The sequence below is a fragment of the Lysinibacillus sp. NPDC097214 genome (assembly GCF_050277945.1).
Lineage (GTDB): Bacteria > Bacillota > Bacilli > Bacillales_A > Planococcaceae > Lysinibacillus > Lysinibacillus xylanilyticus_B.
Genome location: NZ_JBNNSS010000006.1, coordinates 173,015 through 230,685, shown reverse-complemented (window position 1 = coordinate 230,685; position 57,671 = coordinate 173,015). Strand labels below are relative to the sequence as shown.

At 37.2% G+C, this 57,671-nt stretch carries 35 protein-coding genes and 1 pseudogene (1 of these 36 cut by a window edge); 16 read left to right on the top strand and 20 right to left on the bottom strand.

Annotated elements, in window-relative coordinates; genetic code table 11:
- The 3 genes from fabZ to ACQKMI_RS15680 form a co-directional block, all read left to right on the top strand.
- Positions 1-290: the 3' portion of a 3-hydroxyacyl-ACP dehydratase FabZ gene (fabZ, locus tag ACQKMI_RS15690; RefSeq protein ID WP_323648661.1), read on the top strand. Its footprint begins 154 nt before the window's first position; the window shows 290 of its 444 coding nt (coding positions 155-444); the start codon falls outside the window, past its left edge; it ends in the stop codon at positions 288-290.
- A gap of 188 nt (positions 291-478) precedes the next feature.
- The gene (locus tag ACQKMI_RS15685) at positions 479-862 is read left to right on the top strand and encodes a hypothetical protein (RefSeq protein WP_323648660.1); all 384 of its coding nucleotides are present in this window, start codon (positions 479-481) and stop codon (positions 860-862) included.
- Between the two features lie 109 nt (positions 863-971).
- A complete protein-coding gene (locus tag ACQKMI_RS15680) occupies positions 972-1,328 on the top strand; it encodes a hypothetical protein (protein ID WP_427490417.1) in 357 nt (118 codons plus the stop codon).
- Between the two features lie 357 nt (positions 1,329-1,685).
- Here ACQKMI_RS15680 and ACQKMI_RS15675 read toward each other — a convergent pair whose 3' ends face one another.
- Both ACQKMI_RS15675 and ACQKMI_RS15670 read right to left on the bottom strand, forming a co-directional pair.
- Positions 1,686-2,630: a nuclease-related domain-containing protein gene (locus ACQKMI_RS15675; RefSeq protein WP_427490415.1), complete on the bottom strand. Its 945-nt coding sequence runs from the start codon at positions 2,628-2,630 to the stop codon at positions 1,686-1,688.
- Between the two features lie 101 nt (positions 2,631-2,731).
- Positions 2,732-3,157, bottom strand: a complete 426-nt coding sequence (locus ACQKMI_RS15670; protein WP_323648647.1) for a YwpF family protein — start codon at positions 3,155-3,157, stop codon at positions 2,732-2,734.
- Positions 3,158-3,466: 309 nt separating this feature from the next.
- Between ACQKMI_RS15670 and ACQKMI_RS15665 the strand changes: the two genes are divergently transcribed.
- Positions 3,467-3,898, top strand: a complete 432-nt coding sequence (locus tag ACQKMI_RS15665) for a single-stranded DNA-binding protein (protein WP_427490413.1) — start codon at positions 3,467-3,469, stop codon at positions 3,896-3,898.
- Between the two features lie 246 nt (positions 3,899-4,144).
- Here ACQKMI_RS15665 and ACQKMI_RS15660 read toward each other — a convergent pair whose 3' ends face one another.
- Together ACQKMI_RS15660 and ACQKMI_RS15655 are read right to left on the bottom strand one after the other, a co-directional pair.
- Entirely contained in the window at positions 4,145-6,907 is a 2,763-nt protein-coding gene (locus ACQKMI_RS15660) for a DEAD/DEAH box helicase (RefSeq protein ID WP_427490411.1), read from the bottom strand.
- Positions 6,904-8,478 carry a hypothetical protein gene (locus ACQKMI_RS15655; protein WP_427490409.1) on the bottom strand — a complete coding sequence of 525 codons (1,575 nt, stop codon included), beginning with the start codon at positions 8,476-8,478 and terminating at the stop codon, positions 6,904-6,906. Before ACQKMI_RS15655 ends, ACQKMI_RS15660 begins: the two co-directional genes overlap by 4 nt.
- 198 nt (positions 8,479-8,676) lie before the next feature.
- Between ACQKMI_RS15655 and ACQKMI_RS15650 the strand changes: the two genes are divergently transcribed.
- Together ACQKMI_RS15650 and ACQKMI_RS15645 are read left to right on the top strand one after the other, a co-directional pair.
- Positions 8,677-9,150, top strand: a complete 474-nt coding sequence (locus ACQKMI_RS15650) for a transcriptional regulator (protein WP_268636099.1) — start codon at positions 8,677-8,679, stop codon at positions 9,148-9,150.
- A 364-nt stretch (positions 9,151-9,514) separates the two neighbouring features.
- Positions 9,515-10,348, top strand: a complete 834-nt coding sequence (locus tag ACQKMI_RS15645; protein ID WP_427490616.1) for a flagellin — start codon at positions 9,515-9,517, stop codon at positions 10,346-10,348.
- Between the two features lie 43 nt (positions 10,349-10,391).
- On the opposite strand, the gene csaB is transcribed toward ACQKMI_RS15645, so the two are convergent.
- The 5 genes from csaB to ACQKMI_RS15620 form a co-directional block, all read right to left on the bottom strand.
- Positions 10,392-11,471 (bottom strand): polysaccharide pyruvyl transferase CsaB, encoded by a 1,080-nt coding sequence (gene csaB / locus ACQKMI_RS15640; protein ID WP_427490407.1) that lies wholly within the window; start codon positions 11,469-11,471, stop codon positions 10,392-10,394.
- On the bottom strand, positions 11,471-13,396 hold the full coding sequence (locus ACQKMI_RS15635) for a DUF5693 family protein (protein ID WP_427490405.1): 1,926 nt from the start codon (positions 13,394-13,396) through the stop codon (positions 11,471-11,473). Before ACQKMI_RS15635 ends, csaB begins: the two co-directional genes overlap by 1 nt.
- Before the next feature lie 20 nt (positions 13,397-13,416).
- On the bottom strand, positions 13,417-14,973 hold the full coding sequence (locus ACQKMI_RS15630; RefSeq protein WP_427490403.1) for a putative polysaccharide biosynthesis protein: 1,557 nt from the start codon (positions 14,971-14,973) through the stop codon (positions 13,417-13,419).
- On the bottom strand, positions 14,970-15,692 hold the full coding sequence (locus ACQKMI_RS15625; RefSeq protein WP_427490614.1) for a WecB/TagA/CpsF family glycosyltransferase: 723 nt from the start codon (positions 15,690-15,692) through the stop codon (positions 14,970-14,972). Before ACQKMI_RS15625 ends, ACQKMI_RS15630 begins: the two co-directional genes overlap by 4 nt.
- A 571-nt stretch (positions 15,693-16,263) precedes the next feature.
- Positions 16,264-18,135, bottom strand: a complete 1,872-nt coding sequence (locus tag ACQKMI_RS15620) for an S-layer homology domain-containing protein (RefSeq protein WP_427490401.1) — start codon at positions 18,133-18,135, stop codon at positions 16,264-16,266.
- Positions 18,136-18,737: 602 nt separating this feature from the next.
- Between ACQKMI_RS15620 and ACQKMI_RS15615 the strand changes: the two genes are divergently transcribed.
- Entirely contained in the window at positions 18,738-22,235 is a 3,498-nt protein-coding gene (locus ACQKMI_RS15615; protein ID WP_427490399.1) for an S-layer homology domain-containing protein, read from the top strand.
- Positions 22,236-23,314: 1,079 nt separating this feature from the next.
- On the opposite strand, the gene ACQKMI_RS15610 is transcribed toward ACQKMI_RS15615, so the two are convergent.
- Complete coding sequence (locus ACQKMI_RS15610; RefSeq protein WP_427490397.1) at positions 23,315-24,151, bottom strand: copper amine oxidase N-terminal domain-containing protein; 837 nt, start codon at positions 24,149-24,151, stop codon at positions 23,315-23,317.
- 914 nt (positions 24,152-25,065) lie between these two features.
- Here ACQKMI_RS15610 and ACQKMI_RS15605 point away from each other — a divergent pair.
- Positions 25,066-26,955 carry a stalk domain-containing protein gene (locus tag ACQKMI_RS15605; RefSeq protein WP_427490395.1) on the top strand — a complete coding sequence of 630 codons (1,890 nt, stop codon included), beginning with the start codon at positions 25,066-25,068 and terminating at the stop codon, positions 26,953-26,955.
- Between the two features lie 100 nt (positions 26,956-27,055).
- On the opposite strand, the pseudogene ACQKMI_RS15600 reads toward ACQKMI_RS15605, so the two are convergent.
- A pseudogene (locus ACQKMI_RS15600) lies at positions 27,056-27,248 on the bottom strand (IS3 family transposase); the annotation flags it as partial.
- A gap of 187 nt (positions 27,249-27,435) precedes the next feature.
- Between ACQKMI_RS15600 and ACQKMI_RS15595 the strand changes: the two are divergent.
- Positions 27,436-29,322: a copper amine oxidase N-terminal domain-containing protein gene (locus tag ACQKMI_RS15595; RefSeq protein ID WP_427490393.1), complete on the top strand. Its 1,887-nt coding sequence runs from the start codon at positions 27,436-27,438 to the stop codon at positions 29,320-29,322.
- A 71-nt stretch (positions 29,323-29,393) separates the two neighbouring features.
- The gene (locus tag ACQKMI_RS15590) at positions 29,394-31,889 is read left to right on the top strand and encodes an S-layer homology domain-containing protein (RefSeq protein WP_427490391.1); all 2,496 of its coding nucleotides are present in this window, start codon (positions 29,394-29,396) and stop codon (positions 31,887-31,889) included.
- Positions 31,890-32,457: 568 nt separating this feature from the next.
- Here the strand turns inward: ACQKMI_RS15590 and ACQKMI_RS15585 are convergent.
- Both ACQKMI_RS15585 and ACQKMI_RS15580 read right to left on the bottom strand, forming a co-directional pair.
- Positions 32,458-33,711: an HlyD family secretion protein gene (locus ACQKMI_RS15585; protein ID WP_427490389.1), complete on the bottom strand. Its 1,254-nt coding sequence runs from the start codon at positions 33,709-33,711 to the stop codon at positions 32,458-32,460.
- Positions 33,711-34,388, bottom strand: a complete 678-nt coding sequence (locus ACQKMI_RS15580) for a hypothetical protein (RefSeq protein ID WP_427490387.1) — start codon at positions 34,386-34,388, stop codon at positions 33,711-33,713. The genes ACQKMI_RS15585 and ACQKMI_RS15580 overlap by 1 nt, the downstream gene beginning before the upstream one ends.
- Before the next feature lie 349 nt (positions 34,389-34,737).
- Between ACQKMI_RS15580 and ACQKMI_RS15575 the strand changes: the two genes are divergently transcribed.
- The 4 genes from ACQKMI_RS15575 (at position 34,738) to ACQKMI_RS15560 (ending at position 42,770) form a co-directional block, all read left to right on the top strand.
- Positions 34,738-38,211, top strand: a complete 3,474-nt coding sequence (locus tag ACQKMI_RS15575; protein ID WP_427490385.1) for a hypothetical protein — start codon at positions 34,738-34,740, stop codon at positions 38,209-38,211.
- 206 nt (positions 38,212-38,417) lie between these two features.
- Complete coding sequence (locus ACQKMI_RS15570; RefSeq protein ID WP_427490383.1) at positions 38,418-39,497, top strand: S-layer homology domain-containing protein; 1,080 nt, start codon at positions 38,418-38,420, stop codon at positions 39,495-39,497.
- Between the two features lie 222 nt (positions 39,498-39,719).
- Positions 39,720-40,634, top strand: coding sequence for an NlpC/P60 family protein (locus ACQKMI_RS15565; RefSeq protein WP_427490381.1), 915 nt, complete (start codon positions 39,720-39,722; stop codon positions 40,632-40,634).
- A gap of 222 nt (positions 40,635-40,856) precedes the next feature.
- Positions 40,857-42,770 (top strand): N-acetylmuramoyl-L-alanine amidase, encoded by a 1,914-nt coding sequence (locus ACQKMI_RS15560; protein ID WP_427490379.1) that lies wholly within the window; start codon positions 40,857-40,859, stop codon positions 42,768-42,770.
- An 875-nt stretch (positions 42,771-43,645) separates the two neighbouring features.
- On the opposite strand, the gene ACQKMI_RS15555 is transcribed toward ACQKMI_RS15560, so the two are convergent.
- The 3 genes from ACQKMI_RS15555 to brnQ form a co-directional block, all read right to left on the bottom strand.
- Entirely contained in the window at positions 43,646-45,664 is a 2,019-nt protein-coding gene (locus ACQKMI_RS15555) for an S-layer homology domain-containing protein (protein WP_427490378.1), read from the bottom strand.
- Between the two features lie 464 nt (positions 45,665-46,128).
- Positions 46,129-47,508, bottom strand: coding sequence for a S41 family peptidase (locus ACQKMI_RS15550; RefSeq protein ID WP_427490376.1), 1,380 nt, complete (start codon positions 47,506-47,508; stop codon positions 46,129-46,131).
- A gap of 344 nt (positions 47,509-47,852) precedes the next feature.
- A complete protein-coding gene (gene brnQ, locus ACQKMI_RS15545; protein WP_427490375.1) occupies positions 47,853-49,178 on the bottom strand; it encodes a branched-chain amino acid transport system II carrier protein in 1,326 nt (441 codons plus the stop codon).
- Positions 49,179-49,428: 250 nt separating this feature from the next.
- On the opposite strand from brnQ, the gene ACQKMI_RS15540 reads away from it, so the two are divergent.
- Positions 49,429-50,319 (top strand): LysM peptidoglycan-binding domain-containing protein, encoded by an 891-nt coding sequence (locus tag ACQKMI_RS15540; protein WP_427490374.1) that lies wholly within the window; start codon positions 49,429-49,431, stop codon positions 50,317-50,319.
- 271 nt (positions 50,320-50,590) lie between these two features.
- On the opposite strand, the gene ACQKMI_RS15535 is transcribed toward ACQKMI_RS15540, so the two are convergent.
- Positions 50,591-51,487, bottom strand: coding sequence for an accessory Sec system S-layer assembly protein (locus ACQKMI_RS15535; protein ID WP_427490372.1), 897 nt, complete (start codon positions 51,485-51,487; stop codon positions 50,591-50,593).
- Positions 51,487-53,850: an accessory Sec system translocase SecA2 gene (gene secA2, locus ACQKMI_RS15530; protein WP_427490370.1), complete on the bottom strand. Its 2,364-nt coding sequence runs from the start codon at positions 53,848-53,850 to the stop codon at positions 51,487-51,489. Before secA2 ends, ACQKMI_RS15535 begins: the two co-directional genes overlap by 1 nt.
- Positions 53,851-54,074: 224 nt before the next feature.
- On the opposite strand from secA2, the gene ACQKMI_RS15525 reads away from it, so the two are divergent.
- Positions 54,075-55,139, top strand: a complete 1,065-nt coding sequence (locus ACQKMI_RS15525) for an MraY family glycosyltransferase (RefSeq protein WP_323645571.1) — start codon at positions 54,075-54,077, stop codon at positions 55,137-55,139.
- A 593-nt stretch (positions 55,140-55,732) separates the two neighbouring features.
- Here the strand turns inward: ACQKMI_RS15525 and ACQKMI_RS15520 are convergent.
- Both ACQKMI_RS15520 and ACQKMI_RS15515 read right to left on the bottom strand, forming a co-directional pair.
- Positions 55,733-56,767, bottom strand: a complete 1,035-nt coding sequence (locus ACQKMI_RS15520; RefSeq protein WP_427490368.1) for an LCP family protein — start codon at positions 56,765-56,767, stop codon at positions 55,733-55,735.
- Positions 56,768-56,905: 138 nt separating this feature from the next.
- The gene (locus ACQKMI_RS15515) at positions 56,906-57,544 is read right to left on the bottom strand and encodes a YigZ family protein (RefSeq protein WP_427490366.1); all 639 of its coding nucleotides are present in this window, start codon (positions 57,542-57,544) and stop codon (positions 56,906-56,908) included.
- Positions 57,545-57,671: the final 127 nt, after the last annotated feature.

The following is a 57,671-nucleotide window of genomic DNA, read 5'->3' as shown; positions in this document are numbered from 1 at the left end:
ATCCAGTAATGCCTGGGGTTTTAATTGTAGAGGCGCTAGCACAAGTGGGTGGCGTAGCATTATTAAACGCAGATGAATTCAAAGGTCGTCTAGCTTTTTTGACGGGTATTGATAATTGCCGTTTCAAGCGCCAAGTAGTACCGGGAGATCAACTTCGATTAGAAGTAGAGTTCGTGAAGCTACGTGGAGTAATGGGCAAAGGTCACGGTGTGGCGACAGTCGATGGGGAACTAGTATGTGAAGCGGATATTCTATTCGCTATTGGACCTGCACAACCAAAACAGGTGTAATTTGCAATTATAGGCTAAAAGATTTAAAATAATTATATCGAAAATTGTCTTTACTGTTAATCTTTTAATAGTTCTATAGGGAGTGCAGATAAAGAAATCACGGTATTTTATAAAAATGTAATGGCGCTATATGTGATTGTGAATGAATACATGTAGTTTTGTTTTTAAAACGTAGGAGGATTATATAGATGTATAAGGAATTGTCTTCAGGTGTTAAAATTAGCATTACGCGTTCGATTTCAACATCTTTTGAATCATACTTAGCAAGTATTGATTGGAAAGAGGAGCGTTTTTCTATGGAAGACTTCATGACTAGCTGGCAAGCTTATTTTCAAGAAAATGCCGCATGGATCGAAAAAATCCCAGCAGATGTTTTGATGAGTACTGAATTCCATGAAGAGATGGCGCAAAAAATCGACGATGTAATTGCAAAAATTTTAAATGAAGAACCAACAGATAAGCAAATTGAAGCAATCGAGGCCTTACAAAAAGAGCTAGGTACAAATTATAGCTACAACTGTAAAGCAGAAGCAGCATACATTGAACAATTGTTAAAAGAAAAACAAAAATAGTTTGTAAAAAAATCGGATAGTTCCCTCCTTTCCCGGGCAATCTATGTAGGATCACAAATGCAGACATTGTATTTGATGACATAGCACCGAGGGAAGGAGGTTTTTTCATATGTGGAGAATGTCATTTTTGGCAATTATTCTTGCTGCTTTATTCCTTGGAGGTTGTAACTGGGGAAACAGAGCGGTTGAAACAAGACCAGCGGAGAACGTTAAACACGACGTTCGCCGAGGTGTTGAAAAAGTGGAAGAAAGAAATGACGTTTACAATCGTGACGTTAATGGTGTTAACCGTAACACTATGCTTCCAGAAGCTACAACACCAGGTACTACTACAGTACCAGGAACTACAACAACACCAGGAACTGTAACACCAGGAACTGTAACACCAGGAACAACAACGACACCAGGAACACATACTACTGGTGAAGTTAAAGAAAAGATCGTCGAAGAGAAAGTTACGCGATAATTTGAAAAAGAGTGTTTCCAATCAATGGAACACTCTTTTTTTATATTTCAAATTCGCTGTGAGGGAGTAAATATTCGGGAAGAGGAGAGAATACCCGCGGAAGAGGAAAATACCCACGGAAGGAGAAAGAATACCCGCGGAAGGTGAAATACCCGCGGAAGGAGAGCAAATACCCGCGGAAGGAGAGCAAATACCCGAGGAAGGGAAGCAAATACCCGAGGAAGAGAAGCGAATACCCGCGGAAGGTAAGCAAATCCCACAAAGCGGAGGAGAAGTAAACCCTCGCGCACAAATTAGATAAATCTCCCGCGCACAAGCACCCTTAAGAAGAACAGAAAAATGGCTTCATATACTCCACTAAATCTTCAGGTAATTGGTAAACGCGATTTTTATAAGAACCTGTATAAGGAAATTGAAATTTTCTAAGTAAACGATTGGCAGCATCACTGGAATGGATATCGAAAAATTCACGTAACTGCTATTGGTAATGGTTGGTCTAACTAAGTATCGATAATCTTGTAAGGCTTCAGCAAAAATTTCCTCGCTCACATAGTGACAGTATGAACATTTCCATATCCCCCGAGCATAATGCATTTGGGATTTGTATTGGCATTTCGGGCAAAGTACGCCTTTGCGAAATCTTGAGGAATCAAGAGAAGCTGGAATTTTCGATGGCTGATGGCGACTAAGAAGTTGTTGAGCAATTTGAGTTAGCTGTTCATCGCTTAAAATAGTTTGTGTATATTTTTGAAAAAGGGAATAAAGATGTTTTTGAAGTCCTGAAACATGGAAAATCGGAATTGAGTTTGGATGACTTGCAATGATAGCGGAGGGGTTAGAAATAACAACTGCGCCCTCTATGGGGAGAGAATAGTTTTGGCAAATAACTTTAAGAAATTGCATATGTCGTTGGGTCTGAGTAATGGCATTCGGAAATCCTTCAACAGTTCCATCTGGTTTCGTTCGAATACACTGATGAGTAATTTCGTCAAAATCAAGACGTCCGTTAATATTTTTAATTTCAACTACTAACATAAAATGACGGCACATGAAGAGAGTATCGAGTTGATGTGAATGCTGTGCCGAATTCATCAGAATTAAATTATGTAATACTAAAAAAGTATAGGGACATATTAATTCAAGCCATTCACGGTCAACTCTCTTTTCACCAGCAAAGCCGGCATCAAATCGTCGAAATTGCTCATGATAATAGCTAAAATCTGGGTCCTCATCGAATAATCGCCTCTTTAAAGCCTCAAGCCACAGTAATTTTACAGGCTTTTTCCTAATAGCAATAGTCAAGTATAGTTACCTCCTATAATTTTTACATCGTATTGTACCTTAAAATCTATACCTGTCCAATAAAAAATAACGATGCAGATATTTGCATCGTTAAATCTAGTTCAATCATTTTTTAGTTTTGGTCGTTCTTTCATATCGTGTGAGAAGCGGTCCAATAACTTATCTAAAGTAACACCCTCAGCTAGCAACTCGGCAAGCAATTGTTCGGCATATTTCGAGCGTTTTATCTTGAGCTTTCCTTTTAACAGGACAGAGACGTGCTCGCCAATTTCTTGAACTGTATGTACGGCAACCTGGAAAGGAGCAGGCTCATTATCTGGAAATGAAATAACTGCACGTACATTAAAGACAGTAGCATTCGCTAGAAGTTCATCAAAAGTTGAACGATATTGTCGGTCCATAAACAGTTCAAGAATCCAAGATTGATGGCTATTTTCCTGGTTAATAATAATACCATCGACTAAAGGGAAAGGTTGCATGCCGTCTTTTGTAACAAGGTCAAAGGAAAGCATCTTAAATGTTTTCAATATGTAATATCCTCCTAAGTCGGTCATCCTTTTTAGTATAACATATTCAATTAGCCCTGTTTATGGAAGGGGCCGTGCTGTTGTTTGCACAATCAATAAAAACAGCGAAATTGCATATTTCAACAATTAGCATTTGCTACTACAGTGAAAAGCATTCAGCCCGAAAAAACATTCAATAATTGAAAAGTAAAAGTCTCAATATACCCAATTTATGATTAAAAACTGAAGGAAATGATAAAAATCGACTTTTGCCAATGGTGAATTAATTTTTGTATGATGAGAGCAATCAAAAGCAAAGGAGGTGAATCAATGAACCAAGTCGGACTGGTCGGAAGGTTAACAAAGGATCCAGTGTTACGACACTTATCTGAAAATCGCGTGCAAACACATTTTTCTCTAGCCATTAATCGCAATTACAAAAACAGTCGTGGGGAAGTGGATGCTGACTTTATTCTTTGTTCAGTTTGGGGAAGGCTTGCAGAGCATATCGTCAAATATTGCGGAAAAGGCTCATTAATTGGGGCAAATGGTCGTATTCAATCAAGATCATTTTTAAATGAAAACAGCACAAAGGTTTTTATAACAGAAGTAGTCGTAGAAGATGTCCGATTTTATCAGCTAAAGCCAAGGGATCGTGATGGGGCTATTGTGTTACCAAAGCCACCTGATGAGCAGGACGGCTTAACGGATTTTGTACTACCTGAGATAGAAGTACAATTACCAGTAGTATCGCAGTCCTAAATGGTACATACGGGGCAAGTGCAAGTTGTCTGATCCGCCATTTTCCTTCTATACTTGCACCGTAATCAATTTAGAGAGGAATGATGTATACCTTCCATAACGTAGTTCATTGCTGAAGACCGCACAGCAGTGAACCTTTTAAACACAACTAAATATGAATATGAAGTAAGTAGGGAAGAAGTAACAGGCAATATCCGCTGAAAAAAAGAGCGCCAAGAACGTTTTGCTCTTGGCGCATATATATCTTTAAAAATCGAGCTTCATTAAATCACGAAGTTCATCATCTTCTAACTCAGTTAACCACTTGCTTGATTGAATTAGTTCTTCTGATAATGCGGATTTCTGAGCTAGCATTTTATCGATTTTCTCTTCGATGGTACCAATAGTAACAAACTTATGCACTTGCACAAATTGTGTTTGACCAATTCGATATGCACGGTCTGTCGCTTGATTTTCAACGGCTGGATTCCACCAGCGATCTGCGTGTAATACATGATTTGCAGCTGTTAAATTTAGCCCTGTTCCACCTGCTTTTAAGGAAAGGATAAATATTGGGAAATCTCCTGCCTGAAAAGCCTCTACTAAGCGGTCACGCTGCTGCTTAGGCATTGCACCTGTTAAGAACGGTGCATCAATATTATATAGTTCACTAAAACAATGCTGTAGTAATTGCCCCATTCCGATATATTGTGTGAAAATGAGGCATTGCTCGCCGTTGTCCACAATTTCTGTAGCCATTTGCACGATACGTTCTAATTTCGTAGAACGAGTCAGCATTGATTCTGCATCCTCGAAAGGTTCTTTTAAATACAAGGCAGGATGATTACATAATTGCTTTAACTTACTGAGCATTTTTAAGACGCGTCCCTTTTTTTGAAAGCCTGTTAATTGCTCTAGCTGATCGAGTGTCTCTAATATATATCCTTCATATAGAGAGGCTTGCTCAGTTGTTAATGGGCAATAATCATGAGACTCTTGCTTATCTGGTAAGTTAAGTTGTAAGTGTGGGTCTCGTTTTGTACGACGAAGTAAAAACGGTTGAATTTTTGTACGTAGCTTCTGTTTATGTGACTCAGACTCATCTCGTTCTACCGGTAAAATAAATTCTTCGTTAAAGCGACCGAAGCTACCTAAATAGCCTTTATGGATAAAGTCAAAAATTGCCCAAAGCTCCGATAAACGGTTTTCCACCGGTGTACCTGTTAAAGCAATATGATGCGTACCATTTAGTTTACGAATAGCTCTTGATTGGAGCGTTTGCATATTTTTAATATTTTGAGCTTCATCAAGTACAACAGTTGCCCATTCTACTTCCTGTAAAAACTCAGCATCTTGAGATACGGTGCCGTAGGTAGATAAAATCACATGTGGTTTTTCTCTTTCTACTAGCTGTTTAAAAGCATCCTCCTTTGCTCGATTCGCCTGATAATGCGTATGCACAATCAAGGAAGGAGCAAAACGCGCAAGTTCCTTTTGCCAGTTGCCTAACACTGAAGTAGGACAAATAATGATGGCTGGCTTTGTGTCCTCAATTGTTTCATAAAGATAAAGCAAATATGAAATAAGCTGAACCGTTTTACCAAGACCCATATCATCCGCTAGACACGCACCAAAGCCTTGTTCGCGCATGAAGACAAGCCATTCGAAGCCCTCATGCTGATAAGGTCGTAATTCAGCCTGCAAAGATGTAGAAACTGATACTGTCGGAAGTCCTTTTTTCTCTTGAAGCTGTTCCATATAGGATTTAAGCGATTGTTGCAATTCAAATGCAAAAATAGGGTCATCTCGCATTTCATCATCGGCATCCTCTTCTTCAAGAGGTAAGGATAAATCCTCTGGTAGCTCACGAAATAGCAATTCACGAACAGTCCAGCTTTCATCTTCTGCTTGCTGCATCAATGTACGCATTTCTTGCATCCAGTTTGCATCGACTCGAAACCATTCAGTACCTATACGAATGAATTCGCGTTTCTCCTCCACAAGCTTTTTAAATTGCTCAGGTGAAATGGACTGTCCATTCATAGAAAATTGCCATTTGAACGTTAAAATATCATCTAGTCCAGCAACCTTCTTCGTCGATACATTGCCAGTACTGACACGGACACGCATTTTTGACTGTTTTAAATCCTTAAGCCAAGCCGGTAATACAACGTCAAAGCCAAGTGCCTGTAATCTTGCTAAATCTTCACGTAAAAATGTTCGAACTTGTAAATCCTCAAGCATAATACGGATGAAAATATCGTTACTTACATCTTCATTAGAAAGAAGATCTACAATTTGTCCTTGTTGTTGTTCAATAGCTTCAGCATACATTTGCCATTTTGCTGGTAGAGCGTCAGCGATTGGTAGTGACTGCTTTCGCATAGCAGGCGTCCAGTAGTTCTTGGCTGTAGCCGTGCTAAGTACTGTTTCTAAAAGCCAAACATCTGAATCTTCCTCAGGTTCACTTAAGCGTAGGGAGACAGTAACTGCACCTGCTTGTCGTTCCTGCTCTAATGGCCAGCCACCACGCAAGAAAAATGGCACTAGCTTTGGTAAATCAGACAGTATAAGACCTGCTTGTGTCAGTTTTTGCTGCACGGCCGTTTCTAATAAAGCTGTTTCTACACCGTCTAGAGGGAATGTTAGCGAGGAAAAATCATCTGCAATAACTGCGTGTGACCAGAGCGATGGCTCCTGCCAATACGTTTGTAAAGCCGACGCTTTTTCTAGTAACACCTGACTTTCTGCGTTTACACCTTGCCATTCAATAAAAGGATGTAGATAACGCTGTGAAAAAATATCAAGGAGCTCAGAGGTTGAAACCTCAATCGTAAGCTCTGAGCGATTGGTTAATATACCATAGACATTCGCTTCATAGTTGAAAAATAATGAAGAAATGAGTGAGTCTGCGTCCATTGCTGCACCGTCAGCAGTAAATCCCTGTAACGTAAAATATCCTTCCTGTGCTGCATGAATACGAAGCTGTAGTTTTTTTGAAAACGGGGAAGGAGCATTTATAGTCATCATACTAAGTTTCCTTTCTCAATTTCTTCCTGTAATGCACGGAGTCGTTTATACTCTGCACGAATGGTTTGCATATATGTTTCGAAATAAGCCGTTTTACCAGCACGCTTTGCTGCACTGCGCATACTTTTCCAAATTCGTACAGCCTGCTTATAGTTCATACGTGATTTTTGTGTAATTTCAGCCATGGCATATAGATGATATAAGGGCAATACTGTTGCAGGAGCAACCTGAAGCACATCCTTTAGTCCACACATTTCTAAATAGGAAAGGGAAGAGAGGTTTAGCTGATGAAGGGCTGCCCAATCACGATAACGTTCTTTTTTAATAAGAAAGAACGAAAACGGTTGAAGCCCGTAAACACCAAATGCACTATATAATGTAGCTTCCTCTTCCTCTGTAAGCTGTATGTCTTCGTATAAAAGCTGGAATTGCCGTACGTATTGAGCTCGCTTTACAACTGGCACAGTTTGCTGTAAAAAGACTTCGGTAAATGGTAGCATCGCACGTAAAATAATGGTCTGTGCAAGTGATTCGCCAGCACGTTTTGCAAAGGTAGCCAGCTCAAAAAGGTCCTGCATATGTTGTACATCAATATGGGCAATTCTTTCTTGTAATAAACTTTCTTTTTGTAGCAGTACATAAAATAGCAGTTGTAATGACTGCAAGGAAATCTCAGATGAAGGATTCTCAAGGTTATTTATAAGTGCTAATTCCTGTTCGCGTCGCGGCTTTTCATAAAAAAGCACTGCCCAAAGTAGCATATAAATTTGTAGTCGATCCGCAAACAATCCTTGTCGTTCCAATAAAAACTCCCTAACTAATTCCTGAATTGCATCATAGAATGGGTCAGTGGCAAAAAGTCGTGATCGACCCGTTAGCTCTGTCAAAATACTTTCGAATGATTGGACGCTTTGATCAATAAAATATTTCATATAAGGAGAATCCAACGAATGTCCTTTTGTCTCATTTAAATGACGCCATATTGTATTAAAGATCGATAGCTCCATAAAAAGCTTATACAATGGCTGCCACTCACGCTCGAAGGGCATATGCCGTTGAAGTCGCTCCATTGCATCTGTCCGTATAGCAGAAAGGCCATACCCTTCTAAAATACGCCCAGGTGGTAATAAACGTTTCATAACTTCGTTGACCATCAATTGCCAGCTTTCTGGACTGCGTTCATCTGCTAATGATTTTAATTGCACTGATTTTTGCGCACGCCAAGCGCTTGACCAATTTTGCACAGAATCAAAATACTGATAGAGGGCAAGCAATGCGCCAACTTGATGTCTACACCATTTTAGCTGAGGACAGTTACAGCTCATCTCCTCTTTGGCAAAATCAATTTCTACAGAAGCAGGTCTGACATCCTGTACGCTTGCATATAATATAGAACTTGCTCCATTAAAACGTTCAAAGACAACTGATTTGTTCCGCACTGAAAAAACAGCACGACGCACTAGCTCTTCGTCTTCAGTAGAGGAAGGATGTAACGCCTGTTCAGCTTCCTGTAATCTGGCAAGGATAAATTCTTGGTGTTCCTTAGCTAATTGGGCAATAGACAATGCCATAACCTCACTCCTTTCAAAATGTATAGCTAGTGAGCATGTAAGAATAAAGAAAAAAAGACTGTCCTTCCATTATACGATTAAAATGCGTCCATGATAAGCCGAATGATTTGAAAGAAAAAAATCAAGGAGAAGATAGTTAACAAGATAATTTATTTGTGTTAAAATCTGAATAATCAGATATATAGGGAGGGATGAAGGATGATGCAAGTTCAATATATGAAGCCTTTTTACACGAAAATTACTGGAGACAAACTACGTCTCGTGTTTGCTTATCAATATTTCTCTATATTAAAAGAAAATGAGATTTTCCATTTCATTCCCATTGAAGGTAAAGAGATGATTATCAATTTGAATACACAGCAAATTGAAAATATATCTGAGGTATTTGTTTTCCAGAAAGGGAATCGTTTTATCCGACTGCCATTATATCAATTATTATTAATTACAAATGTTCATGAGCATTTAGCACCGATTCTTGAAAGCGCTACTCCAAAGCCTCAGTTACCACTTGTATCTTCAGTGACTGTTGGGGAAGTAGATCAGCTCATTACAGAATTGGAGCAGAAAAACATTGATTATTTAATCGACCAGGCATTACTAGATCATAATAAAGATCTCTTTTTTGAACTACTACAACAAAAGAACCATCAACTCGGAGGTTTCGAAAATTGAATACACGGTATTTTATTTAAGCACCCTTTCCATATATGAGAAATGGGTGTTTTTATCTTCATTCAGCAAATGTTTTGTAGTGAAAGTGAAACGACAGTTATAGAAGACTGCCACCTCTGATGGAGATGAGATGAATGAGAATGTGGTTCCTAAACCTCTGACGGATGTCACGGCTGTTGAATGGAATGAATAGTGCGGCACAATTTTGCCAAGGTGAAATGGATATGGGTCTAAAGTTGAAATTATGAAAATGGATTAGAAACCATTACTCTATAGGGCTTACTAAATTAGAAACCATTACCAAATTGGATTTAAAAAAATGTAAAATAGACCGATATACATAACAATAGGGGGTGGTGAAATGATGCTTGGAAAGTGGTCAGCGACGGGGATGTCAATTTTAAATAATATGAATAGACATTACGGGGCAATGAGTAAGGCAATGCTTCGAATTTCTTCTGGCTACCGCATTAATAGTGCTGCTGATGATCCAGCGGGACTTGCGATTTCTGAAAAAATGCGTGCGCAAATTCGCGGTTTGAACATGGCCGCAAAGAATATCCAGGATGGTGTTTCACTTGTTCAAACAGCTGAGGGAGCATTGAATGAAACACATGCTATGATTCAGCGCATGCGCGAGCTCGCAGTCGAGGCAGCCAACGATACATTAACGGATAGTGATCGAGAGAAACTCGATTTGGAATTTCAGGAATTAAAAAAAGAAATTCAGCGCATCTCGAAGGACACGGAGTTTAATAGTAAGACATTGCTAAATGGGGATTATGATACGAACGGTATTAAAATTCAGGCAGGGGCCAACGCGGGTCAAAGCATCGAGCTGTTTATGAACAATATGGGTGCTGAAGCACTTGGCTTGGACGATACGACATCTATTGCAACTCGTGAGGATGCCGATAAAGCCATCTCCACAATGGACGAGGCTTTAAAGCGTGTATCAAGCGAGCGCTCAAGACTAGGTGCCTACCAAAATCGTCTAGAGCACGCATATAACGCGACCGTAAACACGGCAGAAAACTTACAAGATGCTGAGTCTCGTATTCGTGATGCAGATATCGCCAAAGAAATGATGACTATGGTGAAGGCCCAAATTCTAATGCAGGCAAGTCAATATGTATTAGCGATGCATATGCAGCAGGCTCAATCCATTTTAAAATTGTTAGAGTTCCAAAAAAAATGATGAATTTCAATTTTTATTGAAATTCATCATTTTTTCGTAACTTCTATGCTTTTGTGAAAGCCTCTAATGCTAATTTTGCTGTCGTCTCTGCGGCAGCTTGGAACGCTTGGACTTTTTGACGCATGTTTTCTTGGATGGTTGGTAATTGTTCAATTACTTTTACAGTTTGTTCGAACAATAATGTCCCATCCCAATTATCTACTTCAACATGTCCAATAATGGGTTGATCCATGATGTCAGCAAATGCATCGATTTTCGGATCGTAAGAAATCGCAATAAATGGGGTAGAGTAGATGGCTGAGAAAATTAGTGAGTGCAATCTCATACCAATCAGCAATTTAGATTGACCAATTACTGCAATTTTTTCTTCGATCGATAAATCAGCAGGGGCAATGATACTCTTTTCTTGCATAAGTGCTGCTACTTCTTGTGAAGACTTTGCATCGTGCTCACCGTGCATTGGCAAGAAGACAATTTGTTCTCCATGACGTACTAATTGATCGAGGCTGTTCGCTATTTTTTGCTTGTAATCTACTGTTGATGGCCAGTCACGAACACTTATAGCAATATAAGTGTTCGCTGATAAGGACGCATCTGCTAACCATTCAGTATGGAAGGTGCTGCCGTTAAGTCCAATCACCGGATCGGGCACCACTAAAGCCTCGTTTTTGACACCAATCTCTGTTAAAAGAGATTGTGAGGCTTTATCTCGCACTGTTATTTCTACCTTATTAAAGGCTTTGCGAACAATAAATTTACTTACAGGATGATTGATTGGACCCATACCTTGAGCGTAAACAAACACAGGTTTTTTTAACCATTTTGCCATTTGAATAATGCCCGCATAGTAAGGAATCGTCTTCATTCCTGTTTGGTCTTGCATGAGGCTACCGCCACCACTGATGAGCCCATCTGCTGATTTTAGTACTTGTCTGATTTCGTTCATTTTCCAACGATTCACGGCCTTCACACCATATGTTTTTTCAGTGGCCGCTGGATTATTCGATAATACCGTAATGTCTATATTACGTTGACATTTTCTTAGAGCTTGGATAATGGAAAGCAGGATCGCATCATCGCCAACATTATCGAATCCGTAGTAGCCAGACAATACAACATGCATTATGACCACCTCGCGACTGCTTTAGAAATAAAACGGTAACCGATCTTGAAGATAAAGATAAATACTAGTCCTACGACAAAACCAAGTGAAACGCTATAAAGTGTACGTAATGCCGACACAGCAACAGGGATGTGTAAATGTGTAAAGGTATTAACGATAGACAAGAATCCAATAACACCTGGTACTAGAAGGATACTGCCCCATTTTCGATTAATGCCCATCACATATAGCGCTAAAACAAAGAATGGGAAACCAATTAAAAATTCCTTCGTTCTTGGTCGAACATATAGTATATTTTCAAGCCATTGTCTAAATACCAATTCTGCATTACTAACGGAACCAGAATTACCTGTTCGACTGATATAGAATAATCCTATTCCTGCAACGACGATTAGTAGTAAAACATGCCAATATTTTAGATCTTTATTTAATAAAGTAACGGTATTCGAAAGTGTTTTCTTTAGATTTTGATCAACTAGACGGTTAAGTTCTAGTAGCACAAATACTAATACACCTGCGATTGGAACAACATAAACGAGCTTAACACCTTTAAATGCTTCAAAGCCTGTCATAAATGCATTGCCATTTAATAATCCAATGACAATAACGATACCAATGATGCTAATACCTACTGCTTTCAAATATTGTAGTAAGATCGAAGCAATATTCTTAGAGCCCTTAGCTGCTTTAATGACTGCATACGTTGGGGCCATAACTGCAATAATTAACGCGAATGCTTGTAAGAAAAGGGTACTTTTCAGAAGGAAGTACGCAATGGCTAAAGCACTCATAAATACAACTGCCGTTATACGAAGAGGCATCCATTTCACAAGTTCTGAAACAAGGTAAGTAAATACAATACCTGCCAATAAGACAAGTGCCGTTACCCATGTTGGTACTGCAACAACATCAAATAGTTGTGGAGTGCCAGACTTGAAATGATTTGGCATCTGTTTTTGAACACCCGTTAAATAATCAATTGTTTCAGCCAAATTTTTCTCAGCATTACCTTTTGTTTTAATATGATAGAAGATAGATCGAATATTTCGCTCTTTCACCGCGCGTGTTGTACGATCAATGCTTGCATTAAGCTTTAGCTTTGTCTCTCTGTTGACATTGATGCTGTGCAAGCGAATCATATTATAATCTGTACTTTTGGCAATTTGGTCTTCACCCTTAAGGGGATTACTTTCAATTGTGTAGAAATAGTAGCCTGCCTCACTTAGTTTTTCAACGAATACATTACCTGAATTTTGTCCGAATTTTTGTCCAAATCCGATCGCTTCAGTCCCTGAACCAAGTAAACGGCCTGCTGATGAATCTTTTAATTCAAGCAATTGCTTAACGATTTTTTCGTTTGCCGCTTTATTGTCTGCATTTTCTACTTTAAAAATGAGGGACAGATCATGCTTGTTGATCATCTCTATTGCAGGCTTATCGTAACCAATCGGTGTTTTTAAATCATAACGATGGTTTGAGCTCGGAAGAAAATAGAAAGACTCATCTCCTATTTGTACTTCTTCGGGCTTAATGCTGTCTTTAATGAGCTGTTGATAGCTTGCGTTTTCAGGAACGCTAATATAGTATCCACTCTTACTGCTATCAATAGCATCTTTATAAGGCGTGAAACGTAGTTGTGCCGCTAATTCATTTTCATTGTAAATGGAAATCAGGCTTTGATGTTCCATTTCCTTTAATGTTAACGGCTCAAGGCTAACCGTTGTAAGCCCTGCATCTTTTAAAGAGGAAAGGATTTTATCCATTGTTAAATCGCTTTCCTTGTTTACTACTTGAATTTCATCATAAGGAATCACTATTTCATAGGCATCATTTGATTGCTCAGCATTCCATCTCATCATGATTCCAGGTGAAGACACGACAAGCAATAGGATGACAATTCCCCAAAGCCATTTCTGTTTCGACATAAATTTTCTACCTCTCTTATTTATGAAAACTTTTTTCCGATAATCGGGATTTTCTTTAAATCTTGTTTATCAATGGCCTTCATTAGCCATAATAAAAGGAAATAAATAACACATCCAATACCAATTGCAACAGCTAGATAACCCATTGCCCATAGTCTTGACCACTTTTCAATATCAAACCATAGTGTAGGCAATCCGACAGCAGCTCCCATTAGGATAGAAGATAGGATGATTTTGATGGTATCTTTCCCAAATACAGTGAAACGAATTGCACGATAAATAAAAATAGAATTTACAATAAATAAAACAAAGTAAACAAATAATGTTGCATAGGCAGCCCCGTCTAATCCGAAGGCTTGGATAAAGAAGATGTTTGAAAAAATCTTTAGTACAACGCCACTAATAATGATGATGGCTCCTGTTTTGGCAGCATTCATCCCTTGTAAAATACCTGTACCAAGTAGTGTCAGGGATGTAAATACAGAGCTAAGGTTAATAATTGCTAACATTAAGCTTCCCTCTAAGTCTGTAAAAAGAGCGAGGTTTAAAGGTAAGGTTAATGCTAGTAACCCTAAAGCAGCTGGCCAGGAAATTAGATGAGTAATACGGTGTGTTTGCTCAATAATCCCACGTGTTTCATCTAATTTACGTTCGGCTATTTTTGTCGTAATCAGTGGAACAAGCGGTAATATGATAGAGGACGCAAAAACAGTTGTAATTTGAACAAGCGTTAATCCTCGACCATAAATCCCATAAAGGAAACTAATTTCACTTGAGTCAGCACCAGCACTTCTTAAGCCGTACGTTACTGTAAAGGAGTCAACAAAGTTAAAGAGTGCCATTGTGACAGAACCGATGGCAATCGGAATCGATATTTTTAAAATTGTCTTACCCCAGAATGAGAAATCGTTAAATTTATATTTCTCCTTGCTGGTTACTTTTACAGATGAACGGAAATATTTATAGCGTAAATAGAAGAGGGATGCAACAGCCCCAATGACAGAGCCTGCCATAATACCCCCAGCGACAATGTCAGTGGAATAATCCATTGCAACTAGGAAATAGGCAACAATTAAAATTAGAGCAACACGCACTAACTGTTCAATTACCTGAGAGATCGCAGTCGGACGCATATCCCCATAACCTTGGAAAAATCCTCGATAGACAGCCATATAAGGAGCAACGAGCAATGTAAGAGCAACAATAATTAATGCAATTTTTGTTGAAGGGCCCCCTAAAGCGTTTGCGATTTCAGTTGAAAAGCCATAAATGATTGCAAAACTTAAGACGCCAAAGCATAGCGCTAGGATGCTTGCTGTGACATAAATTTTCTTCACTTTATCTATGTCTTTTTTTGCATTGGCCTCCGCAATAAGCTTCGAAATGGCAATAGGGATTCCAGCAACGGATAAATAGAGTGCCACCATATAGACTGGATACACTAAACTGAAAATACCAAGAACCTCATCGCCCGCGATATTTTGTAGCGGAATTCTGAAAATACTACCAATAACTTTAGAAAGCAACATAGCAATTGTTAGGACAAGAGTGCTTTTGACAAATGTAGACTGACTCATTTTGGTGCTCCCTGACCTTTAAATTTTATTGCGAAAACCTTTAAAGCAAATCGAGGGAGGACAAGCATTCTTCCAAAACGACTTGGCTGACGAAGCAGTCGGTAGAGCCATTCGAGATTTAATTTTTGCCAGATAACAGGAGCCCGTTTGACTGTTCCTGCAATGACATCAAAGGAACCACCAACACCTATAAATACACCTTTGCTAAATTGATCCAAATTTTCGGAAATCCATTTTTCTTGTCTTGGCACACCTAAGGCAACAAATACAAGATCAGGCTTTAATGCAGCAATTTCATTTGTAATATCATTCTTGTTCCAATCAAAAAATCCATCATGATAGCCTACTACGTCCACATTTGGATATGTTTGATTGATATTTTGCACAGTCTTTTCAAGCGTTTCATTTTGCGCGCCTAACAGATAGATTTTAAAGCGCTTTGTATTGCCCACTTCTAAAAGTCGTACCATCGTGTCGTAACCAGTGACACGCTCCGGAAGCGGATCACCAAGTATTTGTGCAGCTTTCACAACACCAATACCATCTGCACAAACGTAAGTAGCTTTCTTCAGATAATTCATGACAGTAGGATTTTCATTTGCCTGCATCACGACTTCGGGATTTGCTGTAATGACGAATGTCTTTTCTTCATGTTCAATACGATTGACGAGTAAATCAACAAACTCTTGCTGTTTACTATGTAAAAAGGGTACGCCCATAATCGTTACATGCTTCATATAGTGTTCAAACCTTTCTTTATTTCCTTTTTCACTTCTTTCAGCGGGTGTCACGGAATCGGAAAAGAGTTCTTAGGCTAACTGATCTGCATCGGTAAAAACGCCACGTCCTGTGGCATTACCGAAATGACCGACATCGTGTCGGCCCTCGTGCAGGCCTAAGCACAAAACCGATTCAGGACGCAATTATGCCAAGGCATAATTGATCTGCAATATATCATACCACAAAAGCAATATTGACAGGAAATTTTCGGTGGAATGATATGGGGCGAATTGTGAAGAAGAAGGGGAAGGAAAACGTAAATTGCATTTTCAATTTTACAGTGATGAATCTAATAAAGTATCTTTCAAAAGACGGTAAAAGTAATATGATAAAATGGTAATATAATCCTTGTGATTTGAGTTTCTTCTATTATATATGTAGCATATAAATATTATATAAAAATAAGCGTATCATCATGGGGAATTTAAACTTTTCCTGGATTTGAATAATTGAATGTACATAAAGAAAGAGTGCGAATTAAAATGATTCGCACTCTCTTGCTTTATAAACCTATTTTGAATCAAGTGATTCATTATTTACAATATAATCACCAAAAACCCATCCCGTTTTGCCATTATAGATCACCTTATACCAGTTACCGTTTTTTACAAACTCACCATTAGCATCTACAACACCAATGATAAAGCTTTTTGGCTTTACAGTACCTAAAATGGAAGACGTAGTAGAGGGTTCGCTTCTTACATTTAACGTGATGTTCATATCAACAATCTGTAATCCATTTTTCAGATTTACATAATCTTTAAATAGCCATCCTTCTTGTCCATTCACTTTGACTTTGTACCAACCGCCATTTTCACCTATCACTGTGAACGATGTATCCTTTGGTAATTTCGTGATGATGGAAGAAGCATCCGCTGTATTCGGATAAGTTCTCATATTTAGGTTGTCAACCGTAGCCTGTCCAGTGGCCCCAGCTAAAGCTGTATCTACCGCATATTGCTTGGTAGGAGTAGGTAACGAAGTAGGGGAAGACTGGTTTTGATAGACAGGAACGTCAAATACTAAGTTAGTCGTAGTATTGGCACCCGTTAATTCATACATGTCATAAATCTTTTGCGCCTGAAGCTCTGCCCACATAACATGTGTTGCATACTGATGGACCGTTGGGTTATCAGGATTCCAACGCATTTTATACAATGTGTCCTGCCCTTTACTAATATACTGATCTTTCACAAATTGTGCCCCACCAACAATCGCATCCTTGATCGTGAACCATCCATTTGTATAAGCTCGTTCAGCCCCATATTTATTGGCGTTTGCATCAATAGCACCAATGCCATAAACATTGTATGTTTTCTTAATAGCAGTCAGGCTGTTTCGATTTTCAGTCGTGACCATTACTGCTTTACCGTCCTTATCGAGACCAACTTCAATACCGTTTGCCAGTGCTGAAGCGCCATTGCCTGTTTCATGCAATGCATGTGATAACAAATAGATAGCATTAATATTATGATCAACACCTGCCTGAATAAAGGCCTCTGCTGTACCGATTAAATTTCCTTTATTATAAAGAACTTTTTCGTTGATCGTTTTTGCATTTAGATTCGTAACAGCCGTCGATAATTTTAAAAATTGATAAAAGGACGGACTATCTTGAATAAAACTTTTAGGGTGCACATAGTATGACACTAGTGCCTCGCTAGCTGTGAAAACGCCAGCACCATCTACTTTTGGATTATTTTTCGCCTGTTTATCCACCACAGCCTTGTAGTCCTGTGAGTAGTTGGTAGTAGTATATTGCTTGCCACCAACTTCAGGTGCATCTAAATGTATCAATCGATAGAGTACAGTAGCTGACTCAGCACGTGTTGCTTGGGCAAGTGGCGCAAATGTATTGTTCGGCTTACCAACAATCAGTCCTAACGACACGACTTCTTGTACATCGGCATACGCCCATTTAGCGATACTAGCATTGTCATTAAACTTAAGAGGGGAGGCAGTCGTCTTGATGTTTTGGTAATCGAGTGCTCTTTTTAGCATGGCAGCCATTTGCTGACGATCAATTTTATCATTTGGATTAAACTTTCCATTTGCATTGCCTTTGACTAATTGATAGTGACTCGCCTGTTTTATGACATCGTAATACCAATCTCCTTCACGTACATCCGAGAAGTTAGGTTTCGTAGATACTTCTGGTAAGTCAAGTGCTCTTACTAGAAATGCGGTGAATTCAGCACGAGTGACGGAATCATTCGGGCGATAATTGCCTGAGTCATCACCTTTCATTAAATTGTGTGTAATAAGATAGTTCATTTCATAGTAGGCCCAGTGCTTAGAAATATCTTCTGCTGCTACATTTGTAGGTGCTAAATAGAACATCGCAATAAGCATGGCCCCGAAAATAGAGAGTTTACCTTTCATTTTTCAAGCTCCTTTCGAAAGTTGATAGGATCCTATCAAACTATCAAAAGTGTAGCATAAAAATAGGGAATCTATTATTACAACATAGGAACAGATGCGTTTTTATAGTAATAATAATGAAGGAAAATACATTCCTCCTTTGGAAATCACGTTATATATTTCTGTTTCTTTACAATTATGACTAATTATTTACGGAAGTCTTTAATATTTGACAATTTCGTATCTATTCCAGAAAATGCTTGGATAATGTTGAGAGTCAGGTATAATAGGAAATGGTTCTATATGTTACCAACCTAAATAAGGTAATAATATTGGGTTATAGTGGATACCATAATATAACCGGTAAAAAAATCTTCTATATCTAAATTTATGCCATAATGCTTGAATTTAGAGAAAGATAGTGTTATATTATTGTGGAAAGTGAATAAATTTACTAGAATGGTATTCTAATACTCTTTTTCTAGTGAAATTACTAAGAAAATTTGCTTGTAGGTTTTTTTATTATTCAAGGAAGCTATAATACATACATTTAGGCTAAGCAGTACTATAGTTTTCGTGAGGATAATACCAATTTAAAGGAAATGTTAGGGAGGAATACAATAATGGCAAAGCAAAACAAAGGCCGTAAGTTTTTCGCGGCATCAGCAACAGCAGCACTTGTTGCAGCAGCAATCGTTCCTGCAGCATCAGCAGCAACAATCAAGGATTTCGATAAAGTAGCACCTTACGCTAAAGAAGCAGTTCAAGCTTTAGTGGACGCTGGAGTAATCTCTGGTGATGAAAAAGGTAACTTCAACCCAACTAAATCAATCACTCGTGCAGAAGCAGCTCAAATCTTCACAGGTGCTTTAGAATTAGAAGCTGAAGGCACTGTAGATTTCAAAGACGTTAAAAAAGACGCTTGGTACTATGATGCAATCGCAGCTACTGTAGAATACGGAATTTTTGAAGGTGTAAGTGCAACTGAATTCGCACCAGCTAAAAATTTAACTCGTTCTGAAGCAGCTAAAATTCTTGTAGAAGCTTTCGAATTAGAAGGTGAAGCAGATCTTAAAGATTTCGCTGACGCTTCTACTGTTAAACCATGGGCTAAATCTTACCTAGAAGTTGCTGTTGCAAACGGCATTATCAAAGGTTCTGAAGTAAATGGTAAAACAAACCTAAACCCAAATGCTTCAATCACTCGTCAAGAATTTGCAGTAGTATTCTCTCGCGCTCTTGATCTTGCAGAAGATGCAACTGTAAAAGTTGACAAAGTTGAAGTAGTTGACGCTAAAACTTTAAACGTAACTTTAACAGATGGTACTAAAGAAACTATCACTTTAGAAAAAGCTTTAGAGCCTAATAAAGAAACTGAAGTTACTTTCAAAATCAAAGATGTAGAATACAAAGCAAAAGTTACTTACGTTGTAACTACAGCTACAGCAGTTAAATCTGTAACTGCAACTAACCTTGTAGAAGCAGTAATCGCATTTGACGGTAAAGTTGATAAAGCTACAGCGACTGATGCTGATAACTATGAAATCAAAGGAAAAGTTATTAAATCTGCTACTTTATCAGAAGATGGTAAATCAGTAACTTTAACTTTAGACACTAAAAAATCTACTCCGTTTGCTAACCAAGTTGAACATAAATTAACTTTCAATAACGTTAAAGCTGGAGATAAAGAAATTAGCGTTAAAGAATATAAATTTACTCCAGTAGATGCAACTCTTCCTACTGTAGCTGATGTTAAAGCGCTTGGAAACAAAACATTAAGCGTTAAATTCAGTGAACCAATTAACAATGCTAACGCTTCTAACTTCACAATTGACGGTAAAACTATAGTTGGAGATGTTAAAGTTAATGGTAATAATGTAATTGTTAAACTTTATACTACACTTGAAGATGGAGAGCACACTGTAGCTGTTAAAGATGTTACTGACTTTAATAACTTCAAATCTTTAAATTCAGAACATAAATTCTCTGTAGTTAAAGACGTTACAGCACCTACAATTGCATCAGTAGAAAAAGCTACTTTTGAAAAAGTTACACTTAAATTCAGTGAGCAAGTAGATCCTGATACTGTGACTACAACAAGTGCTTATTGGTTACAAGGTACTTCTAAAAAGTATCCAACTGGAGTAACACAAATTTCTGAAGATACATTTGAATTTGATTTCAGTAACAACAAAATTCAATATACAACTGATCTTTATGTTACAGGAGTAAAAGATTACTCTAGCAATGCAATCGCAGCAGATTCTAAAATCCAAGTTAACCCAGTAATCGACCAAACTCGTCCTGAAGTTTCAAGTCTAGTATATGATGAAAAAACAAAAGCATTTACTATCAAATTTAACAAAGGTTTAGATAAAGAATCAGTTGAAAAAGCTGCTAATTATGTAATTAAAGATGCAGATGGTAAAGTTGTTAGCAAGTACAAAACTCCTACACTTAACTCAACTAATAACAAAGAAGTAAAAGTTCAATTAGTTGATGGTTTAACAGCTGGTAAAACTTACACAGTTGAAGTAGCTGGTGTAAGTGATAATACAACTCTTAAAAACGTAATGTTACCATATTCTAAATCTATCACTGTTGGTGATTCTTCAGAACCAAAAGCATCAACTGTTGTAAAAAATCCAGCTAACAATTCTCTTGTTGTTAACTTCGATAAGAAAATGGCAGTAAGTGGTGATGGTTCAGCTGTAGAAGCAGAAAAATATTTATATATGGATGATAAAGGCGTATGGAAAAAACTACCAACTGGAACTTCTGTAAATATTTCTCCAGATGGCAAGTCTTCTATTATCTACTTACCAACATCTGAAGTAAAAGTTGATGATATTAAAAAATTACGCGTTCAATTAGTTAAAGATGATAAAGGTAACTTCTTACAAGGTTTAACACAAGATTTAGACGTTCTAGCTCAAACAGCTGTAACTTATAAAGGTGCTGACGCTACAGAAAACAACAAAATTTCTGTTGAATTTAGCCGTGCTTTATTAGAAAATACATTAAATATTAATGATTTCAAAGTGACTGCAGATAATTCAGTATTAAACGTAATTTCTGCTAAACTAGATAAAACAGGTACAAAAGTTGAATTAACACTTGCTGATTCTAATTTATTAAATGATGATGCAACTTACTCTACTAAAAATTCAGCAGTTAAGGTTGAGGTAGTACAAAACGCATCAACTGCAACTGTTGATGGAACTAAAGTAAGCTCTGGTTCTTCTGTAGCGAATGACAAAATCAGTGCTGAAATTAAAACTGTTAAAGGATTTGCAACTGGTGGTGGAATTGAAGTAACATTCGGTGAAGCTTTACAATTAAATAATACATTAGACCCGAACGCAGCTTCTGATTTCATTATTACAAATGACAAAGATGCGAAACTTGTTCCAGGTAAAGATTATACTGTAGCTACTGCAGGTGATGCTCTTGAAATTACATTCCTTGGAGCATTACAAAATACTAAAGGTGTTTATTCTGTTTCAGTAAGTCCTCGTTTCTTAACAGATGTAAAAGGTAATCTTGTTAAAGCTGTAGCTGAAAAGGATGCATTTGATGTATATGTAGATGTTAAAGCTGTAGCTCCAGCTGCTCCAACTGTAGCTCAAGTTCTTAGCACTGCAACTACTGTAACAGGAACTGCTGATGCTGGTACAACTGTTTCTGTTAAAACTGCTGCTGGGACTGAACTTGGTAATGCTACTGTAGGTACAGATGGTAAATATTCAGTTGCTATCACTGCCCAAACTGCTGGAACTGAATTAAAGGTTACTGCAACTAATGCTGCTGGTGTTGTAAGTGCTGCTACTACAACTACTGTTGTTGCTGCTCCTGTAGCTGTAACTTCTATCGCTGTAACAGCTTCTGTAACTGAAATTACAACTAAAGACGGTAAAGCAACATTTACTGCTACTGTTGCACCTACGAACGCAACAAATAAAAAAGTAACTTGGTCTGTAGATAAGCCAGAATTAGCTTCTATTGACGCAACTACTGGTGAATTAACTGCTAAAGCTGATGGAGAAGTTGTTGTAACTGCAACTGCTGAAGGTTCTACTGTAAAAGGTACAGCTACAATTAAAATCTCTAATCAACAATAATTTTAGTAATTAAATAATTGTTTAATAATAAGCCCTAGGGAGAATGATCTCCTTAGGGCTTTTCTGTCGTAACTATTACCTTTTCTTGCATCAATTTCGTTCATAATAATTGACAATCTCGTATTTCTCATCGTTTTTGTTACAAATGCAATAATACTTAATTGTGTAATTTCCCTCCTTATCGGCTATTTTCAACTGAAATAGTATTAGATTATGGCGAGCTTCTTAAGGTTTCTATAGTATGAGGCTGACGAATCCAATATAAGCAAAGTAAGTTAGCTAAGAGATCACTGTATATCCTTATAGATGCAAAGCTATAATTGTTAAACATTCTTATTACAGAATAGAGGAAACCTATGGAAATTAAAAAAGTGATGGTAGAAGTGGAACATTTGTAGACGTTAGAAGAGGTATGCTAGCACCAGTGAGAATAATAAGCTGATTGCGAATTAGTAGTATTGTATATAACTAGCCGTTTGATTTTGTATGATAACGAACGAGAGGAATAAAACTAGTAGGGGCGAAGGAATCCTGTCAGTAGAGAAATTTATTTCTTTACAAAGTTAAATCCTGAGGCAATCAAATATATGATTGCTTCTTTTTTTAAAACTGTAATTTTATACCTCCTAATTTGATTAGCTCTATTTAACTTATTTGTTGTTTTTTAAGGCAAAAAGCGTATTAGAATTATTAAAAATTCTAAGATTATTCCTATCACTTTGAAAAGTATAGAATTACGTAGAATAAAAAATACCTCTATCAGTCCATGTAAGAACTAATAGAGGCACTACACTAAGAAGTAAAGCCGATACTACCATCTGAATTCAACAAAAGATAAATCATCATCGGTTTCTGAAGTTCAAAATAATAAGAGTGTAAGGAACTGTCCCACCTTCACGAGGACTAAGCAAAGATTAATCTACAGTATATTTTATAAGGGAAGACAGCGTAGCCAAAAATATCATGTTTTGGCTACGGTTTATTCCTTGTTTGTATTGTATAGACATTCCTGAAAATCAGATCATAAGCCATGTACATTCATTTTAAGAATGTACAGTTTATGTTCATTTTCCTGAAAATCATTTCACATGATTTTTATTGATGATTTCCTGTACTGTAATTTTAATATTGCGATCATATGTTATATCTTTAAAAGAACCAGTATATGTCTTTTTATGAGATTCGGTTTTTATATCGAATAGTTCGATAGTATATTCACCAGAGGCCTTACCATTAACAATAGTTCCATCTAGTTCCATATAGGCATCATGCGGAGTAGCAAATCCTGTACCACCATTTGATACTCGAACGGTATGCTGAGAATAGAATTCTTTATTATTATCTAGGTATGAAGTAAAGATAAAATCACTTACAAGTTCACGTGAAGAATTAAATGGATCTTCCTGATCATAACGGTCTTCTGAAATAAGTTCTAAATTTTTAGTTTGTAGATTTACAAAATAGTATCTATCAGCACCTACATAAGTAGTAATGTAAACTGTTTTCGTTTGATTATTCCAATCAACCTTTGCACCAAGTGCTTCACTAATAAAACGAAGAGGCACTAGTGTTCTACCATTAATAATCTGAGGAGCAACGTCTAAAGCAATTTTTTGCCCATTAACAGTGGCAGTTTTGCTACCAATTACTAAACCAATTTTTTTTGTACCTCGGACAGCTGTAATTGATTTTGTTTTTGCATTCCATTGTACTGTTGATTCTAATTCCTCGAAAATTGTTCGCATTGGTACTAAAGTTCGTCCATTAATAGATACTGCACCTTGGTCAAATTCTACTTCATCACCATCAATTTCTACTGTAATAGCAGGTGCAGCTTCTGCAGAAGGGGCGAATGAGAAACTAATTAATACTAAAATAAGTGCTAGAGTAATTCTAGATGTAAATTTTTTGATCACTTTAAATCTCCTTTAATCATAATTAAATTGGGTAAATAATAGACTGTTTGCCAGCTAATAACGCTGATTTAAGCTGGCTGACACCATGCCTCCAATACTTGAAGCGTGTGCGCTTGTTTAAAAGGGGTGGTTTAATGAAGGACTGTTGATCGTCACTTTTGAGGTGACTTCAAGCCTAATTCTACTGTTGGTTGTTGGTCACTCTTATTTGTCTTTGACATGTGAGAAGTGGGTGAGTTCTTTTGCCGTTCCTTAACGCCTTGCAATTATTCCATCAATTTCTTCATTTATATATCCAACCTTCCTCTAACGTTAATTGTATTTATTATATAAGTGTTCCACAAGTATGAGTATTTACCTATGTTAGCATGATTTACCTATATAGTGCTGAGTGAGAGAAGTCTGTCGGGGATAAATCTTCGAAAGACTTTTCTTTTTTTGTAATTGGCGGAAGAAATGGATGACATTTTTTTAACATTAGCCTTTTATAGAAGTTGATTGGAGTGTAGACTGGGCGACTCCTCGGGGATCAGCAATAGAGGAACGAAGGCTAAAACCATCACATCCTGTGATAATGCCTTCGTGACCAACATCGTGTTGGCCCGAGACCCTGGAGCGAGCAACGCGAGTGAAGCGGCTCATCGGACGCCCCCAGGAAAGCGCCCAGTCGGAACGGAAATCAACCTCACGTTATACTGGTGAGCTAATTTTCTTGAAAGCGAGTTTCTATATTTCTTCCCCCTCAATGATTAGGGGGAAAACCCTTAAATCTCCGTAATGCTTTTGCAGGAATGGGGTTTAGGCTAACGGTACCTAATTCTACTTTTTTCGAGAATAATGCCACATTTTGGGCTTTTTTCATGTTAAGATGGTAAATAGTGATTAGAAAATTTATGTAGAAAAAGGAGATAGGGATGTTAAATAAATTAAAAGCTTTATGTGTGGTGGCAGCTCTTGTTTTTGCTTTCATATTGTCTGGACCAACCTCCGCGTCAGCTGCTACTGACAAAGGAATTCAGATACGAAATAATGTTACGATTAATATCGATGGAGAAACGATTCAAATTAATGATCCAATTTTAAGTAAAGCGGATTACCTCCTTTTGCCGATGAGAGCTTTGTATGAGGCGATTGGTGCGAGTGTTGACTGGAACAAGGAAAAGGACAATACTGCCACAGCTTATCGAAATGGCAAAGTTATTAATTTAACAATTGATTCAATGACTGCCTTAGTAGATGGGCAAGAGGTTGCAATGGATGTTGCACCGCTTATCTATAAGGAAAGAACATACATGCCATTGCGCTTTGTTACTGAAAACTTAGATGGAAATGTCAGTTGGGACCCTGCTACACAAACTGTTACTATTTTATTAGATGGTTCTTCAGAGAAACCGCAAGAAGATCCATATATCTTACATGTAAATAATAAGCGTATTGTAATGGAAGATCCGATTGTTACGAAACAATCTAGATCATATATTCCTGCTGATTATTTATCTGATTATTTAGATGATTCTGCGGGTAATTGGCTGCCAGATAAATCATTTGAATTACAAATTGCTGGCATGAGCTTTGTCTTCAAGGACGGTAGTAAAAACGTTTTGATCAACAATGAACCTGTAACAATAGAAGAACAGCCGTTTATTCAAAAAGGAAAAATGTACGTTCCTATTACTTTTGTTGTCAATACATTGGGAGGAAACCTACGTTATATTAGCGAAAAACGAGAAATGTATATTTATGTTTATCGCTATATGTATACAAGTGAATTCCTTGAAAAATCTTTTGGTTCGACATCATATCCTCAACCGGTACCTTCTGCTCGTTTAGAAGGAGAACGTGATTTGATGATCAGTGATAATCCAGAAAATTTAACGCACAGTCTATTACCTAAATCAAATGCTACGCTTGCACAATATCATGTAACACCTACTTCAGCTACAAATAAGCATCGAGTATTTGGCTGGCATTTAAATAAGCTTGGGGAAGCAGTAAATATTGGTATTACGATCGAGAATACTTCAAGCTCTGAAAGTATTAAGGTCAGCAGTTCTAAAGGTATTACTCAAATGTCTGGGAATAACTGGGTAGGTCATGATATTGGTTTATCGATTGCAGATGCAACGTTAAATGGAAAGCTTAAAAGATCTGATAGTACAGGTATTGTTATCGCACCAGGAGAAACAAAGGTGATTGAAACATTCGAGTTGTTCCCTGATTATGTCGTTGGATTTTTACATGATATAGACATCCAAGCAGTTAATGGTGGAAGTCCAGATTATATGATTCGCACAGTATTAACGAAGAGTAATAGTGATTTAACAAAGATCAAAACGGACGCTGTGGCAATTGATGAATATGCGAAGCATCCACGAGGTGCTTGGCCGAGTGCTACTATTCTAGCAGAGCTTCCAGCGTATACAGTAGATTCATCAGAGGTAGGCTATAACCTTTCAAATGGGCGAACAGATCATTTGCAAACGACAGAAAATTCACTGTCACAAATTAATGGTGCTTTGGGGAATCCCGGTCACTTCGGCATGAACTATAAGGTATCGATTCCACTTGTAAATGACACAGGAGAGAAAAAAACGATCAAGCTTAAATTAACTGGTCGAGGTGGCTTATACAGTGGTGCAGTGAAGTTCAATGGCAAAGTGTACTTAGTACCTTCGTTGCGAACAAGCTCAGAATATGTTGAGTTTGAATACAAGATGAAGGGTTCATCTGACAAGATTGAGTTAGAATTAATGCATGCAGGTGGAGTAAATCTTCCAGTAGCTATTTATGTAGAAACAAAATAAATGAAGTCCCTGGCACGAATTTGTTTTACAACATCTTCGTGCCAAACTTTTAAATGAAGAATTAAAAAAACTAGAAGCAATTGTTGTATTTTTCGTATTAATCAATAGCCTTTTCTAACATCTCCGAAACAAGCGAATACATTGGGCGAGAACCAATCGTATACGTAATGATTTCACCGACCAATTATGCCGAGGCATAATTGATACTCCGTAATGTCCATTTTCCATTTTTCGTTTGGTGCTTCTGCTTTACATTGGCGCTTCGGTGCGATTTTATTGACTGTTTCTTTATAAAAGACATTCAAAAGAAAGAAGAAGTTCATAGAGTCTTGGAAAATCCTAAGATTTCCGTGCAACTTTTGCAGGAATAGGGGTTGGGTTCCAGTGCCTAATTCGACTTTTTTCGATATCGGTACCGCTTTTTGGACTTTTTTCATGTTAAGATAACCTATAGATTAATTATGGAAAAAGGTGTTTAAGATGTTTAGTAAATTTAAGGCTTCATGTCTGATTACTGCAGTTGCTTTGGCTACGATATTGCCTGGACAAGCCTCTGCATCAGCTGCTAGTGACAAGATTCACGTAAAAAATAATGTTTCTATTAATATCAATGGTGAGACTCTTCAAGTGAATGATCCGGTTTTAAATAAATCCGATTATCTTTTTTTACCTATGAGAGCTTTGTATGAGGCGGTTGGTGCCAGTGTGGACTGGAAGAAAGAAACACTTACTGCGTCAGCCATTCGAAATGGCAAGTTGGTTAATTTAACAGTAAATTCAAAGTATGCCTTAGTGGATGGACAAAAGGTGCCAATGGTTGTTGCACCATTTATGTATAAGGATCGCACGTACATGCCATTGCGTTTCGTCAGTGAAAATTTTGGTGGTAACGTGAACTGGAATCCTACTACACAAACTGTTGATATTTCCTTATCAGATGGACCAGGGAAACCTCAAGGAGATCCGTATATTTTACATATTAATAATGAACGCATTGTGATGAATGATCCAATTATCGTAAAGCAATCGAGAACCTATATTCCGGCTAATTATATATATGATAATTTAGAAGATTCTTCTGGCACGTTGTTACCAGATAAATCGTTTGAATTGCAAATTGCGGGAGTGAGTTTTCTTTTCAAGGAAAATAGTAACCAAGTTCTAGTAAATGATGAAGTCGTGACATTGGAAGAAAAACCATTTATGCAAAATGGGAAAATGTATGTTCCTATTAGTTTTATTGTCAACACATTAGGTGGGAATTTACGTTATATAGAAAATAAAAGAGAGTTATACCTTTATGTTTATCAATATATGTATACAAGCTCCTTCCTTGAAAAATCTTATGGTGCTACATCAAGGCCTATAAATGTTCCTTCTGCTCGTTTAGAAGGAGATCGTGATTTATTGATAAGTGATAATCCAGAAACGTTAACGAGCAAGCTGATTCCTACATCTAATGCTACACTTTCTCAATATCAAGTGAAAGCGACAGCAGCTACAAATAAACATCGAGTATTTGGCTGGCATTACAATACGTTAGGGACAGATGTACAAATAGGTATTACAGTTCAAAATACTTCTAGTACTGAAAGCATCGAAGTAATAGACTCTAAAGGGACTAGCCAACAAACGGGAAATAGCTGGGTTGGCCATGATATTGGGTTAACCATTGCCGATGCAACGTTTAATAATAAGTTTAAAAAATCTAGCAGTAAAGGGATTGTCATCGCACCAGGAGAAACAAAGGTAATCGAATCATATGGTTTGCTCCGCGATTATATCATTGGATTTTTACATGAACTAGATATTCAAGCTGTCAATGGTGGGACTCCAGAGTATACGATTCGCACAGTATTAACAAAGAATAATAGTAATTTAACGAGCATTTTATCAGATCCTGTTCCGATTGATGTATCTGCGAAGCACCCACGAGGTGCCTGGACGAGCTCAACTATTCTTGCAGATCTTCCTGCTTATACAGTAGATTCACCAGAAGTAGGCTATAGCATTTCAAATGATCGAACAGACAATTTGCTAACAGCAGAAAATTCACTTTCACAAATCAATGGTGCAATAGGGAATCCAGGTCATTTCGGAATGAACTATAAGGTGTCGATTCCACTTGTTAATCAAACTGGAAATGCAAAAACGATCAAGCTTAAATTGGCTGGTCGAGGCGGCATATATAGTGGTGCAGTAAAGGTTAATGGCAAAGTGTATCTAGTGCCTACATTGAGAGTAGGTACAGAATATGTTGAATTACCAGATTACGAGATGAAGGGTTCATCGGAAACAATTGAATTAGAATTCATGCATGCCGGCGGAGTAAATCTTCCAGTAGCTATTTATGTAGAAACAAAATAAACGAAGTCCCTGGCACGAATGTATTTTACAACATGACATCGTGCCATACTTTTTGATTCGGAGTGAAAAAATTGGCAAAAAAACTAGTAACAATTGTTGTAGTATGTTTCGTTTTAATGCTATCAGTAAATCCAAGTTTTGCAAATGCAGCCGTTTTTGATAATAAAATAAAAGAAGAAAAGAAAGAAGTATCGCCACAAGTAACACATATACAGCAAACCTATAATTCTAATTCTATTCGTGAGTTTGTCAATGTTTTAGATGTTAATTTAAATAATATATATACAAAACTTGAAGTAGGTGTACCAAAACCTATTAACTCACTTCAAACAACAACGAATATGGCAAAGCAAAACACATATGATGGACATCGTGTTGTTGGGGCTGTCAATGCTTCATATTTCTTAGGAAATGGTATGCCTGCCAACTTATTAGCTGAAAAGAATGAAATTATTAACTATGGTATTTTGGGAGATACATATGAAAGTCCAACACAAAAGCCTGTTGCTTTTGGTGTATCCAAATCAGGGAAGGCGATCGCAGACTATTATTCTACGAATCTATCCTTTCAAGTAAATGGTAAAAGTTATCCGATTGATCTTATCAATACAGAAAGAACAACTGATAAAACAGTATTATACACACCTGATAAAAAAACAACAGGGTCAAATAATTGGGGCGTAGAAATTGTTGTCTCAAATGCTAGTCAAGATATGAAAGTATTACATTTCGGAGATCGCCTCTCAGGGACGGTTTCAAAGGTAACGGCGTATGGTGCAGAAGGGAATTCAACAGTACCATCTGATGGCTTTGTTATTTCGGTGCAAAATAAAGAGCTGGCAACTGAACTAAGCCAAATTACTGCAGGGACAAACATTGACGTGAATCTATCTATTGATGAAAAATGGATGGATGCTCAATTTATTTTAGCTGCAGGACCTATGCTAGTGAATAATGGTAAGGTAGACATTTCTATGCCCACGAACTCTGGATTTGCTTCAGCGCGCAGTCCTCGTACTGCTTTGGCAGTAGATGCAACTGGTACAAAAGTTTTTGTTGTTACCGTAGATGGTAGATTAAGTGGTCATAGTAATGGCACTAATTTAACAGAGTTAGCTTCGTATTTAATCTCAATGGGTGCTACTTCGGCCATAAACCTTGATGGAGGCGGCTCTACAGCGATGGTTGTTCGAAATCCGGGCGGCTATTTTGCAAACCTTGTGAACATCCCTTCTGATGGTGGTGAGCGTCGTGTATCAGCCATTTTACAAGTTGTCAATACAGCGCCACCAGGGAAAGCAAAATCGATTACAGTAAACAATGTAAACCAAGTCATGAAAGGTTCATCCGTTGACATGAAAGTGGCTAGTGCCTATGATCAATACCTAAATCCTATGACAATCAACCCATCTAAGATGACATGGACGGTTGAAGGAAATATCGGTAAGATGGATGGTGCAACATTTACAGCTACGCAAAAAGGGGAAGGCAAAATTATCGGTGAGTATGACGGTGTGCGCACATCCACAACTGTGAAAGTTGTTGATTTAGCACAAGAAAAACCTATTTTACTAGATAGCTTTGATAATGCTTCATCATGGACGGTGGAAGTTGCAAAAGCAAATGCTTCTATCACAAATGCTAAAGACTATGCTAGACAGGGTACGGCTAGCTTAAAGTTAAATTATGATTTTACATCAGCAGGTTCAGATACGAAAGCAGCCTATATGGTAGCTAAATCACCGATTCCGATTACAGGAAAACCAAATAACATAGGCGTTTGGGTATATGGAGATGCTGGAAAGCAGTGGCTTCGTGGAGTGCTTGTAGATGGTACAGGAGCAAAGCAGACAATTGATTTCACTAGCCAAGGCGGTATGGACTGGAATGGTTGGAAGTATGTCACTGCGAAAATCCCTAATGATGTTACACTACCATTGAAATTCGAACGATTATACGTTGCACAGCCTTCAGCCTCTCTTCAAAAGAAAGGTCAACTGTATTTCGATCAATTACAGGCTGTATATCAAGACAATCATGAGGAATTAGCCTACACAGATGTAGCGAAAGGTTATTGGGCTTTTTCAGAAATCCAAAGTTTGTATAATAAGTCTCTTATTAAAGGATACGAGAATGGAACATTTAAACCAGAAGCGTCCATTACACGTGCAGAGGCAGCTACTATTATTGCAAGGGCTCTCAATTTAACAACAACGAAAGATACGAACTTCAAAGATGTCAGCAAGGACCATTATGCATATAGTGCCATTGCTGCAGTAGAGCAAGCTGGAATTATTAAAGGGCAAGAAGTAGGGAAGTTTAATCCGAATGGACAGCTTTCACGTGCTGAAATGTCGGCGATTTTAACAAGAGCTTATAAATTAACAGGCACAAGTAAAGTAAACTTTACAGATGTGAAATCGACGCATTGGGCGTATAGCGATATCCAAGCGCTTGTAGCAAATAACTTAACAAGCGGCTTCCCAGATAATACATTCAGACCAGACACACAAATTACGCGTGCACAATTCTCAAGCTTCTTGAATAGATGCTTATCATTAAAATAATAAAAGCACATAAGACAAACCCCTGTAGGATTGAAACTACAGGGGTTTGTCTTTTTGCAATGTTCTAGCATTTAAAGGCATTTGCGGCTGACGCTTCGCTTCTGCACATAAAACATTCATTGCTGAACTATTTATCACTATAAACTAGGAGATACACGCAATTGAAATAGTTGATTGGAGTGGAGACTGGGCGACTCCTCGATCAGCGATATAGAGGAACGAAGGCTAAAATCATCACATCCTGTGATAACGCCTTCGTGACCAACATCGTGTTGGCCCGAGACCCTGGAGCGAGCAACGCGAGTGAAGCGGCTCATCGGACGCCCCCAGGAAGCTTTGCTCTGTGCGAAAGCGAAGCGTCAGCAACAAAGCGCCCAGTCGGAACGGAAATCAACCCCACTTTTGCCGAAAAGTCATACTTTATTTAATAAGTCACTTATTCGTTTTATCAACACTAATGAAAAAATCCGCTTAGATTTCTGTGAGGAGAGCAAACCGTTGCTGCTCTTTTCGTGCTCACAGAAATTGAAGCGGATTTTTATTGTATAAGAAGAACTATAAAACTAATTTAGAAAACAATATATTTAATATAGTCTTTCCAATCTAATTCCTTGAAATGTTTCCATTTGATTTTCTCAACAGGCATTGTGCGGAAAGAATAGGCTGAAAGATTACGTTGTTTATCGGATAGCATAGGTGTTCCTTCATTTAAACTGTCAGTAAAAATAGCTGACTTTGCAGTTTTAAAGTTAACATGAATATCCTTTAACTCAATTTTTCCATCCTTTCCAACAATGTATATTTTTTTACCTTTCTTTTTAGTAGCATGCACCCACGATTTATCTACTTTATAAGAATCAGATGCTTCGTTGACAATAATAGAGGCTTTGCCAGTAGTCGAAAATGGAATGTCCTCCATCGCATCATCTTGTTGCAACACTACTTCATAATTCGTTGGTTGAGGTAAAGCTGTTGTTTTTGCAAGTTCATTCCCCCAAATAGAGGAATCATTTGCAGCAATCATTTGTTTTTCTAGTACAGAGCCAGATAAAGAATCTTTCAAATGTTTTACTTTAAAATCAACGGTTTGACCTTCCGACACTTTTTGCCATTCATCCTCTGATAAATAGGCAAGCATCGTTTTTTCAGTAGAATAGATTTCAAATGTGGCTGTCCCAGCCTCCTCTTTAACGGCTGCAATAACACCGTCCACTGGGCTAACGACACCTTGGCGAGCCTGTATTTGTTCAATTTGTGCATCCATTATCGCAATTTGACGATCTGTCTCGGCAATATGACGATTCAAAAGGGCCACTGCTGTCGATGGTGAACTTTGCTGTCCTAGTTCCAATTTTAGTGTGACAGATAATGTGCCGTTTATTTCGTCCGTATTGACGGAGCTTTTCGGATCAGCATCATCATAATCATTCTCGATTTGAGAGAGCGCATCTTCTAAATCATTGCGTTCATCTTCATAGGCTGTACGTTCTGCCTCAAGCTTTGTTAACTCATTATCAACTTCTTCTGTTTTATAGGTAGCCAGTACATCATTAGGCGTTACTTTTTGGCCACGCTTTACATTCACCGCAGATAAGCTTGTCGCATCGGCTGTAAGCGTGTATGTTTCAGCTGGTGCAACAATCGTTTCCTTATTAACACGCTCTGAATTTGTACCTTTATAAGCTTTTTGAAATTCATCGATATAGTAGGATCGTGTAATTTTGCTATCGTCTTTATAGACAAAATAAGCATTTACGCCGACTAATAGCATTGTCAACACGATGGTCATGCTTGTCCAAGGCTTTGATTTGAAAAATGCCATTATCCTAACCCCCTAGTAATCCATTCTTTAATTGGTAATACACTAATCAGACCAACAAATAAGGCCATAAATAATTGTATGCCAATAATTTTTACGACTAATATTTTTCTACTCGCCTCTTCCTCCCATTTAGAAAGGAATGTGTACTGTACAACAATTGTTAGCATAGTTGCCACTGTCAATTGATTGAGCGTGAATAAGACGTAATCCGTATTCATCACCTGCAATGCAAGGGGCGCTAATGAAAAGAATGAAAAGAGTGTTGTATAGCCAGTTAAGTAGAAAACAGCAAATAATATTGTTTTTTCGATTAATAAAAATGTGACAACATATAATTGGACTTTTTTAATCCATGTATAGGGAATGTCTGTTAATAGATGTAAAAGGTAGGTAACACCGTAATAATGGAAGCAAAAATAGACAATAGCCCACAAAATGGCACCAAGCATCGAAAGTAAACGAGCCACGTAGTATTCATTATGTAAATCCATTGCGAACAATGTCGTTAAAGTTTCAGTCCCCATCCCCCAATACTCACGTGCAGTGAATAACAGAATGAATAAGAAGAAAACCGTCAACGAACGTTTTTTGTATCCGATCATCTCACCTTCTTCTACAATTTTAGTAAAGTAGGTTGGATTTTTTAAGCTATGCCAAAATTTATAATGGTAAAACATATACAGTTTCCTCTCTTCCAAAATAGTAAATATCAAAGTTGTAGTATACACCTTGTTAAACGATATTGACATATAAAAATAGCTGTTTTTCTCCAATAATTTCGTAAAAAAAAACTATATGAAACTACATGTCGAATGATGAAAAACATCATACAAAACTATTGTATAGTATAATAGAAAAAACTTCCTGTATTTCTATCTAGTTATTATAAAAAATTACTTTTGATACGCTTAGTTTTGTAAATAATGGCTTGAAATCATATGAATTACACCGATACAAAAGTAATGAGTCGAAATGAAAATGAACACAATCATTTTCCTATACATAAAAAATGAAAGGGTGGTTCGATTGAATCGAAAATTGACGGCGGGAGTCATAACGAGTCTATTACTGGCACCTACGGCTATAGCGAATGCACAGGAAAATGATGCACAATCTCGCGTATCAACTCAAATAGAGCAAGTTGCCAACGTTAACGGGGTAGCTGCCGCTACGACAAGAGAACAAATGATAGCACAATTTGCGAAGCTTTCCGAGAATTCGACACCAGATGAAATGGTTATTGCAAAAGGTGATGTAGCAATCCTAAGTATGACAGATTTTACTAGAGATGAGATTGCATTTATTCAAGCGAAGTATGACTATGTTGTCGAGCAACGTCGACTAATAGGCAAGTTAAAGGAAATAGGAACGAACATTAATGCATTAACATATACAAGTAAGTCATTTATAGATGATGTGACAACTGAAGATAACAAGTTTAAAGCATTTTTAGGTAGTAAAGAAGCTGGTGATACCTCTTATTTAAGTGTACAAGATACTTTTGGCAAAGCAGTGGAAATCGCACTTGTTAAAGCTAGCGATATTGCATCTACAATTCGCGGTACATCCTTACAATATGGCTATACTGAAGCAGAACGCAATGCTTATTTTAAAACAAAGGGAGCAGATATTGCGAAGCTGCTTAATTTAAAGGAAGATGCAGCAGCAGTATTACCAGCCACTAAAGCATTAGAGGATTTAGTAGATTTATTAAAGCAAAAGCCAAATGACTATACAGCCATTTCAGCAGCGGTGGAAAAAGTTACGACAGAATATAATGCACTAACAGCGAATCAAAAGAAAGTGGTCGTAGCCCATAATCCAAATAACGATTCTGTGACACCTTATAAAAAGTATACGGATGCCTTATCAAATCTGTCTTCGGCTAATAAAGCAGTGCAAAGCGTGGAAAAATTAATCGACGGCTTAGACCCAAAATCCTCTACTTTTGAAAGTAAAACATTTGCTGCTCAGGCTGCTTATGACAAGCTTGGGGCCAATGAAAAAGAACTAGTGAAAAATAAAAGTAGACTAGAGCTATTGTTCTCATTCGCTGATGCATCGAAACAAGTAAATGCACTAAATTCATCTATGAAGGATTACAAGGCAAAAATAGTGGAGTTACAAACTAAAGTTGATGCATTAAAAGCTGAGGGTAGCAAAGATGAAGTGGTGCTTAATGAAATAAAAGAAAAGCTTAAGAGCAAATTGAATGCCCTTGAGAATGAAGAAGCAGCAGTAGAAGCCGTTATTAGTCAAATTGATCAATTAAGTAAATCTAATAATCTAGTAGTTGATATGCTAAAAGTACGCTCCGACTATAATGCACTTTCATCTGCAGCTAAAAGTCGTGTGACAAACATTAAAATCCTAACAGATTTAGAGAAATCACATAAGGCTGTCGTCAATGTTATAGATCAATTTGAAAAGTTAGATCCAACATCTAAAAGTTATATTTCAAAAGCGAAATCTGCGTATACTGCTTACGCAAAGTTGGACGAGACAAAAAAAGGGTATGTCAGAAATCATAAAGATTTAAAGGATAAGATCGCTGTAATAGAAGTGATTGTTCAAATAAATGCCTTAAATCCATCCCAAAAGACGTATAAAGACAATGTGGCGAAAGCAAATGACGCGTTTAATAAATTAACGGATGTCCTTCAATTGCAGGTAGTCAATGCTGGAGAATTAACAAGAGCACAGGGCTATATCGATACAGCCAAGGCATTTGATGATCGTGTCTTAGCATTAGCGAATGAACCTTCAGATACTTTTGTGGCGAAGGTAGCTACATTATCTGCAGAGTACAAAACAATGGATAAAAATGCGAAGAAACTAGTGGAGCAGGCAAAAACCTTAACCAATTACGAAAAAAATAATAAAGCTGTTATTAAGGTTATTCAAATGATTGATGCCTTAAATCCAACAAATAAGGATTATACGAAAAAAGTACTCGCTGCGCGTAAGGCTTATAATGCACTAGATGCAGTATCGCAAAAACGTGTAACGAACTATGCGAATCTAACTGCTGTTGAAGATGTGGCTTCATTGATTGGCCTCATTGCAACATTAAAGCCATCAAGCAAGACATTCTACCAAGATATGAAAACAGCACGTGAGTTGTATGATGCTCTACCTCCAGAGAAGCAACAAGTGATTATTAATTATGATGCACTTGTAGCGGCAGAAAATGAGCAAGGGGTAGCGCATAAAGTTGTCGAGCTTATTGATTTAACGAAACAACAAGATGGCGACTATTTAACGAAGCTCATGGATGCACGTGTAGCGTATGACCAGCTAACTTCAAATCAAAAGAAGTTAGTTACCAATATTAAAGATTTAACAGCACGTGAAAAAGAAGTAAAACCTATTTTAAATGTGATGCTGCAAATTAATAATTTGGATCCGGAATCCAATAATTTTGTCAGCAAGGTCAATTCTGCGCGTAGGGCGTATGATAATTTAAATAAAGATCAGAAAAAATATGTTAATAATATTGATATTCTACAAACCTATGAACCTGTATCAAAGGTTATTGAATTAATTAGTAAACTGAAATCTTCAAGTAGTACATACCTTGAGGATACATATCGGGCACGTTCGCTTTATGATGCGCTAGCGACAGATATGAAGCAATATGTAACAAACTATTACTTATTACAAGCAGCAGAAACAAGTATTTTAGGTGCTGGTAATGTCATGCAGATGATTAATGATTTACCGTCTGTAGATCCAAAGCAGTATGTGAAACGTATTCAGGAAATTCGCGCAGCTTATAACGCTTTACCAAAGGATCAACAAAGAGCCGTACAAAATTACAAAGTGTTACAAGATCAAGAGAAGCTTTTGAAGCCTGTTATTAGTGTCGTTGAGGATATTGATAAACTACTTACTGCCAAAGACATGAATAGTCAATATCAAAAAATCTTAAAAGCCTATGATAAGCTAAATGCCGAACAAAGACGATACGTCTATAATGACGATCTATTATTATCATTAGATAGCGTTATAAAAGTATATAAGAGTATTGCTAGTTTAAATCCAAAGGACAAATTTTACTTTGGTATGGTGGAAGCAGTACGAAAAGAGTACGATAGCTTAAATACGACAGATAAGCAAAGAATTACGAATTATTCGATCCTGTTAGAAGCGGAGAAAAGTTTGGCCGATGTAAAGAAAGTTGTTGAATTAATTGCTAGCCTCTCACCAACCTCTTCAACGTATATAGAAGATGTAGCGAATGCAGTCGCAGCCTATAAAGCGTTAGATTCAAAACTAAGAGGGCAAGTCATCAATGAGGACGTATTAAAGAAAGCTGAAAAGGACGTAGAGGCAGTTAAAAAAGTAGTTCAAGCTATCGCTGTTATTGATCCAGACAACACGTCATTTGAGAAAAAGGTGTTAGCTGCGCAAAAACTATATAGCTCACTTACACTGGAGCAGCAGGATTTAGTATATAATTACCGCGTTCTAGAAGAATATCTAAAAATGATCGAATAGTTTTAGAAAGAAGGAGTTTTCCCAATGCATATTTTGGGGAAACTCCTTCTATACTATATAAAACAAATTTATAAAGTTATAGCCTGTGAAATTCCCAAAAAAAGTGAAACCTTATCAATCAAGAAATCGTATGTAATAGTGAGTTTTTCTCTTTCAAAGGTTTTTGAGGGGTATTCATTTAAATAATTTAAATATAGGAGGTAGCCATGTTTAAAAGGGTGATAGGTATATTGGTGCTTTCAATTGTTTTACTAGCTACAACTATTGGAGATTTATCTGGGATTAGTAAGGCAGACGCGGCATCCAACATAGCTGTTGATGTGTCTAGTTCATACTGGGCAAGTTCGTCGATTCAACATATGCTATCGAAGCAATATATGACTACATATTCAGACAATACATTTAAGCCAGAGCAGGCTATTACGAGGGCAGAGGCTGCGTCTGCAATTGCTCGATCTATTCAAACAAACTCAGATTCTTCGATTTCCTTACACTTTAAAGATGTTCCTGTTACACATCCCTATTACAAGGAAATTCAGAAACTTGTAGGATTAGGGGTTTTACAAAATAGTGATGCCTTTCATCCAAATGAGCCTTTAAAGCGTGCGGAAGTTGCAAAAATGCTAGCACTAGCTTATCAGTTTAAAGTGGATGGTAAAAATAAAAGTAAATTTGATGATATTCCTCGAACACACTGGGCAAAAGACTTTATCGAATCACTAACAGACATAGGAATTATTGGCGGAATAGATGCCAAGCATTTTGCACCCAACAAATTAGTGACACGGGCACAAATAGCAGTTTTTGTTGAACGTAGCATTAATTTTCAACAAAAAGTAATGAAGCTTGAAGTAGCTTATGATTATTTAGCAAAGGATTATATCCCAACATTAAATCTTTCGACAGCTTGGTCAAAAGAGGTCATTCGATTAATCAATGTTGAAAGGGAAGAGAACAAGCTAGCGCCTGTTGTCTATGATTCGAAACTGACACAAATTGCTATTATAAAAGCGCAGGACATGGTTAAACGTAATTATTTTGAGCATATTTCTCCTTATTATGGCGCCCCTTGGGATTTAGCGACGTTATTTGATTATTCCTACACGAGCTTTGGAGAGAATATTGCAAGATATTTCGAATCTCCCGAAACCGTTGTAAAAGGATGGATGGCTTCTCCTGGCCATCGAGAAAATATTATGAAGGAGAATTATACAAATACAGGTGTTGCGGTTGCGCAGGATAGCAAAGGGAACTATTATTGGGTTCAACTGTTTTCGAGTCAATAATTGGTTTTGTAACAAAGAGTTGCTAATGTTACATTTACGTTACAAATGTCAGAGGTAACCAATAAAATTTTTCCATTTTTAACGCTGATGATGCCGAGAAACGTTGGTATATCAGCGTTTTTGTTTATTTCGAAAATCGTTACACAATTGAAAAATTAAAATACCACCTTTTATGATAGTCTATGTATAGGCAAAAAAGTTTAGAGGGGGTATAACAAAAGTATGAAGAAAAAATGGTTATTACCGATTTTTGCATCTTTCATGTTATTTTCAACAACTCATATAGATTCAGCTGAAGCAGCGACTAAATCTGAAGTCACTGATACAGCTTCTAAATATTTAGGTATTCCATATAAATACGGTGGGACAACTACAAGCGGTTTTGATTGCTCTGGCTTTACTTCTCAAGTATTTGCAGATTTAGGCATCACATTAAACCGTACGTCAGGCGCTCAATACCAACAAGGGACAGCAGTTGCTAAAAGTGATCTTCAAGTTGGAGATTTACTATTTTTCAATACAAGTGGCAGTGGTATCTCACATGTATCAATATACATAGGTGACGGTAAAATGATCCACTCTCAAACTAATCAAGGTGTTAGTTATTCGAACGTAAACGATCCATATTATTGGGGTTCTCGTTATGTAGGCGCTAAACGAGTTGCTACATTTGATGAAGAACAACAAGCTGAAGTAAAGAAAGTAGCAATTGATTTTACAGTATATGCTTCACGTGCGGAAGCTGCTTCACAAATTGCGAAAGCTTTAAACTTAGATACATCTGACAAAAATAGTGGTTTTATCGATGTAAAACCAACATATGAGCATGCAGGTGCTATTGCAGCTGTTGCAAAATTAGGTATTTTTGAAGGTGATGCAAATGGTAAATTCAATCCATCTTCACCAATTACTCGTGCACAAATTGCTAAAGTATTAGTTATAGCTTTCGGACTTGAGAATGCTAGTCAAGAAGTAACATTTAGTGATGTACCACAAGATAGCTGGGCTAATCAATATGTTTCTATTCTTGCATCTAACGGTGTGACAACTGGAGATGGCAATGGCCACTTTGGTATGGATGAATTACTAAAAATTAAAGAACTAAAAATGTTTATTGAAAGATTACAATCTAGATAATATTTTCATGAATGGCATTGATTGCAAGAAAAGATCTTTTAAATAGTTTATAATTAGAGGAGAGTTTGCAATTGCGCAGGCTCTTCTATTTTTATGATAATTTTTTTGAAAAAGGGTGTGATTGGAAAAATAGACTTGAATGTTGCTATTGGATGATGTTTTATTTGGTTAATTTTGTTAAAATGAATACATTAAGAGAACAGGAAGGGAGGAAATAAGACATTGAACTTTAAAAAAATTAGTCTTATTTTATGCGTCTTATTCATTTCAGCTTCTATGTTTACTATACATAGTGAAAGTGTAATGGCAGATACAAATGTAACATTTGCAGATATCTCCAAAAATCACGAAGCTTATGAAGAAATTAATTATTTAGTAAATTTGGGTGTTATCCAAGGGTATTTTGTAAATGGGAAAAGAGTCTTTGGCCCGAATGAATCTGTAACACGAGAACAAGTGGCTAAAATGGTTGTCGTTGCCTCAGGAAACAAACCATTAGTCGTAAACAAATCTAGTTTCTCAGATGTAACAGTAGGTACTGAAATGTCAGGTTATATCGAACGTGCCATACAATTAGGATTCTTTTCAACGAATACACAAGGCAAGTTCTTACCAAAAAAGGCTATCACGCGTGATGAAATGAGTTATGTATTAACAAAGGCATTTAAATTGGATACAAGTGAATATGAAAACTTAGATTCACCATTTGCTGACGTAAGTATTACAAACCCTTACGTTAAATATGTAAATACAATTTACTATAATGGTATCGCAAATGGTAGTGGTAAAAATTATTTACCAAATAATACTGTTACACGTGCACACTTTTCATTATTTGTAGCACGTGCAAAAAATGAGAAATATCGTTTAGAGCTACCAGTAAAAGGGACATCTGTACCTGATGCAAAAGAGGTTATAGGGCTTGTAAAAGTGGCGACAGATGGTTTAAATATCCGCAAAACAACGGATAGTTCATCAAATACTAACATTGTTGGTACAGTCAATAAAGGCGGTAAACTATCAGTTTATGCAGTCGAGGACAAATGGCTAAAAGTAACATATAAAGGTGCATTTGCCTACATTTATAAACAATATGCACAATTTGTAGATGCAGATGGCAATGAATTAGGGCCTGTCCAAAAAGAAGTGACATCTAAAGGCGCTATTAACTTATATGTTAAACCATCATCTTCAGCAAAGATCATTCAAACTATTAAAGCGAATGAAAAATTACCAGTTTACAAAACTGCTGGTGGCTATCATTTAACGCAAGTAAATGGTTTACCAGGTTATATTGTAGCGAACAGCACAACAGAAATAGAAACAGAAGAAAAACCTGATCCAACTCCACCTACAACTCCACCTACAGCTTCAGGTGATGTATTAGGACGAGCAACTGTTGGAAACCTAAATGTCCGTAGTGAAGCAAATGCAACTTCTACAGTGCTATTTAAGCTTAACAAGGGCGACTCTGTTAAAGTTAACGATATTAATGGTTATTGGGCAAACATCGAATACAATGGTAAAACAGGTTATGTCCATAAATCTTATATAAAATTATTAAATCAAAATGGCAAACCATTGCAAAATCGTATTATTATCCTAGATCCAGGTCATGGTGGTAAGGATCCAGGGACAGTACTAGGTTCTTACTCAGAAAAGAACATTACATTAAAAGTGAGTACACTTGTTAAGCAAAAGCTTGAGAATGCTGGCGCAAAAGTGTACATGACTCGTACAGCTGATACGTATCCAACTTTACAAGATCGAGTAAACTTTACGAGTGCAAACTTTGGTGAGATTTTCGTGAGCGTGCATGTAAACTCTGCTTCAAGCACATCAGCATCAGGTACTGAAACATATTATGCTATTTCATCTGGAGATATGCATCAGGAGGATATTGACTTAGGCACTTTTGTAAATAATCAAATTGTAAACAATTTAAATATGAAGAATCGTGGCGTTAAGCAATATCCATACTATGTAATTAATAATATGAGCATCCCATCCATTTTAGTGGAACTTGGCTTCTTAACAAATGATGAAGATCGCCAAAAAATGACAACTGATGAATACGTAACTAAATTTGCAGATTCTATCTATAACGGAATTGAGCAATACTATAAAAAACAATAATTGATCGACAGAGAAACTGTCCCAAAGGTGATTGAATCACTTTTAGGACAGTTTTTTTATTGTTAAGGAAAGGAAGGGCGTGTTATGAAGGGAGTCTTTATCCTGATCAATTAGGCCGCGACATAATTGATAGATGATAGATCTATTGTTTATCCATTGATTATTTTTATGTTTGGAAGTAGGTTTTTATGCATAGATACATAAATTTTGTTTGGGGCTAAGTAGAGGGTTGTTTTCAAAAACTCGAGTAGGTTAGGGACGTGATCGGGTAATGCTGAGAAGTGATCGGGTCAGCCGTAGAACAAATCAGGTAGGAGAAAGAAGTGATCGGGTCAGCCGTAGAACAAATCAGGTAGGAGAAAGAAGTGATCGGGTCAGCTGTAGAACTGATCAGGTAGGAGAAGGAAGTGATCGGGTCAGCCGTAGAACTGATCAGTTAGGAGAAAGAACTGATCAGGTTGGCGAAAGAACTCTCGGGTCCCTGTAGAGTTGATAGGGTAACCAGGAAAACAGCCCATGTACCCCAAACTCCGCTGGAAGAAGTTATAGCCTCGACAGATGTCACGGAATCGTAAAGGAGCTTATATAGGATGTTAGTCTAAGATCATCACATCCATGCGATAACGGCTAATTGACCTGCATGGGGAAAAAGCCAAGTCCTGTGGCAATACCGAAATGAGCGATATCGTGACGACCCTCATACAGGCATAAACACAAAGCTGATTCAGGATGAAATTATGCCGAGGAATAATTGATAGAAAAATTCAATTTGCCATCGGTTATGTTACAGATCGCTGATTTTTCCTGTACACTCATTTTTGCATCAACTATCAAAAAAAGCTGCTCCGAAAATATTCGGAGACAGCCTCTAATTGCTACTTCACGGTATTAATGAATTTAACATGATCTTTATTGATGTAAGCTGGTTGTGGATGGGGTTTATCAGAAAGTACCTCATACCAACCATTAACATTCGTATCGGTTACAATAATTGGCATACCGCTTTTATTAAATGTGTAAAGTGGACTTTGGCTTGTCGATGCATCTGGACGAACATTTAGGCCAGCTGTTGTCGTACGGGCAATTTTGTATGGATTTTTTGCATCTTTAAAGCCTAAAGCTTTTTCGGTACGGTAGTAGTGTCCAGCAATTTTAGCACCCCAAAATGGATCAGAGGCATACTTCACGTTAAAACCAACTTCCTTAGAGCCAACCACTGCACCATTTGTGTAAGGACCACCTGGTGTAATGTAATTTGGCTGCAAGAACTTTTCAACAAGTTCATTAATATTGTCCGCTACACTATCAAACTTTTTATTTAGTGGATTCGTATCATATACATATAAACCAAATAAGTTGTTGAGGTCTTGAGCATGAGGACTCATACCATATGCACTCTCATGCTGGGCAAGCGATAAAATAAGCATGGCGTTAATTTGATCATTTGCTTCGATTTCTTTTAAAACTTTCCCTAAACCGATTAACTTACTTTTTTTAGTCGCATCCTTATAAAGACTAGCCCCTGAACCTTCAACCTCAGCCAATTTTTGCATAATGTAACTATCTAGTTCCTCTGCTGTATATTGAGTTTGCGCGCGTGCAGGTAAAAATTGATAGTAATTATAAGCTTCACCTTTCGAGGAGCCACTAGCATTTGTGAAATTAATGCCATTCCAACTAAAGTACTTTTCGCCTTGCTTCATGAAGTCGGGTGCTTTTCCATACACATAGCTAGAAGAATATTTATTTGATTTATAATCATATAAAGTATGTTTAATCTCACCATTCTCGTTTGTATAGTAAGAACGACCCTTACTTAAAGCAGATGGGATTAAAGTGACATCGGTATGTTTTAAATACCCAATATGACCTGCTAAACTAACTTTTACTTGTGTCGCATCACTGCTTAAATACTCCATTTCGGTATTAGCAGCAACAGAGATTTGATCTTTAATTGTTTCAGACTTAAGTGCTACATAATTATTGGTTACAACATAACCAGATGACATTTTCATAATTTTATCATTTAGTGTAATGACAAGTGTATTTTTTGACAAAGCTTTTTCGGCAGCATCAAAGCTAGAAAAGGCTTGATCCCCAACAAGATTGCCATTTGAAATTTCTTTTACGATGAACTTAGTAGAGTTACCATTACCAGTTTCACCATTGTTCTCTGTATTACCGTTATTACTGTTGTTACCATTATTGCCGTTGTTACCATTATTGCCGTTGTTGCTATTATTTCCGTTGTTACCATTATTACTAGTATTACCACCATCATTTTTAACATCGCCCGCTAGATGTATCAAGCGTAGTACAAATGTAGATGCCTCGCCAATTGTGGCATTATCTTTTGGTAAAAACATTCCATTGGAGCTACCTTTAATAAGCCCTAACTGTGCTCCGATAGCTATGTCTTGGCGGAAGTCTTTAAAAATAGCTGTATTATCCTTAAAAGTAATGGATGATGTACCTTTAGGGATTTTTAAATAATCAACAGCTCTAATTAGCATAACTGCCATATGCTCTCTTGAAATACGGGCATCTGGTTTAAATGAACCATCTGTATAACCTGTGATAATCCCAGCAGTAGCAGCAAGCTTAATATCTGTTGCAAACAAATATGTATCTGGGACATCTGTGAAAGTAATATTATCTTTTTTCTCAAGATCTAAAGCCTTTGCTATGTACGTAGCAAATTCACCGCGTGTGACAGTGTCATTTGGACGATAGCTTCCATTTGCATCTTGCAGTAATGCATCTTTGGAAATTAAATAGCGTAAACCATCTACATGCATATGTCCTGAAAGCTCATCAGCATATGCCATATTTGGTTGCCAAATAAGCAAGCTAATAAGTGCCATTAACACTGTTATCATTGATAGTTTTTTCATAATAGTTTTAACCCTCCTAAGCTTCTATTATTTTAACAAAGTTGGAGAATTAAGATAAGGGTCAAATGTTAGAAATAACATAAAAAATACCAATCAAAATTTGCCAGTAACTATACTTTTGAGCTATGTTAATTCTTACAGTCATTGTTTTTTGTACCGATAGCGAAACGACAGGTACAGATGAATACAGATTTAAGCTACTTTTCAGCTGATTCCGGACACAATTAGGCAGAGGCATACTTGATTTGGAATAGATGGTTTGGCAATTGTGGTGGAGGATATTTGCGTTTAGAGGTTTTATTTTATGAGTGGTGTGTATCTTCAGCCAGTGGTTTTGGTTAAAGGTGTAAAGGTTGAGACGACGAATAATCGCGCAGCTTTGAAAACATGTCCGCCGTTATAGCAAAAACCCTCTCACCGACATTAAGTACATGGAAAGCTACTTAAATGGTGAGAGGGATTTTTTATTTTTTCATTGTTATACGCTGATAAAAACCTTGCTGCACTTTGTTAGCATTTTGTGTCTTTGGATGGACAAGGAGCATATATTCTCGCCCAGCAGATAAAGGTTTTGATGGGGTTACAATTAATGAACGACCATCTACTTTAGCTGTCATAGGCACTTCATTAGCACCTAAAGCAATAAGCTGAATATTATCCTCAGCCATTTGTGAAGAAAGTGCAAAAGGAACTTTCACTGTTAATTTTTTAGTATCCGAAACATTTTTTAAGCTTACAAGCTCTTTATAATTTGTATATTGTGCTTTTATCGCATCATAATGTGCCTGGAAAATAGGGGCAGTCTTTGTTTGAATGTTCGGTTTTACACCGACCTCATTAATCGTTTTCCCTAAAGGACCTGTAAAATTACCGATCGTAAGCTTTAAATAGCTACCATCCTGTAGTTCAAAAAAGCCCTGCATACAGCCTTTTCCGTACGTAGTTTCTCCATATAAAATAGCAGATTGTTGATCTTGTAATGTTGCTGATAACATTTCTGATGCGCTAGCACTATAGCGGTTTACGAGAATACGTGTATCAGCTGGGAATTTTTCGTCTTGATTGATTGCACGCACTTTATAAGAGGCATGCGCTTCTTCTAATAAAAAGGCAATTTTTGCTTTTGGGAAAAGCCCTGTAATCTCCTGAGCCGTTGTTACATAGCCTCCGCCATTGTTTTGTAAATCCAATATAAATGAAGTTGCACCACGCTGTTTTAACTGAATTAGCGCATTCTTTACAAGATTTGTACCGTCTTCCGAGAAGGATGACATAGCAATATATCCAACATTCCCAAATAGTAATTCAGATTCCACATTCGGTAATGTGAATTTTTTTCGTGTAATGGTTGTAGTAGAAGTTGTACCATCTGCATGTTGGAGTGTCACTCCTATCTTAGTATCTTCGTCACCAATTAATAGGGATGAGACCTCTTGCGTAGAGCTTCCTACAACAGATTGCCCGTTAATGGCAATAATAATGTCTCCAGCAACGACACCTGCAGCAGATGCACCGCTATCCTCAAACACTTTTAAAATATGAATACCATCTTCATGTTCTTCGATAATTACACCGATCCCAATAGTTGATAGTTCGATACTATTGATAAATTCCTCAAATTCATTTTTGGTAAAATATGTAGAATAAGGATCAAGCATATCAATGATTTCAGGAATCGTTTTAGCCTTTTGCAAATTTCCATCGATAGTTCCCACGTAATTTTCCGTAATAATTTCCTTAATTTCCTTTACAAGCTGTTGTTCATTGCTTGCAGCAGAAGTGTTTGTTAACGGAAAGATGAAAAAGCTTAGAACGAATACAAATGACCATAATACTCTTTTCATAGGACACCTCTTTTCTAATACCTTGTATTATACATGATTTTCCATACAACTGTAATAGGGCTTATCACCAAAAAGTTGTAGATGACATTTGTTCTTCATTCAGTAGAAGAATTCAATCTCTGAAGGTAATGAGATGAATAGTTCCTTGTACTTCGCGCAAAAAAAAACAACGTTCTGCTGACGCTTCGCTTTCCCGCAATGGACGGGATTCCCTACAAAAAAAAGAATCTGCTAGCCTTTTGCGAAAAAGTAAAGTGATGCAAGATTCATAGACAGTCGTTGTCTAAAGTCTTATTCGCAAAAAAGCAAGCAGATTCTAGTTATCTAATAAATAGATGAAGAAATTAAATATTATTTCTTTTGAGCTTATGAATAATAAAGCCGATAAGCGCACCGATTATTGCTGGTACAAGCCATGCCAGACTTTGCTCGTATAATGGTAAAACTTTTAAAATGTTCACATAAGGTGCGATAGTAATTTCCATTTGCTTAAAACCATCATTCAGACTAACAAAGAATGTAGGAATTAATGCTAAAATATAAACAATTTTTCCACCTTTAAAGAAGTTATCGAAAAGCGACAGAACCATTAATACCATCGCTAACGGATAGATGATTAATAATACAGGTAGAGATGCACTAATAATTGTTTCAAGGCCTACGTTTGTTATTGCTGCGCTGAAAATTGTGAAAATTACTAAAAACGTTTTATACGAAACATTTGGAAATAGTTTATTGAAAAATTGAGCATTGGCAGTTAGTAGACCTACAGCAGTAGATATACACGCTAGTAAAATTGTGGCAGATAATATAATAGTCCCGAGTTTACCAAAAAGAACTTCAGCTGACTTCGCGATAATAGTACCACCATTATCAAAAGTGCCTATTGCATTAATACTAGTGTTACCAATCTGTCCAAGTGCGATATAGACAAATGATAAGCCAATAGCGGCAACGATTCCCGCGAAAATTGTCGTTTTGACTTGCTTTTTAGTATCTGACATACCCATGTCGCGCAATGCTTGCAAAATAACGATTCCGAAAACGAGTGCACTTAGTACATCCATTGTTAAGTAGCCTTGAACAAAGCCTTCCGTCAATGGTGACGTAGTGTATTTTCCAATAGCTGTCCCTGGCTCACCCATTGGAGAAATAAAGCTTTTAATAGCTAGTAATAGAATAACACCTAATAGAACGGGCGTTAAAATTTTCCCTACGCGATCGACAAGCTTTGAAGGGTTAATAGCTAATAATAGTATTAAGGCAAAAAATATGATTGAAGTAATGAAAAGAGGAGCCCAATGATCTGCTGCTCCCTCTGGAAGAAATGGGACGATCCCGATTTCAAAGGATACAGAACCCGTACGCGGAACTGCAAAAAATGGTCCAATCGCTAAATAAACAATTGACGTAAAAATAATACCAAAGGTAGGGCCGACACGATTTGCTAGTATTTGAAGGTCGCCACCCGCTTTCGCAATCGCAACGATGGCTAATAGTGGTAACCCAACACCTGTTATTAAGAAGCCGATCATTGCTGGCGTTAAATGTTCACCAGCTTGTTGACCTAATAATGGGGGGAAGATAATATTTCCGGCGCCTAAAAATAAGGCAAATAATAGTAAACCTACTGCTAAATTCTCTTTGATGAAAAGCAAAACGTTTTTCATAAAAATTAAAAACTCCTTTAAGATTGAAAAGATTAAACTTTCTAAAAATTTTAAATACTGATGTGTATGTTATCATATGAATACTAATCTTGCAATAAATAACATCTCATTATTTGTCGGAATATGTCGGATTCAGCAAGATTCATAAATTGTTTGAAAAATAGTCAGTTTTTCCGATTTCTGATTACTAAGATATCTAGTATGATAGACACACAAGGAAGTATTTTAACACGAATGGAGGCAATTTGGTATGAAAAACACAAAAAAATTAAGAATCCTTGCTTTAAGCACTATTGCTACTTCTTTTTTAGCATTACAAAGCGCAGAAGCAGCTACATATACCGTACAAAAAGGAGATACTTTATCTAAAATCGCTTCAAACCATCAAGTAACAGTACAAGACATAAGAGGTTGGAATAATTTAAAGAATGATATGATTTATGTCGCACAAAAGCTAGAAATTTCAAAGCAAGCTACTAATGAAACGGTAAAACCTTCAAATCCATCAACAACAAAACCGACAACGCCATCAAAACCTACAGCTGTTTCCCATACAGTAGTTAAAGGCGATTCCTTATCCAAAATTGCTAACCAATATAATATGACTGTAAAGGAAATCAAAGACTGGAATGGACTTGCCGCAGACACGATCTACATTGGACAAGTGTTAAAATTATCTCCATCAGCTTCAGTACCAGAGGGTGAAACAGTACATAATAACGGATCTTCCGGTGCAGGAACATCTAAAGACCCTACTGCAAATGGACAAGCTATCAACAAGAAAACAGTAGAAGTAGCTAATTCATTAGTAGGAACACCATATGTTTACGGTGGCAACACACCTGAAGGTCTAGATTGCAGTGGTCTTATTTACTACGCCTTTAATCAAGGTGGTTTAAAAATTGGAAGAAACAGTAGTGAAGGATATTTCAGCAATTCAACACAAGTTAAAAATCCGATAGAGGGTGATTTAGTGTTCTTCCAAAATACGTATAAAGATGGCATCTCTCATATGGGTATTTATATAGGTAACAATAAATTTATCCATGCAGGGACAGACGGTGTTGAAATTTCGGACGTTACATACTCTTACTGGTCTACAAGGTTAGTAGCTTATAAACGATTCGACGATATAAAATAAAGTAAAAGCGATTTTGCATATACATGCAGAATTCGCTTTTTTTTTTTTTGCGCGAAGGGAAGCGAATACCCTAGGGAAGCGGAGATACCCGCGGAAGGGAAGTGAATACCCGCGGAAAGCAGAGATACCCGCGGAAGGAGGGCAAATACCCGCGGAAGAGAAGCGAATACCCGCGGGAGGAGGGCAAATACCCGCGAAAGGAGAACAAACACCCGCGCTATGCAAATAAAAAAATCCCTTCTTTCTATAAAAAAGAAGGGATTTTGATAGTTTATTGTTGTGTTACGCGTGCTGTCCAACGAGATAGGTCGGCATCTTTTGCGTCAACAAGCTCTGCAGGGAAGACAAATGTCCAAGGCTTCGTTGAGTTTGGTTGTACAGTTAATACTGGATCCATGTTAAATGAACCATTAGCAATTTGTTTACCAGTGGCATCTATAATTTCTAGTGGTAATTGTTCTAGATTAATAGATTTATTGTGTCCATTACGGATAAAAATCGATACATTTAGGTTGCCGTTATCAGCTAGCTTTGCTTGTAAGCCGGTGAAGTTTACTTCAGTTTCACCTAACTTTGGTAAAGTATCAACGATTTTGGCTAGCTCTTCTATTTGAGCTGCTGGTAATTGTTTTTCCCATGATGGATCTAGTTCTAATTGATGACCACGAAGGGAAACAAGATTGAAGGCAATTTTCCAGCCATCTTCAGGAACTTCGTCTACTTGAATTGCAGATTTTTCGAATTCAAATACCCATGGGCGAGCGCTTTCTGCTGGAATTGTGCCAAGTGCTTTAAAATCGAATTTTTTAGATGCTACTAGCTCGTCATTTTTATCCATGATGAAAAGCTCGATTTCTCCTAGCTCGATTGCTTGTGGTAAGGATGAACGGAAAAATGCACGAACAAGCCATTTACTTTTGTTTTCCTCAATACTAATAGAAGAAAGAGATAATTGATTTGGTTTCAATGGTTCTAGTTCATTTGCTAGGAAGTTGAAAATGTATTTTTGCTCCTGTGGTACATCCCACTCTGGATGGAATGAAAGCTTTGTTTCAACATCGCGATTATCGCCTGAATTCGTACCAGCTTTTCCTAGTAAGTCTTTTGAGTCAATTGTGTTTTCTTGAACGATTTTGTCTGATTTTTTAAAGAATGAGAATAAGCCCATTATTGTACCTCCTGTTGTGCCTCAATTGATTTCATGAAGCCAGTAATCTCTATAATAATAGAACGACGTAATTCTTGGAAATTCTTACCGAATAACTCAAGTCCCTCGCGTTGATAAATCCGCATTGGATCTTCTTGCTGGTAATGACGTAAGCCAATACCTTCTTTTAAATGAGCCATTACTTCCAAGTGTTTCACCCAGCCACTATCTATATAACTAAGCATGATTTGTGGAAGAACTTCTATTACTTGTTCATTTTCAGCGAATTTCTCTATATGATTGAGTAGTTCTTGCTCTGAAGGTTGAATGTCAGCTAAAATTTGTTTTACTTTGCCCACTTCTCGGTCAATTGTGACAGGTGTAATGAAAAGTGAGTTAAGTGAACTCTCCATTTGATCATAATTCCATTCAACAGAATTAACTTCTTCCGGTGCAGCGTCGAGAACAGCAAATTCAACCGTTTCACGAAGCATTTTTTTTAGCTCGCCCATCAAGTCTTTCTCAGCTAAGATTTTGTCACGTAGACCATAAATAACTGTACGTTGGTCATTGATAACGTCGTCTAATTTTAGGTTGTATTCACGCATACCGTATTGGGAGCCCTCAACAATTCGTTGTGTACGGTTAATGAGTTCTTGAGCATCTTTATTTTGAATAATGCCTTCTTCGTTGACAACCATTTTTGCAGAGAATTTTTCAACTTCTTCTTTTGCATAACGACGGAACATATCATCTTCAATAGAGAGAATGAAGCGGCTTTCACCTACGTCGCCTTGACGACCTGAACGACCACGTAGCTGATTATCTACACGGCGGCTTTCATGCTTTTCGGTACCGATAACATATAGACCTCCAAGTGCATGAACTTCTTCGCCTAACATAATATCTGTACCACGACCAGCCATATTGGTAGCTACCGTAATACGACCTTTTTGACCTGCTTGAGAAATCAGCTCAACCTCTTGCTCAACTGTTTTAGCGTTTAGCAATTGGAATTTTAAGCCTTCTTTTTTCAAGCTATCGGCAACTGTTTCAGACTGCAGTATAGATGTTGTCCCAACTAAGACAGGTTGTCCCTTTTCGTGACGACGTTTAACTTCAGCTGCTACATATTTATATTTATCTTCTTGCTTGTTGAAAATAATATCAGGCTGATCGACACGTTGACGTGGACGATTGGTTGGAATTTGAATAACTTCCATGCCGTACACTTCTCGAATTTCTTTTTCCTGTGTTTTCGCAGTACCTGTCATCCCTGAAAGCTTCGGATACATACGGAAATAGTTCTGAATTGTAATTTGTGCCTGTGCTTTATTTTCATCGGTAATCGTTACATTTTCTTTTGCTTCAATCGCTTGATGTAAGCCATTAGATAGTGAACGACCTTCTAAAATACGACCTGTGAACATATCAACAAGCTCGATTTTGTCATCCTTTACGATGTAATCAACATCACGTTCAAACATGACGTGAGCACGAACAGCTTGGATAACATAATGGAAAAGTGATTGGTGCTCTAAGTCATACAGATTATCTATATTGAATGCAGCCTCAACTTTTTCAATACCTTTATCTGTTAGGGAAGTAGCTTTCGTTTCATCATCAAAATCATAATCTTCATCTATTTTGAAGCGTTTTGCTAACATAGATGAGATGCGATGTAGTTCATCGTTAGATGGCATTTTACCAGCGATAATCAGTGGTGTTTTTGCCTCATCGATTAGTACACTATCTACTTCATCAATAATGGCGAAGTGATAAGGACGCTGTACTTTATCAGCTAAGCTGTATGCCATATTATCACGTAAGTAATCGAAACCGAATTCAGTCCCAACACCATATGTAATATCTGCATTATAGGCTTCCTTTTTCTCGCCTGCCTCCATCATTGGTAAATTTAAACCAACTGTTAAGCCAAGGAAACGATGAATCTGTCCAACTAGTTCAAAGTCACGTTTCGCTAAGTAATCATTGACGGTAATAACATGAACACCTTTGCCTTCTAATGCACGTACATAAGAGGGAAGGGAAGCAACTAGCGTTTTACCTTCACCTGTAGGCATTTCAGCGATATTGCCTTCAGTTAAAACAAGACCACCAATAAGCTGTACATCAAAATGACGCATTCCTAATACACGTTTTGAGGCTTCTCGTACGACAGCAAATGCGTCCGGGATGATGGATGCAATAGGCTCATCTTGTTGTAAGCGATCTTTGAAAATAAAAGTCATTTCTCGTAATTCCGCATCTGACTTATCGACATATTTTTCTTCAAGACTATTAATTTGTTCTACTATTTTATAGTAGCGTTTTAATTGACGAGCACTCGTTTGCTCTTTATTACTTTTGAAAATTGAGAACATGGAATATACGCTCCTTTAAAGTTGTCTAAATGCTAGACACTACATCATTCTATCAAATTTTACGTGAAGTGACTACATTTGGCATGTAGCATTCTTCCAATCTGAAAAAGAGGAATAATATTTGTGAAATGGTGGAAAATAAATAGAAAAAGTATATTTCGGCGCCGGTTCGTGCTATAATCAATTTGGATTTAAATGTAGATTATTTTTTGAGGAGGAGAGACATGCTCTACGTGTCTATAATAGCAGCTTTTGTTGCTTCAATATTGTTAACTCCACTAGTTAAACGATTAGCGTTCAAAATAGGTGCTGTCGACGCACCGAACTACCGAAAAGTACATGCACGAATTATGCCAAGACTCGGGGGATTGGCGATCTTCCTTTCTTTTTTAATAGCTGTGGCTATATTTCAGCCGATTTTGATAATCAATGAAAATGGTAGTAATTTTTTACTGGCAATTATTATTGGTGCTTGCATTATCGTAGCAACAGGTGTTGTAGATGATATGCGTGAAATTTCCGCAAAGGCTAAATTAGTTGGCCAACTTATTGCGGCACTTATCGTTATCTTTGTAGGTGGCATTCAAATTGATATGATTACCCTGCCATTTGTAGGTGAATTAAATTTTGGATTTCTAAGTATTCCTTTAACAATTATTTGGATTGTTGGTATTACTAATGCCATTAATTTAATCGATGGCTTAGATGGTCTAGCGGCAGGCGTTTCAACGATTGCCCTTATTACTTTAGCTGTCATGGCAATTATTATGCACAATATGTTTGTGTTAGCAATCGCAGCCATTTTAGCAGCAGCAACAATCGGATTTTTATTTTACAATTTCCACCCAGCGAAAATCTTCATGGGAGATACAGGAGCATTATTCCTTGGTTTCATGATATCAGTGCTCGCATTGCTTGGATTTAAAAATGTTACAGTCGTTTCATTAATTATCCCAGTTATCATCCTAGGTGTGCCGATTTCAGATACATTCTTTGCGATTGTTCGTCGTGTACGCATGAAGAAAAAATGGTCGGATCCAGATAAATCACATTTACATCACCGATTACTGGATATGGGCTTTACACATCGACAAACAGTACTCATTATTTATGGGATTGCAACGATGTTTGGCATGGCCGCAGTGATCTTCTCTATGGCAAAATTATGGGGTGCAATTTTACTTGTAGCAGTTATTTTAACAGCAATTGAACTTTTGGTTGAAGTCATTGGACTCGCGGGTAAAAACTATAAACCATTATTGAATTTTGTGCGGATATTTAATAAATAAAAGTGAAAGCAATCATACATTTTTGTGTGATTGCTTTTTTTTGTGGACTCTTTTTGGAGAGATTTAAGATACAGAGGTCACCCACATTTATAGGTGGTGAAATGAATGCAGAATCAAGCTGCTTTTCCGCGAAATAGAGGAACTTAGGCTAAGAACTTCACATCCTGTGAAAAAGCCTGAGTGACCAACATCGTGCCGCTGCCGCTACGCTTTCGCTCAAAAAAACATCGTGCCGCTGCCGCTACGCTTTCGCGCAAAAAACATCGTGCCGCTGCCGCTACGCTTTCGCGCAAAAAACATCTGTTGCTGTCGCTACGTTAGCACTACGCTTTCAAAAGACATTTGTTGGCCCAAAGCCTCCGACGGATGTTACGGAATGGGAAAGGTTCATATAGGATGTTAGTCTAAAATCATCGCATCCATCCGATAACATCGGTAAAAACGCCACACCCTGTGGCCTTACCGAAAAGACCGCCATCATACCGGCATAAGCGCAAAGCTGATTCCGGACTATGCTAAGGTATAATTATTCCATAAAAAAATAGCCTTTCCACGAATTGAAAGTGGAAAGGCTATAAGTTTTATTAAGCTAGTTAATTTACCGAAGATTCTTCACTTGAATCACTGTCAGTATCGTTATTTGTGAGGCTAGATGAATTTTCACCTAAGTCAAGGTGGTTTTGCAAAGTTTCTTTTACTTCATTAACCGACTCTTGATTTAATTGATAATAATATACGCCAGTAGACATATCATCAGTGCCTTCTAAATTTAAAGTATCAATGCGTGGTACACCTTTTGTTAAATAAGACAAGAAGGATTTCATTTCATCAAATGTCATATCCGTCTTCATGTTATCACCAAGTGCCTTAATGACATCATCGTATTTTGATATAGAACCAACAGAAGAAACTTTATTGATAATAGCTGTAAGGATTTCTTGTTGACGCTTACCACGCTCAATATCGCTATCTTGTTTACGTGTTCTTGCAAGTGCAAGTGCTTCACTACCGTTTAAATGCTGCATACCTGGCTTCAAGTTGATTGTAAACTTGTCGAATTCGTCTAACTCATGTAAAGCATAAGGTACTTCAGCTTCAATGCCACCTAATGCGTCAACTACGTCAATAAAAGCATTGAAGTTCATACGCACATAATAGTCAATTGGGATATCTAATAATTTTTCAACTGTGTCAATTGTTGTCAGTGTACCACCTAAAGCATGCGCATGGGTAATTTTATCTCTATAGCCTACTTTAGGAATATAAACGTATGAATCACGTGGAATGCTTAGCATTTTAATGGTATGCGTTTTATTATTTAATGTAGCTAAAACTAGTGCATCGGAACGTGAATGATCAGAACCTTGCCCACGATTATCACTATCGTCAACACCGACAAATAAGATCGATACATTATCATGTATCGGCTCTACTTTACTTTCGCGAAGTGCAGAAACTTCACGGCCATCTAAATTTTCATGTGCTGAGTCAGCTGCATGTTTCACTTGTTTAGTGAGATAAACACCATAAGCAGTAACACAAATTGCCAAACTAGCAATGAGAAGTAGGGAAACTTTTATAATTAAGGAAGTTCTGGAAGATCTCTTTTTGTACTTTTTATTTTTCATTTATATTCTCCTCTAAGTTATGGGGATTATATTACGATTAAACTAAAATTTATGCAAATACAAGTAATAATATGGCAGTTGATAAAATAGGCTTAACGTTAAAATTATACTATGCATAAATAGTTTCGGCAATTAAAACTATTTATCTACAATAAATTCAATAAATTGAGCTTTCTCAAACGCAATGTTCGCCTGTCCATTTGTCATTTCTGTTACCCAGTTTCGGAACTGTTCCTCTTCCTCATTTAAAACGGATACAATAATTTCAACGCCTTCCAAATAGCGAATTTCCTCTAAAGTATACGATGAACCTCGAATTTCATTTTCCACTTTGCCAAGCCATGTGTAATCAACGGTAATTTTCATAAAATGATGAAGCTTGCGTTCGACAACCTGGGCAGCGAGTAAACCTTCTGTTGTCGCTTTGCCGTACGCACGAATGAGACCGCCACCGCCAAGCTTAATGCCGCCAAAGTAACGTGTGACGACAACGACCGTATCTTTTAAACCTTGTTTTTTTAGGACTTCTAACATAGGGACGCCAGCTGTGCCACTAGGTTCCCCGTCATCATTAGCTTTTTGAATATGATCATGCTCACCAATCATATAGGCTGAACAATTATGTGTCGCATTATGATGCATTTTTTTTATGCGTTCAATAAAAGAAAGTGCATCCTCTTCCGTTTCTGCACGTTCTATATAAGTAAGAAAGCGAGATTTAGAAATAACAATTTCGCTTTCTCCGAATCCTTTTACTGTTAAATAGTTTTCTCTCATCCGTACCAATCTCCTTTTAGGTAGAGTTCTATTCGAGTTCTATTCTATAATTTTCATAAAGAAAAAGCATTAAATTTTAACAGGGTGATGATATAATAGGTGTAGACTATGTAATTGGTCTATTGAA

Bases quoted from the DNA above. Each gene is read 5' to 3' on its own strand.
- brnQ (WP_427490375.1), bottom strand. From the start codon at position 49,178: ATGAAAAACGTTTTGCTTTTCATCAAAGAGAATTTAGCAGTAGGTTTA.
- ACQKMI_RS15645 (WP_427490616.1), top strand. From the start codon at position 9,515: ATGCTTGGAAAGTGGTCAGCGACGGGGATGTCAATTTTAAATAATATG.
- ACQKMI_RS15540 (WP_427490374.1), top strand. From the start codon at position 49,429: ATGAAAAACACAAAAAAATTAAGAATCCTTGCTTTAAGCACTATTGCT.
- ACQKMI_RS15660 (WP_427490411.1), bottom strand. From the start codon at position 6,907: ATGATGACTATAAATGCTCCTTCCCCGTTTTCAAAAAAACTACAGCTT.
- ACQKMI_RS15595 (WP_427490393.1), top strand. From the start codon at position 27,436: ATGTTTAGTAAATTTAAGGCTTCATGTCTGATTACTGCAGTTGCTTTG.
- secA2 (WP_427490370.1), bottom strand. From the start codon at position 53,850: ATGTTCTCAATTTTCAAAAGTAATAAAGAGCAAACGAGTGCTCGTCAA.
- ACQKMI_RS15580 (WP_427490387.1), bottom strand. From the start codon at position 34,388: ATGTTTTACCATTATAAATTTTGGCATAGCTTAAAAAATCCAACCTAC.
- ACQKMI_RS15605 (WP_427490395.1), top strand. From the start codon at position 25,066: ATGTTAAATAAATTAAAAGCTTTATGTGTGGTGGCAGCTCTTGTTTTT.
- ACQKMI_RS15555 (WP_427490378.1), bottom strand. From the start codon at position 45,664: ATGAAAAAACTATCAATGATAACAGTGTTAATGGCACTTATTAGCTTG.
- ACQKMI_RS15635 (WP_427490405.1), bottom strand. From the start codon at position 13,396: ATGTCGAAACAGAAATGGCTTTGGGGAATTGTCATCCTATTGCTTGTC.
- ACQKMI_RS15680 (WP_427490417.1), top strand. From the start codon at position 972: ATGTGGAGAATGTCATTTTTGGCAATTATTCTTGCTGCTTTATTCCTT.
- ACQKMI_RS15585 (WP_427490389.1), bottom strand. From the start codon at position 33,711: ATGGCATTTTTCAAATCAAAGCCTTGGACAAGCATGACCATCGTGTTG.
- ACQKMI_RS15570 (WP_427490383.1), top strand. From the start codon at position 38,418: ATGTTTAAAAGGGTGATAGGTATATTGGTGCTTTCAATTGTTTTACTA.
- ACQKMI_RS15550 (WP_427490376.1), bottom strand. From the start codon at position 47,508: ATGAAAAGAGTATTATGGTCATTTGTATTCGTTCTAAGCTTTTTCATC.
- ACQKMI_RS15630 (WP_427490403.1), bottom strand. From the start codon at position 14,973: ATGAGTCAGTCTACATTTGTCAAAAGCACTCTTGTCCTAACAATTGCT.
- ACQKMI_RS15565 (WP_427490381.1), top strand. From the start codon at position 39,720: ATGAAGAAAAAATGGTTATTACCGATTTTTGCATCTTTCATGTTATTT.
- ACQKMI_RS15515 (WP_427490366.1), bottom strand. From the start codon at position 57,544: ATGAGAGAAAACTATTTAACAGTAAAAGGATTCGGAGAAAGCGAAATT.
- ACQKMI_RS15520 (WP_427490368.1), bottom strand. From the start codon at position 56,767: ATGAAAAATAAAAAGTACAAAAAGAGATCTTCCAGAACTTCCTTAATT.
- ACQKMI_RS15650 (WP_268636099.1), top strand. From the start codon at position 8,677: ATGATGCAAGTTCAATATATGAAGCCTTTTTACACGAAAATTACTGGA.
- ACQKMI_RS15655 (WP_427490409.1), bottom strand. From the start codon at position 8,478: ATGGCATTGTCTATTGCCCAATTAGCTAAGGAACACCAAGAATTTATC.
- ACQKMI_RS15665 (WP_427490413.1), top strand. From the start codon at position 3,467: ATGAACCAAGTCGGACTGGTCGGAAGGTTAACAAAGGATCCAGTGTTA.
- ACQKMI_RS15525 (WP_323645571.1), top strand. From the start codon at position 54,075: ATGCTCTACGTGTCTATAATAGCAGCTTTTGTTGCTTCAATATTGTTA.
- ACQKMI_RS15625 (WP_427490614.1), bottom strand. From the start codon at position 15,692: ATGGGCGTACCCTTTTTACATAGTAAACAGCAAGAGTTTGTTGATTTA.
- ACQKMI_RS15685 (WP_323648660.1), top strand. From the start codon at position 479: ATGTATAAGGAATTGTCTTCAGGTGTTAAAATTAGCATTACGCGTTCG.
- ACQKMI_RS15620 (WP_427490401.1), bottom strand. From the start codon at position 18,135: ATGAAAGGTAAACTCTCTATTTTCGGGGCCATGCTTATTGCGATGTTC.
- ACQKMI_RS15615 (WP_427490399.1), top strand. From the start codon at position 18,738: ATGGCAAAGCAAAACAAAGGCCGTAAGTTTTTCGCGGCATCAGCAACA.
- csaB (WP_427490407.1), bottom strand. From the start codon at position 11,471: ATGCATGTTGTATTGTCTGGCTACTACGGATTCGATAATGTTGGCGAT.
- ACQKMI_RS15535 (WP_427490372.1), bottom strand. From the start codon at position 51,487: ATGGGCTTATTCTCATTCTTTAAAAAATCAGACAAAATCGTTCAAGAA.